Raw genomic sequence first — 57,671 nt, 5'->3', positions numbered from 1 at the left:
CCGCGGCATATTCGTTCCGCTGTCTTTCCGCCTAGGCGAAGCATTCCAGTTCGATTGGAGTGAGGACTATGCCGTGGTCGGCGGCGAGCGGACGAAGCTGCAGGTGGCGCACATCAAGCTATCGCACAGCCGAGCTTTTCTGGTCCGAGCTTACCTGTTGCAAACGCACGAGATGCTCTTCGACGCTCACTGGCACGGGTTCCGGGTGTTCGGCGGCGTCCCTGGTCGCGGCATTTACGACAACATGAAGACCGCGGTCGATCGTGTTGGCCGCGGCAAGGAACGGCAGGTCAACGTCCGCTTCCAGGCAATGACGAACCACTACGTCTTTGCGCCTGAGTTTTGCAATCCCGCCGCAGGTTGGGAGAAGGGACAGGTTGAGAAGAACGTTCAGGATGCCCGACCACGTTTGTGGCAACAGATGCCGGACTTTCCGGATCTGGCGGCATTGAATGTCTGGCTGGAACAGCATTGCCAGGACCTGTGGCGCGACACAGCGCACGGCACCTTGCCCGGCACGATCGCGGATGTTTGGGCTGATGAGCGGGTAGCATTGATGGCGCTCCCCGCCATGTTTGACGGCTTCGTCGAGCAGAGCAAGCGCGTCTCCCCCACCTGCCTGATCACCTTCGAGCGGAACCGCTACAGCGTACCTGCGTCTTTTGCGAACCGACCCGTCAGCCTGCGGATTTATCCCGAGCGGCTGGTCGTTGTGGCCGAGGGCAATATCCTCTGCGAACATCCGCGGGTGATCGAGCGCAGTCACGACAAACCGCCGCGAACGATTTACGACTGGCGGCATTACCTTGCGGTCATCCAACGCAAGCCCGGTGCTCTACGCAATGGCGCACCCTTCCTGGAATTGCCGCCCGCCTTACGCAAATTGCAGGACCAGATGCTTCGCCGCCCCGGCGGCGATCGTGAGATGGTCGACATTCTCGCTCTCGTTCTTCATCACGACGAGCAGGTTGTCGTCAGGGCTGTGGAGCTGGCTCTGGATCAAGGCGTCGCGACCAAGACGCATGTGTTGAACCTGCTGCATCGCCTGATAGATGGCAAGACGACTGACGACCCCGACATCGACACGCCACAGGCGCTGACCTTGCGGCGTGAACCTAAGGCCAATGTAGAACGCTACGATGGTTTGCGGGTCCGGATCGTGGGAGGTCGCCATGCGTCATGATCCTGCCAGCGCCGCCGTCGTCATCATGCTGCGTAGCCTGAAGATGTATGGCATGGCCCAAGCCGTCACGGACCTGATCGAGCAAGGAGCTCCAGCCTTCGATGCGGCCGTGCCGATCCTGTCCCAGTTGCTAAAAGCCGAGATGGCCGAGCGCGAGGTCCGCTCTATTGCCTATCATATGAAGGCTGCTCGCTTCCCTGCCTACAAGGACATCTCCGGCTACGACTTCGCCGCCAGCGAAATCAACGAGGCGACGGTGCGCCAACTGCATCGATGCGAGTTCATGGACGATGCGCATAACATTGTCCTCGTCGGCGGGCCGGGCACAGGAAAGACCCATATCGCGACTGCCCTCGGTGTTCAGGCTATCGAGCATCACCGCCGAAAAGTCCGCTTCTTCTCGACTATCGAATTGGTCAATGCGCTCGAGCAGGAGAAGGCAAAGGGCAAGGCAGGCCAGATTGCCGAGACGCTGGTCCGTCTCGATCTGCTGATCCTTGATGAACTCGGATATCTTCCGTTCAGCGCGTCAGGCGGAGCGCTGCTCTTCCACCTGCTAAGCAAGCTCTACGAGCGCACCAGCGTCATCATCACCACAAACCTCAGCTTTAGCGAATGGGCCACGGTCTTCGGCGACGCCAAGATGACCACCGCTCTGCTCGATCGCTTGACCCACCGCTGCCACATCCTGGAAACCGGTAACGACAGCTTCCGCTTCAAGGCCAGCTCGGCCGCAGCAGCACAGAAGAGAGGAGAAAAGGCCAATCCCTTGACCAAAGCCTGATCAGAAAACCATACTTAGAGGTGGCTCACTTCTCGGTGGAAAAACCGGCTCAGTTCCGCGTGCAAACCAACACCAAGTCATCACCAACCTCATCAAGCAATCTTGAAAGGAACTTTATTTCTTCAGAGGAACCATCAGTTTCGCATTCTAAGCGATCACTAACTATTTCCCCCACCGAAGCAACATTAGTGTTCGTCAAAAACGAATTTGCTATGAACGGAGCAAAAGTTCTCTCGGCAAAAGCGGAAAGTTCGTCTTCATTTCGGTGACTTACTAGGACAAGAGTGTCCTCATTGACAGATTTATGTCTTTCACGCGTGCCGAACTTATTGGTATTTGGAATTTCTATACGGACCGTCCTCATTAATACGTTCTCCCAATTAAGAATATTGACTCAGCGCTTAAATATGTAGGTCATGGAATAACATTGCCAAGAGGAGAAAATTTGCCGGAGCAATTATTTGAGCTTAGACTTCTGTTGGTAACGCGTGGGAAAGTTGCCAGCTTCGAAGCATCGAGCTTATCGGCCTGTGCTTCAACATGCGCGGCTTTGTATGATGCACCACGCACTTGATTTGACCTCGTCAAATTTATCCGGTTGTCACTCTCGTAATCTCGGCGGTGATTATCGATCAAGCCGAGGATGCCCTCAAGGGTGCCGACGATTACTTCCCCGGTAAGGAAGGTAGGTGTCGGCCATTTAGCTCCCACCTACGATCGCGAGAGTTCGCTGGGCATAGTTGCGCACCTCTTCCTCTACGAAGGCGGTGTTAGGGTCGTGATGGAATGGTGCAGTGTAACTATTGATATCTTCAAGCTCACTATATTGGGACGCAAGAGGATGATCGGGATCTGCCCGAATTGTCCCCAGCATATCCCCTAACCACTTTCCTTCGAGAATTTGATTGGGGAAACGGTAGCGAATGTATTTTTCGAGCAGCGGACGCATAACAGTCCGCATATCTCGCGCGTCGCCACCACGTCCCTCAGCAAAATCTTGCAATCGCATATGATCTTGCAGATAGCCTTCCTTGACCTCGAGTTCGATGTCCCAAGGCTCTATTGATGAGCCGGTCGCAGTCACTGAAAGCTGGAAGGGGGTGCATGACGCGTTGTGTATCATGCCGCGCACCGTATCAAGGAAGAATTTGTCGTGGCTAAGCACCATTACCTGAGCAGCTCTGCCCGGCTCGCCCATTCGCACAATCTCCTTAGCGGTCATCGCTCTTCGGAAGTCGTCGAGGCTGGTAAATGGATCATCGAAAACAACGATCTTTTTCGTGATGTCAGGATCACGCTTGAGTTGCGACAGAAAAAAGGCAAGTGCAAAGGTATTTTTGTCTCCGGCGCTCAGTGTGGTGTCGAAACCGGGAGCGCCGGGATTGGTCCTCGTTACATCGATGTCGCAGGTGTCGAAGCGCAGGCAATAGCTTGACTGAGGCACCTTCCCGACATACGTCTTGCCGCATTGCGCCAGTCGAAAACTTGCGCCGAACGTGCGCAGGAATTGATTGATGTCGGCTTCATATGCGCTGAGTATATTCTGGTCGTAAGCATCGAGCGCCGCTTTTTTGGCATCCTTCACATCAACAAGTGCCTTTTTTTCTTTTAGTAGCTGTGCGTAGTTAGCAGCCAAACTCAGGACCGGGTTCGAGTGTCGCTTCTTAACGGCCTGAAGTTTCGTCAGGGCGGCTGTAGCACTGATCTCGTCAGAGGCGGCATTTGCGTTTTTTACCGCTTCTATCAAACGGTTGGCCTCAACCAACATCGTAGCGTTTGCCCGCAGCTCCGCGCTCGTCGCTAACCAGACCGCAAGTGCTTCGATAAAGGCGGCGGATGGTTCTACAGGCTCTAGCGGGGCAGCGGCCTTCGACTCCAGCATCGCCTTGGCTGAGTCGAACAGGGCTTGGGCCTCGGCGGTGATCCGGTCGGCAGCGTCGGAGGGTATATAGCCATGATCGCAATAGGTTTTCCAAAATTCGGCGTCAGTTGATAGTTGTCTGAAGGCCTGCTCGACTCTGAGAACAGGCGTGGACGACAGTGCGTTATGGAGCGCGGTCGCCATATTCGTAATAGTTTCCTTATGCTTGGCATAGGCCTCACTGAAGTAACCACGATAGGCGTCTATTAAGCTATTGCCGTCGACCTTATTTGCACAAAAGGGACACTTTTCATCAACGATGCGCGTCAAGCCCGTCGACAACCAGCCTTCGCCGCCATCCCGGAAATCATGAAGTGCAAGTTGGAATTGAACGCGTGCCGCTGCATCGGCGGCTATACCCTCGACGGTTTCCATCAGTAGCTCGAGGAAACCTTCTGGTAAGGCGAGTAGCGCTGGCGCAGCCAACAGGCTCCGTGACGAGACTTTCAAATCGTCATTGATAGCTTTGAGTGCTTTCGTTGCCTTTTCGATCTTCTCGTCGATGTCGGCATCTGATGGCAAATCAAGAAATGCCTCGAGCTTCATGCCGAAAGGAAAATGCTGCTCGAGGACCTTTTTCGCAGCCGTGATCTCACTCTGTTTGGTCGTAGCGTCTGTGTCTAGCCTATCTACCTCCTCGGCCAAAGCAACACCTGCCGGACCGACAACGATCCGGTAGAAATTTCGACGGTGCTCAATATCGATTTGCTCGCCCCCATGAACGTTCTCGGTAACGAACTGCTGATCAAAAATCTCAATGCCGACCTGTGCATTCGTCCAAGCACCATTAGAAAATCGAGACAGACCAACGTCGAACGCCAACTGGACTTCTGGTTCTGAGGTTGCCAAGAAAGTCTTGCGGCGCTGAATGAGCCGAGGATCGTCGCGTTGCAGCGAGCGAAGGACAGCGCACAACGTGGTCTTGCCACGTCCATTGCCGCCGTAGATTAGGGTAAAGCGTCCATACTCACCGCCACTTATACGCGCGGCTTTGAAGCGACCAATATTTTTGATCGTCGCAATTTTTCTTAGAAACACGCGTCAAAACCCCTCTAGACCTCGCCTCGCCCCCGGCGGAGTTTCTCCCCACTAAGTTGATAGGTCTGGCATAAAGAGAGATAAGTTGTAAACGCCTCGCAGAGGAGATTTATCAAACGTGCCTTAAGTGTGGCTTTGGCAGATTTGGGACGGGCTAACCAGATCGAAGGTGTCTAGAATATCAACCGAGAACCCTTACGCAGTAAGGAATTTTATGGCGGAGAGGGTGGGATTCGAACCCACGATACCCTTGCAGGTATGCCGCATTTCGAGTGCGGTGCATTCGACCACTCTGCCACCTCTCCGCATGCGCGAACGCTTGCGTTGCGCGCTCCTCATAAACATCAATGGCCGGGCTGACAAGCGGAATTTCGTGTTTGTGTCACAAATTATTCGTCATAGAGAAGACTGGAGAAATGCTTCGGCTTTCAGCGGTTTTCACGGGCATTTTTAAGATGACACGCATCGACCTCCAGCCGTGCGCGTCGCATTCGGCAATGGTGTTAGAGCAATTGATAGCGCTGCAGGATTTTCATAATCTGGTCGTCCTGTTGCTGGTCCGGCAGCAGGGCCGGCTGACGGCTGGCGCCGACGGTGGGGTCCTGCAGGTAGAGTGAGCGCTTGACCATGGCGGGCGCAAAACCCAGCGCATAGAGATCGGTGCGGAAGGCTGTGTAGATCGCCTGCTGGCGCTCGGCCTCTATGATATTGCCGGCGTTGAATGCGTTGAGAATGCCGGCAAGCACATCCGGCATTGCGTTGCCAAGGCCGGAAATACAGCCTGCGGCACCGTTCTGTAACGACCACAGAACGAGGTGATCAGGGCCGGAATAGACCTCGAAACCGGGCATCTCCTTCGCCACCTGGAGATAGGCTTCGAGCGTCTGCTGCGCGCCACCGGAATCCTTGATGCCGGCGATATTGCCATGGGTTGCAAGTTTACGCGCGGTTTCCGGCTCTATGTGGTTCTGGGTGCGGGCGGGGATATCGTAGAGATAGGTAGGGGTCTCAACGGCATCGGCCACCGTCGAGAAATGGCGGATCAGGCCATCCTGCGTGCAGGCGATGAAGAAGGGCGTGATGACGGCGATACCGTCGACGCCGATACGGTCGAAGGCTTTGGCAAGCTGTATGGTCTCGAATGTGGCGGGCATGCCGGCATTGACGATGACTTTGGCGCGGCCGGCCACTTCGTCCACCACTTCTTCGGTCAGCCGGATTTTTTCTTCATGGGTCAGCGCGGTAAAATCGCCGTTGGTGCCGGCGCACATGATGTTGTTGCCGGCCGCCACCTGGCGGCGCACCTGCGCGCGCGTGGCTTCGTAATTGATGGTTTCGTCTTCGTTGAAACAGGTGACGAGCGCGACGAAGGCTTGTTTGGTCATGAAAAAACTCCACTTGAATTTCCAACGGCATGGCCGGCCTCGGCCGAGCTGCGCGCGGAATGCATATCGGGGTCGGGATCGAGGCTCGCCGAAAGCAGCGCGCGGGTATAGGCCTCACGTGGCGCTTCGAAAACCTGCCGGACGGAACCGAATTCCACCACCTCGCCGCGCTGCATGACCATAACGTGATCGGCGAAATCCCGAACCACCGGCAGGTCATGGGCGATGAAGATGAAGGAGAGGCCCATTTCGCGGCGCAGTTTATCGAGCAGCGCGATAACCTGCGCCTGCACTGACACATCGAGCGCCGAGACTGCCTCGTCACAGATGATGAGCTTCGGCTCCAGCGCCAAGGCGCGGGCAATGGCGATCCTTTGCCGCTGGCCGCCGGAGAACTGGTGGGGATAACGACGCATATGTTCCGGCGACAGGCCGACCTGATGCAGCAGTTCCGCGGCGCGTTCGCGCCATCTTGCCTTGGGCAATATGTCCGGATGGATGACCCAGGCTTCGGAGATGAGCTGAAATACCGTCATGCGTGGGTTGAGCGATTGGGTGGGATCCTGAAACACCATCTGCAGATCGCGCCTGAGCGCGAAGAGCTCCGCCGGCGAAAGCTGGAAGAGATCCTGCCCCTTCCACAGGGCGCTGCCGGCATCCGGCTCGTCAAGCCGCAACAGAATGCGCGCCAGCGTTGACTTGCCGGAGCCGCTTTCCCCAACGACGGCGATGGTCTCGCCGGCCATCAGGTCGAAGGAAACACCCTTCAAGGCCTCGAAGGCGCCGTAGCGCCTGCGCACATCGCGCACACTGAGCAAGGGTTCACCCCCCGCTTTCGGTTCGTGCATTTCGCCCCGGCCGGGGGCGGCGCTGATGAGCTTGCGGGTATAAGGGTGCTGAGGGTTGCGATAAACCTCGCGAACGGTGCCGGCCTCCACCAGCACGCCCTTTTCCATCACCACCACCCGGTCGGCTATCTCGGCGACGACGCCGAGATCATGGGTGATGATGAGTACGGCCATGCCGGTTTCCCGCTGCAGCTCCTTGAGCAGGGAAAGCACCTCGGCCTGCACCGTCACGTCAAGCGCCGTGGTCGGTTCGTCAGCGATCAGCAGGTCGGGCCGCAGCGCCAGCGCCATTGCAATCATGACGCGCTGGCGTTGGCCGCCGGAAAATTCATGCGGATATTTCCTCAGGGCTCCATCCGGATCAGGAATGCCGACACGGGCGACAAGCCGCCTTGCCTCCACCTCAGCTTCCGCCTTGCCCATGCCATGGGTGGTCATCGCCTCGCGGATCTGCCAGCCGACGGTATAGACGGGATTTAGATGGCTGAGCGGATCCTGAAAGATCATGGCGATGCGCCGGCCGTTGACCTCGCGACGCGCTTCTGCCGGCATGGTCAGAAGGTCTTTGCCATCAAGCAATATCCGACCGCTGCTGATATATCCGGGCGGCATGTCGATGAGGTTCATGATGGCCGAGGACGACACCGATTTGCCCGAGCCGCTTTCGCCGAGGATCGCCAGCGTTTCGCCACGGTCGATATGGTAGGAGACATCCTTCACCGCATGGACGACACCGCTTGCGGTGTGGAACTCCACGGAAAGGTTGCGCACGTCGAGAAGATGGTCAGCCATGCTTGCGGCCCTTCATTTCCAGCCGCCAGCGCTGCACGGGGTCAAGCGCGATGCGCAGCCAGTTGGACAGCAGGTTGAGCGACAGGGTGGTGAGAATGATGGCAAGCCCGGGCCAGAAGGACAGCCACCAGGCATTGGTGAGATATTGCCGCCCCTGCGAAATCATCAGGCCCCAGGTGATTTCCGGCGGCTGAATGCCGATGCCAAGGAAGGACAGCGCGCTTTCCGCCAGCATCACATAAGCGAAATCGAGCGTCGCAAGCGTCGTCAGCGTCGGCAGCACCACGGGCAGGATGTGGCGAAACAGGATGCGTTTGCCGGATGCGCCCATCACGCGCGCCGCCTGCACGAACATGCGCTCGCGCACCTCCAGCACCTCCGCCCTGGTGGTGCGGATGTAAACGGGAATGCGGGTGATGGCCAGAACCAGCATCAGGTTGAGGATGGAGGAGCCGAGCAGATAAAGGACGATGACCGCGATCAGCAGCGACGGAAACGACATGATCACATCGGCAACCCGCATGATGATCTGGCCGACGCGGTTGGAGGAAAACCCGGCGATAAGGCCGAGTACCGTGCCGGTGACTGCGGAGAGAAGCACGGCGCCGGCTGCAATCATCAGCGTGTTTTGCGTGGCGGCAACGATGCGCGCCAGAAGTGACCGGCCGAGCGCATCCGCTCCCAGCCAGAAGTACCATTCACGCTGCCAGTCGAATGGCGCGAGATTGCGTCCGCGCAGGTTCTGTTTCGTCGCGAGATCGCCAAGCCAGGCCGGGCCGACAAAGGCGAGTATGACGATGACGACGAGAAAGATCGCGGCACAGAGCGCGAATTTATCCGCCCACAACATGCGCAGCATGCGCATTGCGAAGGATGGCTCATCAATGATCTCGGTATCGACGTTCAAAAGGCTCATGGCTAAATGTCCCCCTCAGTGCCGGATACGCGGATCGAGCAGCGCATAGGCGATATCGATCAGCAGGTTCATCAGGAAGATCGCCAGCGCGGTGACGAGAATGGCGGCCAGAACGACATTAAAATCCCGCTGCAGAATGGAATCGATCATCAGCTTGCCGACGCCCGGAAACCCGAAGATGGTTTCAACGATGACGGCGCCGTTAAGAAGGCTTGCGGCCTGATCACCGATGACGGTGATGACCGGCAGCATGGCGTTGCGCAGGGCATGGATGAAGATGATCGGCCCGGATTTCACGCCCTTGGCGCGTGCCGTTTTGACGTAAGCGGAAGACAAAGCACCGATCATCGAGCCGCGCACCACCTGCACGATGATGCCGAAGGGGCGCACGAAGAGAACGGAGATCGGCAATATCCAGTGCAACACCGAGCCCGTGCCTGAGGTGGGCAGCCAGGCGAGATTGACGGAAAAGACGACGATCGCGACGATGGCCAGCCAGAAATCCGGCACCGAAGCGCCGATCAACGAAATGGTCGAGGCCATGCGGTCGAAAAAACCGCCGGAGCGGAAAGCCGCAAGCGAGCCGACGACGATGGCCGCGGTGGTGACCAGCGACATGGTGATGACCGCAAGCCAGAGTGTCCAGACGAAGGCCTCCAGCACCACATCCAGCGCCGGACGGGCTTTTCTGAGCGATTCACCCAGATCTCCCGTCATCACATCGCCCGCATAACGCAGGAACTGAACCATCAGCGGATCATTCAGCCCGTGCAGCGCACGAAACTGCTGCTTCAATTCCTCCGAAGCCTCCACCGGCAGAAACAGCGCGGCCGGGTCTCCCGTCAGGCGGGAGAGGAAGAAAACCATCACGATGAGGCCGACCAGGGAGATCAGGCTCGCAATGGATCGTTTTCGGATGAAGCTCAGCATGGTTGCCTCCGGGTTTCAACGCGGCGGCAAGGCTTTCGCCCTGCCGCCGCTCATTGGCTTATAAGATGCGGGCTTTACTTGATGCCGATTTCCGAAAGCTGCAGCATCGAGTTGGTGGCGATGGTGGGCTTGAAGTCCAGACGTTCGGAAACGCGGGAGAAACCGACCATGTGGAACAGCAGCACATCCGCCACGACATCATCATGCAGGTAGGCGATGAGTTCTGACCAGAGCTTGGCGCGCTCGTCACCGACGGCTGCGGAAGCGCGTTCGATCAGGTCATCCACCTTGGGGTCCGAGAAGCCGGACTGCGTGCCCTTGGTGGCATATTTGAAGAACATGGTGAAGGACGGATCGCCCTTGGAATTGTCGTGCATGGCAGCGACGATCTGGGGTCCACGACCTTCCTTGAAGGGCTTGGAATAATAGCTCTCGTGTTCGGCCACTTCCACGAATTTCAGGTCGATCTTGAAGCCGACGTCCTGCAATTGCTGCTGGATCGCCTCCATGATTTCGGTGACATTCGGAAAATTCGCCGTGCGCGCGATGATGGTGATCGGCGTATCCACCTTCACGCCGGCAGCCTTGGCTTCCTCGAGCAGCTTCTTTGCGCCATCAGGATCGTAAGGGAAGACCTTGACGTCGGGGTTCCAGCCAAGCGTGGTCGGCGGAACAAGCGCGGTCGCCAGCACCGCTCCTTCGGGAACCAGCGTGCCGAGGAAGGCCTGCCGGTCGATGGCGAGGTTGAGCGCGCGGCGTACCCGCACATCGCTCAGCGGCGCGATGTTGTGGTCGAGGCGCATATAGACCGTCTCGCTATCGAGATAGGAAAAATCGGTCTTCGGATTGGTCGCGTCGAGCTGGGAAATGGAGGGCGAAAGATCAGCCTCTCCGGTCTGCACCATGGCGGCTCGAACCGAGGGATCGGCACGGAAAAGATAGGTCGCTTCCGTCACCTGCGGCTTCTTGCCCCAATAATCGTCACGGGCAGTCAGAACGATCTGCTGGCCCGGCGTCCAGTTGGTCAGCTTGTAAGGTCCGGTGCCAACAGGCTCGCGGATGAATTCCATCTTGGTTTCTTCGGGAACGATAGTGACCAGTGACATCAGCAACGGCAGAATTGGCTGGGCCGGGTCGGTCTTGAAGTCGATCGTGTGGTCGTCAACAATCGAAGGCGTCACCGTCATCCCACCAAAATAACGGCGGGATTCACAGGCGTTCTTGTCGCTCATGATGCGTTCGAAGCTGTGCTTCACGTCCTTGGCGTCGAAGGTGGTGCCATCGGAAAACTTCACGCCTTCACGCAGATGGAAGCGCCAGCTACCATCGGCATTCTGCTCCCATTTTTCGGCAAGCCGCGGCTGAACGCCGTTCTTGCCGCGCACATCAAGCTCGGTCAGCGTTTCGCTGACATTTTCCATGATGATGCGGCCAATATTGGAGCGGGTCGCCATGCAGGGCTCCAGCAGATCAGCCTCTTCCGCCAGCACGATCTTGATCGGCCCCGAGGCCGCAAGCGCCGGCGAAACCGCGGCGCTGAGGGAACCCAAGACAAGGGCGCCCACAATCAATGACTTCTTCATTCCGTTCTCCTCCCAGATCAGAAATTCAGCAACATGGCGGCGTGCCGCAAGGGGTTTTAAAAAAAGCCCCGCCTCCTGCATCGAGGAGCATGGCGTGCGGATGATTGTCTCCTCCACCCGTGAACAGAGCATCGGCGCTATCACATTTTTTGTCAATTTATTTTTCTTAAGCATTTTTTACTGACGTCAGAACTGCAATTTTTATCGTTTTAAAACAGATAATTAGATTGAATAACCAAAAACTCAAAGGTTCGATTTATATAGAAATAAACTTGACAACTTTTTGAATATGTCATTTTCATCAGGCCAAGAGGAGACCACGATGACCCCTGATGACATCGCTCACGCCATGACCGGAGCCATCCGCACCACGTCAGAAAATCGGCAGGAAGCGCTGCTGCCGTCGCCGATGATCCAGAACCATGCAAGCTTTCTGCACCTGGCTGATGACGGCGCCTTGCTGTGCGCATGGTTCGGCGGCACGCTGGAAGGAAAATCGGACATTTCGATCTTCGCTTCCGTGTTGATGCCCGGCGCGACAAGCTGGGGCGCACCACAGCGCCTGAGCTACGACCCTGCCCATTCCGAACAGAACCCGGTTCTTTTCACCGCGCCGGATGGTGCCCTGTGGCTGTTTCACACCGCCCAGCCTTCCGGCAACCAGGACGAATGCCGCATTCGCATGGCGCGAGTTACCCGTGATATGACGGCACCGGAAAAGCTCATCTCCGAAGAGGGTCGTTTTCTCGATCTTCCGAAGGGCTGCTTCATCCGCGCGCCGCTGCGCATTCGTGATGACGGCGCCTGGCTGCTGCCAATCTTCCGCTGCATCCAGCGCCCCGGCCAGAAATGGAACGGTAGCCACGACAGCGCAGCACTTGGCATATCCAAGGACAATGGCCTGACATGGCAATTGCAGGAGCTGGAGGATTCGACCGGCTGCGTGCATATGAGTCCGGTTTCTGGCGGTGATGCACGCTACTCCGGCTTCTTCCGCCGTCGTCAGGCCGATTTTGTTTACCGCACGGAAAGCGCTGATGGCGGCCGCTCATGGTCAAAGCCGCAGCCGACCGACGTGCCGAACAACAATTCATCCATTGCCGCAATCAGGCTCGGTGACGGCCGGCTGGCGATGATCTGCAACCCCGTCAGCGCCGCGCAATCGAGCGACCGGCGCGCCTCGCTTTATGACGAGCTCGGAGAGGATGACGGCAGGCCGGATGCCGATCCGACAGGCGGATGCGTGCCTGTCTGGGGCGTGCCGCGCGCGCCGGTTTCCATCTGCATCTCCGGTGACGACGGGCTCAGCTTCCCCACCCGTATTCTGATCGAGGACGGTCCCGGCACCTGCCTGTCGAACGATTCGACTGATGGTCGCAATCTGGAGATGTCCTATCCATGGCTTCTGGAAGCACCGGACGGTACGCTGCACGCCAGCTACACCTATCATCGCCGCGCAATCAAATATGTCCGGCTGGCGCCCGGCTGGGCAGACCCCAAGGACGGGAGAAAAAGATGAGCAACATCATTGGCATCACCATGGGCGACCCCTGCGGCGTCGGCCCGGAAATCACCGTCAGGGCGCTTGCCGAAATGTCTGCCCCGGACCAAGCCGCTACACGGATTTACGGCAATCTGGCCACGCTTCAGGCGGCACGGGATGCGCTTGGCGTCGATATCGATCTGACACGGCATGTGGTTGATCTGCCCATCGAGGGCGCGCCGCTGCCGTGGGGTACGCTGTCGCCGGTGGCTGGTGACGCCGCTTTTCGTTTCATCGAAAAGGCCGTGCGTGATGCCGAAGCCGGCGAAATCGGCTGTATCGTCACCGCGCCGATCAACAAGGAGGCGCTTAACCTTGCCGGCCACCATTATGACGGCCACACCGGCATGCTGCGCAGCCTCACCGGCTCTTCGGCCGCCTATATGCTGCTCGCCTCCGAGCGGCTGAAGGTCATTCACGTTTCAACCCATGTTTCCCTGCAGGACGCCATTGCCCGGGCGACGACGGAACGGGTGCTGGCAACCATCCGCGCCGGCAATGCACACCTGAAACGCATCGGTTACGAGCGGCCGCGCATCGCGGTCGCTGGCATCAATCCGCATTGCGGCGAAAACGGCCTGTTCGGCACCGAAGATGACGATCAGATTGCGCCCGCAGTCGCCGCTGCCCGCGCCGAAGGCATCGAGGTCTATGGACCGATTTCCGCCGATACCGTTTTCCACCGGGCCTATTCCGGCGCTTTTGATCTCGTTGTCGCGCAATATCACGATCAGGGCCATATCCCGATCAAGCTTGTCGCCTTCGATACGGCCGTCAATGTTTCGGTCGATCTGCCGATAGACCGTACCTCCGTCGATCACGGCACGGCCTTCGACATTGCCGGCAAGGGCATCGCCAATCACGGCAACATGAAAGAGGCCATCGCCTATGCCCGCAAACTCGTGGCGGGCAAGAGCGCGAAAGGATAAGCACCATGTCCACAGCTCCCATTCTCATCCATCAGCCGCGCAGGCTTGCCGTTGGCGCCGGCACCATCGCGCAGGTTGGCGCCTTCGCCGGCAAAACCGCCTCGACCTTAGTGATCGCCACGCCGCTGACAGCGAAATTCGTCGACCGTTTGCAATTGCAGGGTCCATTCACGGTGTTTGATGCCATTCCCGGCGAGCCGGACACGGCTACGCTCGATGCAGCACTCGACGCGGCACGCAATGCCAAACCCGATCTCGTCATCGGCCTCGGCGGCGGTTCGGTAATGGATGTGGCAAAGCTGGTTGCCGCATTGTGGAAATCAGACCAGACGCTTGAGGATGTGGCCGGATCGAACAGGGTCACCGGGCGCGACGCCAGGCTGGTGCAGATCGCCACTACCGCCGGCACCGGCTCGGAAGCCGGCATTCGCTCGCTGATCACCGATCCCGTCAAGGGCGTTAAGATCGCAGTCGAAAGCCCCCACCTCATCGCCGATTTCGCCGTGCTCGATCCGGAACTCACCTATTCCGTGCCGCCGGCCGTGACGGCGGCAACGGGCGTGGATGCCATGGCCCATTGCGTCGAAGCCTTCACCAACCGCAAGGCTCACCCGATGATCGACGGTTTTGCCCGCATGGGTTTTGCGCTGGTCGGCAAATATCTGGCACGCGCCGTCCGCGATGGCACGGATACTGAAGCGCGGGAAGGCATGATGCTCGCCTCCTATTATGGCGGCATCTGCCTCGGCCCGGTGAATACGGCCGCCGGCCACGCCATCGCCTATCCGCTCGGCACGCTCCTCAACCTGCCGCACGGGCTGGCGAATGCCATTGTTTTTCCGCATGTCCTGGCCTTCAACCAGCCCTCTGTTTCGGCAAAAACGGCGGAAGTGGCAGGTGCGCTCGGCCTTCGCGAGCATCTTTCGCCGGATGACCTGCGCAAGGCGGCAACGGATTTCTGCGCCGGGCTCGGCATCGAAATGTCACTGGCAAGGCACGGGGCAACCGAGACCGATCTTCCCCGTTATGCCGAGGACGCACACGCCATCCGCCGGCTAATGGACAATAATCCGGTCGATATGAGCCTTGAAGACGTGCTCGGCATTTACCGACGCGCCTTTTGAAAGAAGGGGCGGCACGCCTTCGGGCGCACCGGCCTCAATCCGAATGCGAAGATTCGAACAGGCGGTCGCGCGATCCCGTCAGATGCTGGAGCATCAACTGACGCGCCGCCTCGGCATCCCCATCGGCGATCGCCTTCGCAATGGCCTCATGTTCGGCAAAAACACGCGTCAGGCCGGAGGCCTCGCGCTTTACCGACATGCCGTGGAACTTCATGCCCATCGCGATATGATCTTTCAGAGCCTCCATCGCAGTGGAGAAATAACTGTTCCTTGCCGCCCGCGCGATGGCGAGGTGGAACTGATAGTCGGCATCCTCACGGTGGGACTGGCGATTGGTGGCGTCCCGCATCAATTCGAGCGCCTTCTTGATCGCCGCAAGCCTCTCGCCATCATGCCGTAATGCCGCCGCAGCGGCCGCGGCCGGCTCCAGTGTCAGCCGGAATTCGTAACAATTCAGAAGGTCGGCGACATTTTCCAGCTGCCCGAAGCCAAGCGGCTCGCGCAGGCCAAAAGCCCGCACATAGCTGCCGGAACCTCTTCGGGAATAGATGAAGCCCTGCTCGCGCAGCCGCCGCAAAGCCTCGCGCACCACCGGTCTCGAGACCTCGAATTCCATCGCGAGTTCATGTTCGGTCGGCAGCCGTTCGTCCGGCTTGTAAGCACCGGATTTGATCGCCCGGTGCATTCTCTCGAAAATAATGTCCGGAAGTGCCTTACGCGCCGTTTCTTTCATCAGCCCCATCTGGTCAGCTCTCTCCGGCGTCGTTCACGCCAAGCATCATTTTCGCAATGTGTTTCAACGTGTCAGCTTGCCCAAAACCGCCGGACTTCGCAATGATGCATTGGTCGCCGGCCCAGCCGACGCCCAGACCCGGCAGACACTCGCCAGCAAGACGCAGGCGAGAAATGCCCATGGCGCGCAGCACGGCTTCGGCCGTCGCCCCGCCCGAGAGAAGCAGCCTGCCGGCAGCTGCCGTGAAGCGCGGCACGACGCCTTCCGCCAGCCGATCGGAAACGATAAGCGGTGAAAGATCTTCTGCCCCCCGCATTGCGCGAACAAGTGTCAGGCTGGAACCATTATGTGTAGGGGAAGGTACGACACCGTTGGGCGCATCGATAACCGACACAAGCCCGGCCCGCTCAAGCGCTTCCATTTGCTCTACCGTAATCGGATCACGCGAACCGACGACGAAAAGTCCCTTGCCAGCCGGAATAATCGCCGTTTCGGCAACAGTCCGACCCGTCATAGCCTCGGCAAGAGCCTCGGCAAGCCCACGTGCGCCGACCAGAAGATCGACGTCTTTAGCCTGTGCGGCGGCGAGAGCTTCCCGGATGTCACCCTGCGATCGCGTATCGGGTATCGTGCAGCGACCAGCGTGTCTGCCGAGCTTCTCATGAACTGGAATGGCGACCTCAACGCCAAAGCCGGATACGGCCCCGTCCATAACGATACGTCCGAAATCGGGGATGGCGGGCGCGACAAGTGCGTGCCGATAGGACATCGCATCCATTTCAGCCGCAATGTGCCCCTTCAGCCGGGAATCGACTTTCTTGAACAGGATCGTATCCGCTGGAGCCAGCGCCAATAGTGACCGCGTACGGTGACCGGCTTCATCCGCATCACCGTCTCGACAACCCAGATTGACGCTGAGGACGGCAGGCGCATCCGCGAGGGCTGCGGATACACCGTCAAGCCCGATCGCAACCTCGGTCGCCAGCCCACGCCCGGCAAAGGGTGCGGCGGCGTCGAGCGCGCCTGTCAGATCATCGGCGAAAATCAGCAGCACGGGCGAAGCCTTCAAAAAAGTTGTAATGTTTTACCTCAATAAATTTATTTATAATCAATAGATAAACAGATGTGAATAACAAAAATTATTATGCAGACTTTCGAATTGGCCTGCTGGCGATGAAGCGAACCGCTAGGCCATCGCTAGATTCAGAAAAGGATAAACGCGGCCAACACGCATGCGGCTCCGCAGGCAAGGCGAAAGACGGCAAACAGGGTATCGCCGCTAGATAAACCGGAAAGGCAGCCCTGAGATAAGCCCTTTGACAAAACGCTTCTTTTGAAAGCGCCCGTTCAGCGAAACACGCGGCAACTGCGTTGGCTTTTCGAGGTTATGAGGGCCAAGAACACCGGCCTGTGTGGTGACCGCCACGGAAAATCCCGCCTCGAACACCGCCTTTGCCTCGCGCTCTGCCACTGCTTTTGTCCAGCCATAGGGATAAGAAAAGGATTGTGGCCGACGGCCGACACAGGCCTCCACCCGGCGGGTCGATTCCTCGATCTCGTGCGCCAGACGCGCCGCATCGATCTTGCGCATGTTCACATGCGTCATGGTGTGTGCGCCGAAATGCACCAGAGGATCGTTCGACAACGCCCTGAGTTCATCCGCATCCATGACAAGCTCGTCCACGATCGCGATGGGATCGATGGCGTGCTGTCTCGCTGCGCGGTCGATCCTTTCCACTGCCTCATCCTCTGAAAAGTTCTGCACGAAATTCTCAAGGCGCGTGAATGCTTCCGCCTTCTGCTGAGGCGTGGCGGATGCCACATGTTCCGGCCCGGAGCCGAAATCGAAGTCAAACGATGCGGCTTTCTGCGTCAGCGCAGCCGCGGTTTCCCACCACAGGCTGCGTGTCCGTTCAACAAAACCCGGTGTGATGAAAATCGTGTAGGGAACGGAATATTTGCGGAAGACCGGCGCGGCATGAACGGCATTATTGCGATAACCGTCATCAAGCGTGAAGGCGCAAAACGACCGGCTTTCGTTATTGTCGGCAAGCAATGCCGGTAAATCATGCAGGTGGACGGGAACAAGTCCACATTCAAGCGCTGCCTGTATCGCCTCTTCCAGAAACTGCGGCGTGACGGACAATTGCACATTGGGCGCAAAAGGCGAGATGGCCTCCCCTTGGCGCACATGATGAAGCGTAAAAATCACGCCACGCCCGGCAAGCGACGGAAATGCAGCGCGGACCACGGGGAGAGAACTCACCTCCAGCCCGGCCCTTATGGCTCCGTATTTCAACAGGCGCTTTGCCGCCTGTCCGGAAACCGTTGCGGATTGTTTTGACTTCAGGCCGGGCAGAACCCGTTTTTTGGCGACTCTCCAGGCGGTGAGCGGCAGATCGATAAGACCCGGCAAGGGATCATTCAGCGCAAAAGCGGCCCAGCTGCGGATTTTGCCCAGAGATGCAAAGTAGTCGCCGATATTTGCCTTGCCGCGCCGGCTTAATGTAAAGGCGGCAACCGTATCACGGACAAGATAGGACCACGACACGCCTTGTCGCGCGGCCTGGGACGGGCCGGTGGGCACGTCATTGGCAACCTGCCATAATAACGCGCCAAGATCGACGCCAGCCGCCGAACTGAGGCCGAACCAAGACCATGGGCGCGGATTGACATCGAGAAGCTTCAGCGAACCATCCCTGCCGTCGAGTTTGAATTCCACCTCGACCAGACCGCTGTGACCGGCCGATTTTAATATCGTCCGCGCGGCCTCGATCGCCTGCTGGTTGTCCACAACCTCGACGCAGGTGCTGGTATATCCGAAATCGACGGGATATTGACGCGTGCGCCGGGCGGTGAACTCGGCAACCGGCTCTCCGTCGCGCCATAGCGCCGCATAGGAAAACTGGCTTTCTCCCCCACCGGGAATGAGTTCCTGCACCACGACATTGCCCGCGCCGATCTCCGCGCTCGCATCCGCAAAAGCGGTTTTCAACGCCTGCCGGTCATCGGCGCGGATCACCTTCGCGCGGGAAATCACGGTATCCCCGCCACCCATATTCGGCTTGAGGATAACGGGAAATGTCACGTCCAGCGCATCGATGTCATCGGCCGATGTCAGTGCGTAGGTCCGGGGGAACGAGACGCCAAGCTCCGCCGCGCGTTTATAGAGCAGCGGCTTCTCACACAACCATTGCAGGGATGGCCAATCCGGCAGGATGATCTTGTAAAGGGCGGAGAGTTCGTCGCGATGTTGCGAAACAAGCTGTACCTCGCCATCCCCGGATGGCACGAGCAGACAGCCCTTCAGATGATGTTTCTCGGCCATTTCCCGCAAAAAGGCCAACGCCCCGGCATCGTGCGGGCCGGCCCAGCGGATCGTCTCCCGCACGAAGCGCGACCAGCCCGGCAGAGGTGAATCATGGGTGAGATAATAGACAGGCACATTCAGGGCGCCGAGGCTGCGGGCAAGGGCAAGCGTGCCGTGAGCACCGCCGACAATAACAACACCTGGAATGGTCAAAGCCTGATCCCCGTCCTATTCCGTACCTTGATCGCAAAAATTGATAAATAAATTGGATATTTCTAAAGTATTGAGCGGTCGACGATCGAATTGCCGGAGCCGAAGCGCTTCTTACTCTCCTGAGCTTCTTTCAGCGCTTCGGAATTTGCTTCGAACTGAACGGGAACCGCATCACACCTCTTTGCGGACGGGGCGCGGCTCGCCCTTGTCGTCCACCGCGACCATGATGAAGACGGCTTCCGTGACCTTTTCGCGTGAATCCTCATAATGCCTGCGGGTCCAGGCCTCGATCTTGAGCGTGACGGAGGTGCGCCCGACCTTCTCTATCCGGGTATAGACGCACAATGTATCGCCGATCTTGACCGGCTTCTTGAAGACGATTTCGTTGACAGCCACTGTCACGGTGCGGCCGCCGGCCACATCATTGGCGCGGACGAAAGCGGCAAGGTCCATCTGCGACATCACCCAGCCGCCGAAAATATCACCGGCCGGGTTGGCGTCGGCGGGCATAGCAAGCGTTCTGAGGGTAAGTTCCATGTCGGCGGGCGGTTGCTGGTCCATATGTCAAATTCCTTTCACAAACCTCCCGCTACCGGACTTAGACAACCGCGCCTCATCAGCCAATAGCCGATTTATCGCGGCAGCCCTTCCAAAACAGCAAGGAATCACACAGCCATCGTAAGCTTCGGTTAACCATGATGGGGCACGATTCCAAAAAACGCGAGGGCGTGCGAATGGCCTATGACTGGAGTGGGAACAACACGATACAGCAACGTTACGACCGCATCATTGTGGTGGTCGCAAGCGTTATCGCCGTTAGTCTGGCGACCGGAACCATTGCGCTGCGCTCGCAGGCGGGACCGGAGACCACCATAAATCTCGCCAAACAACAGCGGCTCGACCTGGAAAAGTGGCATTTGCGGCTTTGATCCGCCGCAACCGACCCAAATGATGACATAGCGAAACGGCTATTGCGAATTGCCATCACGCTTGGCGATATTTTCCTTCGGTACGGCGTGGTCGAGATGCGCCACAGCCGGAGAAAGAACCGACAGAAACGTCTCTGAGCGACCAATATAGATAATCGCCGCGCCATCGATGCCGTTCAGAACTGCAGCCAGCGTATCCTGCGTCTGTTTCTCCAGCCCTTCCAGCAAATCGTCGATGACGACAAATTTCGGCTTCAGCAACAGGGCATTGGCGACACGGATGCTGGCCTGCTCATCCGGATCCAGTTTCTTGTCCCAGCGGATGTTTTCATCGAGACGGGGCGCCATATCGCCCAGCCCGCACGCGGTGAGCGCCGCGACATAATCCTCCTCGGCAAACCGCTGCGGCGCGCGCGGATAGGCGAGAATTTCGCGCAGCGAACCCGTCGGCAAATAGCCATGCTGGGCAATGAACAGCGTGTCGGATTGCTCGGGCATTTCTATTCTGCCCTGCCCCCAGGGCCACAGTCCCGCCATGGCGGCAAATAACAGCCGCCGGTTCACGCCCTGCTCGCCATTGATCATCAGCCGCTCGCCCGGCCCGATCTCCACATTCGCCTCGCGCAGCCTGAAACCGCGCTCCACATCCTGCCCGCCTGCATCGCGGCAGATCGTGACCGACTGAAGGCGGATCTTTTCGTTCTGCGCGCTCCGCTGCAGATCGATCGCCAGCCCGTGCTGTTCGACACTATCCATCTGGATCAAGGCGTTGCGAAACACCGAGACGCGCTGCAACGTCGCCTTCCAGCTGGCAATCGGGCCGAAATTGTCGATGTACCAGCGAAGCGCGGTATTGACCTGGTTGAAGGCGCCGACAGCCATCATCAGCCCGCCAAAGGTGAGGTTGCCAGAAAAATAGACCGGCGCCGCGATCAGGATCGGCGCAACGACCGCCAGCCAACCATAACCCGACGAAACCCAGGTCAGATGCGTCAGCGCCATGGCCAGCCCCCGGATCACACCAAGCACGGCATCGATATCGACCCCGATCCGCCGCCGCTCGTTTTTTTCACCGCGCGCCAAAGCGATCGCAGCCAGATTTTCGCTGGCGCGCATCAGGGAAAAGCGCAGTTCCGCCTCTTTCGAATAACGTTCGGCGTTCAGCCCAACCAGACGATAACCGACAAGGTTGCTCAGCAAAGATGCGGAACCGGCATAAAGGATCGCCGCCCAAACCATATAGCCGGGAATGGGGACAAGATCGCCGTTGATAGTGATGGAAAAGCCCGCTGACAGGCCCCAGAGAACACCGATGAAGCTGATAAGCAGGATTGTTGCGTTCACGAGACCGATGGACAACGCGGTGCTGCTTTCGGCAAGGTTGCGGACATCATCGTGCAAACGCTGGTCGGGGTTGATGGCAATCGTGCCGAAACCGGCAAGACGGGCGGCGCGGCCCGGTTTCAGCCATTGGTCCACCATATCCTTGGCAAGACCCTCGCGCATGTTCAGCGCCGTCATCTGGTTGAGCCAGGTCTGGATGACGTTGAGCAGCAGCAGCAGCCCGGCAATGATCGCGAAGACCTCGAGCTGGTGAATGAAGGCATCAAGATCGCGCCGCTCCAGCGCATTGTAGAAAGGCGCGTTCCACTCGTTGAGGCGGATCTGGCCATAGGCCGTCAGCAATATTACCGTCAATAGGGCAAACGACAGCAATATCAGCCGGTTGCGCACCGGCGAGGTCCAGAAGGCATTGCCCATCATGCGCAATTGCGCAGGAAAATCGAGATCGAAGCCCGAAGGGTTAGCCGCGCTCTTGCGCTGATCGTCGGTCACCGTTGTTGCCATTCATTCCATTCCGAAACGTCTGTCGGCAAAGAAAGCGGGTCGCGATTCTGCGCCTTGCGATGCCAAGCAATAACACGCCGTTCGACCTTGTCCACAATCCCGGCGAAATCCCGGCGGCGACGATTGAAAAGCGCGGATAAATCTTCGCGCGGGCAAACTTTTCGGCCCGTAGCAACAATGCGGATGTCCCCGGAAATGATCCTTGCTTTCTTTTCCTGCATTGCACAAAATCCAAATAATTTCAGAGGGGCGGATAAACCGCATAGACCGGAAAAACCGGGCAAGGCAGATTAATGGCGATCAAAGCGAGCATCTATCATCTGACGCATTATAAATATGACAATCCGGTTCGCCTTGGACCACAAATCATCAGATTAAAGCCCGCCTCGCACTCCAGAACCCGCGTTATCAGCCATTCGCTCAAGGTTTCGCCATCCAATCATTTCGTAAACCTGCAGCAGGATCCCTACGGCAATTACCTCGCCCGCTTCGTCTTTCCCGAGCCGGCAACGGAATTCAAGATCGAGGTCGATCTTGTCGCCGATATGACGGTTTACAATCCGTTCGATTTCTTCGTCGAGGAAGAAGCGACCAAATGGCCGTTCGATTATCCGCAGGAATTGCGGGACGACTTATCCATCTACATGAAACCGGAGCCGACCGGCCCGCTGCTCGCCGCCTTCATGGCGACCGTCGACCACACGCCCGGCCAGCCGACGGTCGATATGGTCGTGGGCCTCAACGCGCGTCTGCAACAGGAAATCGGTTATGTCATCCGCATGGAACCGGGCGTCCAGACGCCGGAGGAAACACTGGCCTCCGGCAAGGGATCGTGTCGCGACACCAGTTGGCTGCTCGTACAGGTTCTGAGGCATCTTGGTCTCGCCACGCGTTTCGTATCCGGATACCTCATCCAGTTGACGCCCGATCTCAAGGCTCTGGACGGCCCTTCCGGCACCGAAGTGGATTTCACCGACCTGCACGCCTGGGCCGAGGTCTATATGCCAGGCGCTGGCTGGATCGGTCTTGACCCCACATCGGGGCTTCTGACCGGTGAAAGCCATATTCCACTGGCGGCAACACCACATTATCGCAACGCCGCACCGATTTCGGGCGGTTACTTCGGCCACGCCAATACCGAATTCGCCTTCGACATGCAGGTCCGGCGCGTTGCCGAAACCCCGCGCATCACCAAGCCCTTTTCCGATGACAGCTGGGAAGACCTCAACACGCTTGGCGAGGCGGTCGATAACGTCCTGAACGCGCATGACGTCCGGCTGACCATGGGCGGCGAGCCGACCTTCGTTTCCATCGACGATTTCGAATCCGAGGAATGGAACACCGGCGCGGTTGGACCGACAAAACGCGAAAAGGCAGACGCCCTGATACGCCGCCTGCGCGAGCGTTTCGCGCCGGGCGGCTTTCTGCATTATGGGCAGGGCAAATGGTATCCGGGCGAAAGCCTGCCGCGCTGGACCTTTTCGCTCTATTGGCGAAAGGACGGCCTGCCGATCTGGCAAAACCCGGCACTGATCGCCGAGGAAGGCTCAGACACCAAGGTCCTGCCCGAAGATGCGCAGAGATTATTGAACGGTATCGCCACGCAGCTTGGCATAGAGCCTGATCTCGTACTGCCCGCTTATGAGGATCCGGCCGAATGGATCATCAAGGAAGGCAGCCTTCCCGATAATGTCGACCCGTCCAATTCCAAATTGAAAGATCCCGAAGAGCGAAACCGCATAGCCCGCGTGTTCGAACGCGGGCTTACGACGCCGACGGGCTATATTCTTCCCGTTCAGGCGTGGAACGCCAAGGCAGACGGCAAGCGCTGGGTCAGCGAAAAATGGAAGACGCGGCGCGGCAAGATTTTCCTCGTTCCGGGTGACAGCCCGGTCGGTTACCGCCTGCCGCTCGGCACCCTGCCATATGTGCCACCCTCTGCTTACCCCTATATCCACGAGGCCGATCCATCGATCCCCCGCGGCCCGCTTCCCGATCTCGCCTCGCCGTCTGGCCGCGCCATGCCGGCAGCGTCCTTCCATGTGGATGAAGCTGCCGCCCAAGCGCGTGTCGAACAGACGCTTGGAGAAATCGGGGGTGCGGTGCGCACCGCGCTCTCCGTTGAGCCGCGCGACGGCCGTCTCTGTGTTTTCATGCCGCCGGTCGAACGCATCGAAGACTACCTCGAGCTAGTCGCAGCCGCGGAAGCCGCGGCGGCCGAGCTGGGACTGTCTGTTCATATCGAGGGTTATGCGCCACCGCATGACGAGCGCATTAATGTCATCCGCGTCGCGCCCGATCCGGGTGTCATCGAGGTCAACATCCATCCCGCTGCAAGCTGGAAGGAATGCGTCGACATCACCTCGGCGGCTTATGAGGAAGCACGCCAGACACGTCTCGGCGCTGACAAGTTCATGATCGACGGTCGCCACACCGGCACCGGCGGCGGCAACCATGTGGTGGTGGGCGGCGCCAACCCCAATGACAGCCCCTTTCTGCGCCGGCCCGATCTTCTGAAAAGCCTCGTTCTGCACTGGCAGCGGCACCCCTCGCTTTCCTACCTCTTCTCCGGCCTGTTCATTGGCCCGACCAGTCAGGCCCCGCGTATCGACGAGGCCCGCCACGACAGCCTTTACGAGTTGGAAATCGCACTCGCGCAGGTGCCTGCACCCGGTGAGGGCGCGCCACCGCTGCCATGGCTGGTTGACCGCCTGTTCCGCAATCTGCTGACGGATGTAACGGGCAACACCCACCGCGCGGAAATCTGCATCGACAAGCTGTTTTCGCCTGACGGGCCGACCGGTCGCCTCGGGCTCGTGGAATTCCGCGGCTTCGAAATGCCGCCGAACGCCCGCATGTCGCTGGCCCAGCAATTGCTGGTGCGCGCACTTATCGCCCGCTTCTGGAAAAACCCCGCCGGCGGCAAATTCGTGCGCTGGGGCACGGCACTCGCCGACCGCTTCATGCTGCCGCATTATATCTGGGCGGATTTTCTGGATGTGCTCGCCGATCTCAGGGAAAACGGTTTCGATCTGAAACCCGAATGGTTCACCGCCCAGCAGGAGTTCCGTTTCCCCTTCTTCGGCGAAGTGGAATATGAAGGCTCGAAACTGGAGTTGCGTCAGGCGCTGGAACCCTGGCATGTGATGGGCGAACAGGGCGCCATCGGCGGAACCGTGCGTTTTGTCGATTCCTCGGTCGAGCGTTTGCAAGTACGGCTGGAAACCTCCAACCCAGCGCGTTACGCCGTTGCATGTAACGGCCGCGCCGTTCCGCTGACCCCCACGGAGAACCGCAGCGTCGCGGTTGCCGGCGTGCGCTTCAAGGCATGGCAGCCGGCTTCCGGCCTGCATCCCGTTCTGCCCGTCAGTTCACCCTTGACCTTTGACATTTATGATACATGGTCGAGGCGATCGATCGGCGGATGCATCTATCATGTTGCTCATCCGGGCGGGCGCAATTACGAGACGTTTCCCGTCAACGGCAACGAGGCCGAGGCACGCCGCCTTGCCCGTTTCGAACCATGGGGACATACGGCAGGACAATATCCGCTTCATGCGGAAACCGTGTCGCCAGAATTTCCGCTGACGCTCGATCTGCGTCGGCCATACGGAGTTTAAATTGTCCAAAGCCCCGGCAACGGAACGCAAGACGGAAACCGGCGCACCGCTGCGCGGGCTTGGCTATTCCACCTTGCCGGGCGTGGCCGACGAAATGCTCGATACCGATGGCAAGGTGAGGCCGGTCTGGAAGCACCTGCTCGGTGCGCTCTCGCGCATGTCCGAACGCGAACTGCACGAGCGCTTTGCCCGCACCGACCGCTATCTGCGCGACGCAGGCGTGTTCTACCGCGATTATAGCAAGGGCAGCAGCGAACGAAACTGGCCGATCTCGCATATTCCGGTACTGATCGATGACAGGGAATGGACGGTTCTCTCCGAAGGGCTGAAACAGCGCGCCGATCTTCTGGAGGCCATGGTTGCCGATTTTTACGGCGAGAACCGGCTGGTGAACGAAGGTTACGTGCCGCCGGCGCTGATCGCTTCCAATCCGGAATATCTGCGGCCGATGGTTGGTGTCAAACCGGCAAGCGGCCATTACCTGCATTTCTGCTCATTCGAAATAGGACGCGGACCTGATGGAAACTGGTGGGTGCTGGCCGACCGGACGCAGGCGCCTTCCGGCGCTGGTTTCGCGCTGGAAAACCGGGTAGCCACCACCCGCGCACTGTCCGATATCTACGCCGAAACCCATGTTCACCGGCTGGCCTCGTTTTTCGGCGCTTTCCGCGACACGCTGCAGGCCCACAGGAAGCACCCGGACGACCGCATCGCGGTGCTGACGCCCGGCCCCGCCAACGAAACCTATTTCGAACACGCCTATATCGCCCGTTATCTGGGCTTCATGCTGCTGGAGGGTGAGGACCTGACCGTCGTCAACGGCCGCGTCATGGTTCGAACCGTGGCCGGGTTGAAGCCGATCGGTGTGCTCTGGCGGCGTCTCGACGCCTCCTATTCCGATCCGCTGGAACTCAACCAGCAATCCCATATCGGCACGCCCGGCATGGTGCAGGCGTTGCGCAACGAAGCGCTCACCATCGTCAACGCCCTCGGCAGCGGCATTCTCGAAACGCGGGCACTGCTTGCCTTCATGCCGCGCATCTGCCGCCACCTTCTGGGCGAGGAGCTGAAGCTGCCGTCGATCGCTACCTGGTGGTGCGGACAGGAATCCGAGCGCCGCCATGTTGCCGGCAATATCGAAGGCATGGTCATCGGCCCGGCCTATTCCCGCCTACCCTTCTTCGACGATAACGGCCAATCCGTGCTCGGTTCGTCGTTGCGCGAGACGGCGAAGGAATCGATCAGCGACTGGCTTGCCTCCGACGGCCACAGGCTGGTGGGCCAGGAAGTTGTGAAGCTTTCAACCACGCCGGCATATATCGGCAATAAGCTCGTACCGCGCCCGATGAGCCTTCGTGTCTTTGCCGCCCGCACGCAGAATGGCTGGCAGATCATGCCGGGTGGCTTTGCCCGAATTGGAAGCGGCGATGACGTTTCCGCCATTGCCATGCAATCGGGTGGCAGCGCCGCGGATGTCTGGATCGTCAGCGAAAAACCGGTGGAACGCACCACGCTGCTGCCGGCGGAAGAGAGCTTTACCCGCAACATGCCGGGCAGCCTGCCCAGCAGGGCTGCCGACAACCTCTTCTGGCTCGGCCGTTATATCGAACGCTCTGAAGGTGCCTTGCGCATCCTGCGCGCCTGGCACGGACGTTATGCTGAATCGGCCGATCCGCGTCAGCCCCTGCTCGCCCATGTGACGCGGTATCTCGAAGCGCTTGACGTGGAGATGAACGATGCCGTGCCGGAAAGCCTGCTGAACAACATCAACAGCGCGCTTTATTCCGCCAGCAATATCCGCGACCGCTTTTCACCCGATGGATGGCTGGCGCTGAACGACCTTGCCAAGACGGCCCGCCGTTTCCATGCGAAAGTCGCGCCCGGCGACGATGCTACCCACGCCATGACGATCCTGCTGCGCAAGCTTGCCGGCTTTGCCGGTCTCGTGCATGAAAACATGTACCGTTTCACCGGCTGGCGTTTCCTGTCGATCGGCCGTTATCTTGAACGCGGCCTGCATATGACACGGCTTCTCGGCCACATGACCGGGCCGGACGCGCCTGATGGTTCCTATGACATGCTGCTCGAAATCGGCGACAGTGTCATGACCCACCGCCGCCGCTACAATGTCGCCACGGCTGGCCTGACGGTCACCGATCTTCTGGCACTTGATCCGCTCAATCCGCGCTCGATCCTGTTCCAGTTGAACGAAATCCGCACCGAGGTGGAGCAGCTTCCAAATGCCTTTGTGAACGGCCAGATGTCGCCATTTTACCGCGAAACGATGCGTCTTCATTCCGGGCTCGCCGTCATGACGCCGGAAAACATGAACGGTGCGATCTATCGCCAGCTTGAAACCGACATGGAACATCTGTCCGATGTTCTGGCCCGCACATATCTCGGATAACCCTATGCTTTACGATCTGTCCCTGCATATGGGTTACACCTACGACACGCCGGCCCATGGCGCACGCCACATTATCCGTGTGCTGCCTCTGTCGATCCCGGGTCGGCAGAGACTGGTCGCAGGTTCCATCGATGTTTCGCCCGTGCCGGAAGAACGTGCCGTCTTTGACGATTTCTTTCATCAATCAGCCACATCTGTGCATCTGCGCGCGCCGCATGAAAAGCTGGATATCCGCATGCAGGCGCGGGTGATGGTGGAAGCGCCGGCCATGACGGCAGATTTTTCACCCGAGCTTTCCCGCCTGCCGCAGAACCTTGCCGATGTCTGGTCGATCGATTTCCAGTCACCACACCATTTCATTGGCGCGAGCCCGAGAATAGGCGTGGACACGGCAATATCCGCCTATGCACGGGAATTGCTGAAACCGGGAATGACGATCCGCGAAATCGCGCTGGCCATGTGCAAACGCATCCACAAGGACTTCACCTATGATGGCGAAGCGACCACCGTGGATACGACTCCATCGGAAGCCTTTAAATTGAAGCGCGGCGTGTGCCAGGATTTTTCGCATATCATGATCATGGCGCTACGCAGCCTCGGCATTCCCGCCGGTTATGTCAGCGGTTTCCTGCGCACCATTCCTCCGCCTGGCAAGGAACGGCTGGAAGGCGCCGATGCCATGCATGCCTGGGTCCGCATCTGGTGCGGAGAAGCGGCCGGTTATCTGGAACTCGACCCCACCAATGATATCGTGGCCGGCAGCGACCACATCGTCGTCGGTTATGGCCGCGACTATTCGGATGTCGCACCGGTGATCGGGGTCCTCAAGAGCTACGGCAACCAGCAGATAAAACAGGCCGTGGATGTGGTTCCCGTCCAGCAATGACACAATATGTGTTATTTCAATCTTCCAACCAATTAATTCTTAAAAATACTTCAAAAACTGCACCAATTTGAACGATTCATAAAATTATAATCTTCGTGTTAGCGGATTTTATATCCTTTACGGGTTTTCTGCGCTCAGTCGCATATTCTAATCGGTGAGCCCCATCATGACCGCCTCCACAGACAAAAAACTGAAGCGCCGTTTCCTTGCCGATACCAGCGGTAATTTCGGCATCATGACGGCAATATTGCTGCCGATGTTGCTGGGCGTGGCCGGAGCCGGCCTGGAGCTGGCAAATGTGATGCAGGTGAAAGCCGACCTGCAGAACACGGCGGATTCTGCAGCGCTCGCCGCAGCAACCGAGGCACGCCTGAAGGAAGGCGCGCTCACAGACGAACAGATCAAGGAAATCGCCAAGGCCTTCATCGCTGGGCAGATGGAAAAGAGCCTGACCGAGGAAGAGAAAAAGGAACTGGAGAAGAACTCCCCAGTCGGCGTTTCCGCTAAGGAAGATGCGCGCGGCAAGACCTATACCATCGAGACCACGCTATACCGCCAGGTGCAGCTCAATCCGCTGCTGGGGTTCGTCGGTATTAAGACACTCGATATCGCAGCGACCGGAACCGCGAAAAGTACCGTCAACAAAGGCGCACCGATATCCATGTATCTGGTGCTCGACCGCTCCGGTTCGATGTCCTTCAAGACGGACAGTGTCGACAGCGCTAAAACGTCCTGCCAGAACTACACATCCGATAACTGGGGCAAGTATCCCAATCTCGGCAAGACATCGCCCTGTTATGTCAACAAGGCCACATCGTTGAAGACCGCCGTCAGCTTTCTCGTTGCTACATTGAACAAGGCCGATCCGACCTACACCGCAAGTGGCGGCTCCCAGCTAGTTCGGACCGGCGCGTCGGTATATACACATGAGACCTATGCGGCTCAGGCTATCAGCTGGGGTACGAGCAGCGTTGTCAGCTACGTTAATAAACAGATTCCCGAATTTCCCACTGGCGGCACGGATGCCCGCAGCAGCCTGAATGCCGCTTACAACGCTCTTAAAAAAACGAATCCGGACGAAGCGAAGGCACATAAGACACAGGAAAGCGAATCCTTCGAGCGCTATATCGTTCTAATGACCGACGGTGAAATGACTGGAAACAGCTCCTCGTGGAGTTCCAGCATCGACCAGTCGGTGCGCACCACCTGCGAAACCGCCAAGAAAGACGGGATCAAGATCTTCAGCGTCGCCTTCATGGCGCCGGACAAGGGCAAGTCGCTGCTGCAATATTGCGCTTCCAGCCTCGACAATTATTACGCGCCCGAAAACATGGAGCAGATTGTCACCGCCTTTGGCGAAATCGCCCGCAAGGCAGCCGGCAGCATAGCCACGCTGACCAACTGACGAAAATTCGGCAGGCGAAGACGCAAACATATCGCTTCCGGGGTATTTGCCCCGGAGGCCAGTCTTCCCGGGCTCTGCATGGCTGACAAGACATGCGCAGCAGGTGACAGCGGCGGCGACCCGTGGCATAGGAGGGCCGCTCCCATTCATAGGCCCTGTCATGATCCGCATCGAAAACATCAGCAAGTCGAACAGTCACCGCATTCTTTACATCGAGGCCTCCGCTGCGCTCAATCGCGGCGAGAAGATCGGCCTTGTCGGGCCGAACGGTTCCGGCAAGACCACGCTGTTTCGGATGATGACCGGCGAGGAGCAGCCCGATGAGGGACAGGTCGTCGTCGAAAAGGGCATGACGGTCGGTTATTTCGATCAGGATGTCGGTGAAATGTCCGGACGCTCAGCCGTCGCCGAAGTCATGGAAGGCGCAGGCCCGGTCAGCGAAGTGGCAGCGGAACTGCGGGAGCTGGAAGCCGCCATGTCCGATCCCGACCGAATGGACGAAATGGACGCCATCATCGAACGTTACGGTGAAGTGCAGGCGCGTTACGAAGAGCTTGACGGCTACGCACTGGAGGGCCGTGCCCGTGAGGTTCTGGATGGCTTGAGCTTCAACCAGGAAATGATGGACGGTGACGTTTCAAAACTGTCCGGTGGCTGGAAGATGCGTGTGGCGCTCGCCCGCATCCTTTTGATGCGCCCGGACGTGATGCTGCTTGATGAACCGTCGAACCATCTCGATCTCGAAAGCCTGATCTGGCTTGAGGATTTTCTGAAAAACTATGACGGCGCATTGTTGATGACCTCGCATGACCGCGAATTCATGAACCGTATCGTCACCAAGATCATCGAGATCGATGCCGGCAACCTCACCACCTATTCCGGCGATTATGGCTTTTACGAACAGCAGCGGGCACAGAACGAAAAGCAGCAGCAGGCGCAATTCGAGCGCCAGCAGGCCATGCTCGCCAAGGAAATCAAATTCATCGAACGCTTCAAGGCGCGTGCTTCGCATGCCTCGCAGGTGCAGAGCCGCGTCAAGAAACTTGAAAAGATCGACCGCGTCGAACCACCAAAACGGCGCCAGACGGTCGCTTTCGAATTCGCACCGGCCCCAAGATCGGGTGAGGATGTCGTGGCGCTGAAGAAGGTCAACAAGGCCTATGGCAGCCGCACGATCTATGGCGAGCTGGATTTCATGGTGCGGCGCAAGGAGCGCTGGTGCATCATGGGCGTGAATGGCGCTGGAAAATCCACCCTGCTGAAGCTGGTGACCGGTACGACCGCGCCGGATTCCGGCAATGTCACGCTCGGCGCCAGCGTCAAGCTCGGTTATTTCGCCCAGCACGCCATGGATGTTCTGGATGGCGACAGCACCATTCTGGAATGGCTGGAGGAACGCTTTCCAAAAGCGGGACAGGCGCCGCTTCGCGCGCTTTCCGGCTGTTTCGGCTTTTCCGGCGACGATGTCGAAAAGCGCTGTCGCGTTTTGTCCGGCGGTGAAAAAGCCCGCCTCGTGATGGCGGCCATGCTCTTCGATCCACCGAATTTCCTTGTACTCGACGAACCGACGAACCATCTCGATCTCGATACCAAGGAAATGCTGATCAAGGCCCTGTCGGATTATGAGGGCACGATGCTGTTCGTTTCCCACGATCGCAATTTCCTCGCCGCCCTCTCAAACCGGGTACTTGAACTGACCCCGGATGGCATTCACCAATTTGGCGGCGGCTACACCGAATATGTCGAAAGCACCGGGCAGGAAGCACCGGGCCTTCGCAGCTGAGGCACGTACCGGACACAGGGTCTCCGCAACGGTAACTTTCGTACTCGATACTGGAGAAGCAGATGCGGATCGTGGTTTACAGCGCCAAGCCCTATGACAGGCAGTTCCTTGACGCCGCGGCCCGGTCAGGCATGCGGATACAATATTGTGAAGCGCGCCTGTCGCTTGAAACTGTTGCCCTGGCGGAGGGAGCAGGTGCTATCTGCGCCTTCGTCAATGATGACCTGTCGCGGCCCGTGCTCGAAAGGCTGACGGAAATGGGCGTGCAGCTCGTCGCCCTGCGATGCGCCGGTTTCAACCAGGTCGATCTCGTGGCTGCCGAAAAGCTGGGCCTGACCATTGCTCGCGTTCCCGCCTATTCGCCCTATGCGGTTGCCGAACACACGATGGCGCTCATCCTGTCACTCAACCGCAAGATCCATCGCGCCTATAACCGCGTCCGCGAAGGCAACTTCGCCCTCGATGGCCTGCTTGGTTTCGATCTCCACGGCAAGACCATCGGCATCGTCGGCACTGGAAAGATCGGCGCGATTTTTGCGCGTATTGCATCGGGTTTTGGCTGCCGTCTCATCGGCCACGATCTTCAGCCGAATCCTGATTGCGAGGCGTTGGGCGTGGCCTATGTGACACGGGAGGAATTGTTCCGGACATCGGACATTCTTACGCTGATGTGCCCGCTCACACCGGAGACCAGGCACCTGATCCGCAAGGAGACGCTACCCCTCCTCAAGAAAGGCGTGATGCTCATCAACACCAGCCGCGGCGCAATCATCGACACGCGCGCCGCGATCACGGGTCTGAAAGACGGCAGGATCGGTTCTCTCGGCATCGATGTCTATGAGGAGGAGGCCGATCTCTTTTTTGAAGATCTTTCCAATGACGTGCTGCGCGACGATGTCTTTGCACGGTTGCTGACCTTCCCCAATGTTCTGGTAACCGGTCATCAAGGGTTCTTCACGGAGGAAGCCCTCAAAAACATTGCGGATACCACGATCGGCAATATTGAAAGCTTCATCAGCACTGGCAAAGCGCTGCATGCGGTCTCCACCGAACAGCTTGCAGGCCCTGTTTAGCGCTTCCGCCCCGCCTCTGAATTATTCATGCTTCGAGCCTGCGGAAATCGTCGGCAGGCCGATTGCCCGCCCCAAATCCCCGGTATAGGTTTCGAGCAATCTTTTCAGGCTTTCAAACCGGACCGGTCGAGCGACAGATGCAACTCAAAGACTGCTATAATTTCCACGATTTTCGCCGCATGGCCAAACAACGTCTTCCCGGACCGATCTTCAACTACATAGATGGCGCTGCCGACGACGAAGTGACGTATCGACGAAATACGGCCGCCTTTGAAAACTGCGATCTTGTTCCGGATGTGCTGCGCGGCGTGTCCGACGTGGACATGTCGGTCACCGTCATGGGGCAGAAGCTCTCCATGCCGGTCTATTGTTCCCCGACGGCGCTGCAGCGTCTCTTCCACCATCAGGGAGAGCGGGCGGTCGCGGCCGCGGCTGGAAAGTTCGGCACGATGTTCGGCGTCTCCTCGCTCGGCACCACCAGCCTTGAGGAAGCACGCCGGATCAGCGGCGGGCCGCAGGTCTATCAGTTCTATTTCCACAAGGACCGTGGCCTCAACCGCGATATGATGGCGCGCGCCAAAAGTGCCGGTGTCGAGACGATGATGCTGACCGTGGACAGCATTACCGGCGGAAACCGCGAGCGTGACAAGCGCACTGGTTTTGCCATCCCCTTCAAGCTCAATCTCTCCGGCATCGCGCAATTCGCCATCAAGCCGGCCTGGGGCATCAATTACCTGACGCATGAGCGTTTCAGCCTGCCGCAGCTCGACGGCCACATAAAAATGGATGGCGGGGCGCTCTCCATCAGCCGCTATTTCACCGAGATGCTGGACCCTTCCATGAACTGGGATGATGTGGCGCAGATGGTGAAAGAATGGGATGGCCCTTTCTGCCTCAAAGGCATCATGTCGGTTGACGACGCCCGGCGCGCTGTCGAAATCGGCTGTAGCGGCATCGTGCTCTCCAATCACGGCGGTCGCCAACTCGATGGTTCCCGCAGCGCCTTCGACCAGCTGGCAGAGATTGTTGATGCCGTCGGCGACCGGATCGACGTAATGATGGATGGCGGCGTACAGCGCGGGACCCATGTTCTGAAAGCGCTGTCTTTGGGTGCCAAGGCTGTGGGGCTCGGCCGTTATTATCTTTTCCCTCTGGCTGCCGCCGGCCAGCCCGGGGTGGAAAGGGCGCTGGAAACAATGCGCATCGAAATCGAGCGCGGCATGAAGCTGATGGGCTGCACCACTGTCGAGCAGCTAACGCGCCGGAACCTGCGGTTTCACAGATAGAACCTTATTCCGCATTTCCAGGCAAGGTCACAGCTTCCCGCTGTCATCACAGGCCATTTCCGCGGCGTTTCGCCGATGTTCCAGCAGCGCTGCGCCGATATTCCAGATAAGCGCCAGGGATACCACCACACAAATGCCGCCAGAGATCAGGGAACGGTGGCGCTTTGCACCTGATAGGAACACCCAGCCGATAATGGCATAGGCTGCAAGTGCCGGCACGGCAGGGATCAGAACCGATATAGGTCCGTCACAATCGACTGCCTCGATGCCGACGGCGCGATACTCATTTGGCGGCGTCGTGATGCCGAGGACGGCGACGGGCAACATCGCAGCGAGAACGGCATAACGGAAGAAGCGAGGCGTATCGGGCATGTCTGCTCCATAGCCGGGTAATTAAAAATCGCGACGGTACTAAACCTTCTGCGCAGACTGCTCGAGGATGGCTTTTTCTTGATGGCGGTCATTCCTGAAGTCGTGCCAACGATCCGAAAGGGAGCTTGCCCGATTTCCCGGAGAAATCCAGCATTTTAAAGAAGACCGAACTTGGCAGGTCGCGCTGAGTATGATTATCGTTGCACGATGCAACCATAATGGATTTAACATGTCCGAACAGTCTCTCCCCATAAATGACATCCGCTTCACCTCGCGCCGGCTTGTCCGGGAACTCGGTTTCATGGGCGGCGATTTCGCAGGCACCCATCTGCCACCTTCCGCCGTTCATGCCCTGATCGAGATCGAGACGTGCCCGGGAATTACGGCGCGTGATCTGGGAAAGCTTCTGCGGCTTGAAAAATCCAGTGTCAGCCGCATGCTTCGCAAACTCATCCTGTCAGGAGATATTCTGGAGAAGACGGACGGGCAGGATAACCGTATCAAGCTGCTGTTTCTTGCCAACAAGGGACAAAAACGCGTCGGCGCCATTCACGCCTTCGCCAACCGGCAGGTATCTGGCGCCCTGACACAGCTTACACCGGCGGATGCAAACACCATCCTTGCGGGGCTTCGCCTTTATGCCGATGCGCTGGGAGACCGAGGCGATGCCGCCGCTCCCGCCATAGATATCGTCTCAGGATACCGGCCGGGCATCATCGCCCGCATAACACAGATGCATGCGCTCTATTACGCCCGGACATCCGGCTTCGGCCAGCGCTTCGAATCCGTTGTCGCCGAAGGCCTCGCCTCCTTCTGCAACCGGCTCGAAAGACCGCAAAATGCGATATGGACCGCGATGCGCGGCGACGAGATTATCGGCTCCGTCGCCATCGACGGCGAAGACCTTGGATCGGGCAACGCGCATCTACGCTGGTTCATAGTGGATGACAGTGTTCGCGGTGGCGGTGTCGGACGCAGGCTGCTTGCAGCCGCTCTGGCCTTTGCGGATGAAAAGGCCTTTGCCGAAACCCATCTTTGGACATTCAACGGCCTTTCGGCCGCCCGACATCTCTACGAGACCCATGGTTTCGCCTGTGTCGAAGAACGTCCCGGCAGCCAATGGGGAAGCGAGGTTCTGGAACAGCGCTTTGTTCGTTCCCGGCCCGAGTGATCGCTAATCCCGGCGGATGAACGGCCGCACCGAAAGTTACCGTGCAGCCGTCTCCGGGTCATAAATCGGACCTATCAGAAGGCGAGCTGAACCTTCATGGATTTGCTTCTGTCACCGGCGGTTTCAAATGCCGTGACCGCCTCTTCCAACGGGAAGGTGCCGGTCAGCAGAGGCTTCAGGTCGACGCGGCGCTGGTTGATGAAATCGACGGCAAGTCCAAATTCCTCATGGAAACGGAACGTGCCCTTCATCTCGATTTCCTTGGCGACCACCATGTTCTGGGGAATGGACACATCGCCGCCGAGCCCGAGCTGAACCACCGTGGAGCGCGGTTTCAGCGCTTCGAGACCCGACCGGACGGCCCTTTCGTTTCCGGAGGCTTCAAATTGCACATCGAAGTAGCCCTTGTTCGCCGAATAGGCTGATAACGCATCCGGGTCGCTGGCAACATTGATGACACGGTCGGCGCCGACGGCAAGCGCCTTTTGCAGAACGGCATCCATGACATCGGTCGCGATGATTTCCCGGGCGCCATGGGCGCGGGCAGCGATGATGGCAAGCGCACCAATCGGCCCGCAGCCGGTGACCAGAACACGCTTGTCGGTCAATGCGCCGGCGCGGTTGACGCCATGCAGCGTCACTGCAAAGGGTTCAGCCATGGCCGCTTCATGGATGGAAATACCGTCGCGCACTTTGTGGCACTGATAGGCCTCGGCAACGAGGCGCTGGCGGAATGCGCCCTGAATATGCGGCATCGGCATGGCAGAGCCATAAAAGCGCATGTTCAGGCACTGATTCTGCTGGCCCTTCAGGCAAAATTCGCAATGGTTGCAGGGCCGGCTCGGCGACACAGCAACGCGGTCGCCGACGGCAAGACCGGAAACGCCTTCTCCCAAAGCCCTGATAGTGCCGGCGACCTCATGGCCAAGGATCATCGGCTCCCGCACCCGCACGGTGCCGAAGCCGCCGTGATTGTAATAATGCAGGTCGGAGCCGCAGATACCACCCGCCTCGATGGCGACCTCGACCTGTCCGGGGCCGGGCTGCTCCGCCTCCCGTTCTTCAATCCGCAAATCCTTGGCCGCGTGGATGACAACCGCTTTCATATTCGCTCCTCCCATGGGGGTTCGGCATGGCGGTTATTGCCGCCAGGCCATTTCCCTGGATTTGTCTCAGATATCGACCACGAGGCCCTTGGCTTTCAGCACAGCCTCGAGCTTGCTGACCTCGATCACCGATTTGCCCTGCTTGTAGGCTTCGATGTAACCGGCCTCGGCATCTTCGCGGGCCTGCGAAAGCTTCGCCGATTCCTGCGCTTCTTCGCGTCGGACGACGACAAGACCATCAGCATCACCGACGATGATATCGCCCGGATTGATGATTTCGCCGCCGACGATCACCTGATCGTTGACCGCGGCAATGGTCTCCTTGACCGTGCCCTTGATGCAGACGCTAAGCGAGAAGACGGGAAAGCCGAGATCTCGCAGCTGCAGCGTGTCGCGCACGCCGGTGTCGGTCACCAGACCGCCAATGCCTTTTGCAAGGCAGGCATTGGCGAGCACATCGCCGAAGGAACCCGCTTCTTCATATTCACCGGCGGAAACGACAATGATGTCACCCGGCTTGGCGTAGTTGATGGCGAGCTGCAGCATGATGTTGTCGCGCGGCGCACATTTGACCGTGAAGGCCGGGCCGCAGAGCTTCATGCGATAGTCGACCGGCTTCAGCCGCGAAGACAATGCGCCACGACGCCCCTGCGCCTCATGGATCGTCGCAGGAGAGAATTTGGCAAGGGCCTCGACATCGGCCGTGGCCGGACGCTGCGCGATATCTTTAATGTGGATCATGAAAACCTCCCACGTTGAAACCGTCGGCGAGAACGTCTCGCCGACCGGTGATGGTGTTGAATGGATGGAATGATGACTGAAGCTAAGCCGAAGCTCAGGGGATCGGATCGAACTTCAGTTCGGACAGAGGCACAACCTTGTCAGTGCGCGTCATTTTGTATTCGGTGTTCGGGCCAAGCCACTTGTCCCAGATGCGATTGATCTCGCCATCCGCATCGAGCTTGCGGAGAATTTCGTTGATCTTGGCGGTCAGCGCCGGATTGTCCTTGGCCATGCCAATGCCGATAGGCTGGAAGAGCATCGGCTCTTCGATCATCCGCATCTGCTTGCCCTTGGTCTTGGATTCGTTGACGAACTTGGTCATCGTCATGGTATTTCCGACGATGCCACGCGCCTTGCCCTGCTGAACGGCAAGATAGGCGGACGCCGTATCCTGGAACGTCAGCGGCTCGGACTTGTTGAGCTTGACGGAGAGTTCCGATGTCGAGCCCTTGCTGGACGCGATGCGCTGGCCGACAAAATCGGACTTCTTGGTGCCGGGGTCATCGACCGGAACGATCAGCATTTCCTTAGCCAGGTAATAAGGGTCGCTGAACTGGATCTGTTCTGCACGGCTTTGGGTATAGGCAAGGTTGGCGACCGAGAGGTCGACGCGGCCAAGCTTGACTTCGGGGACGCGCGCTTCGACCGACACCGGCTTGACCTCGGCCTTGACGCCGAGTTCCTTGGCGATGGCGCCGCAAAGGTCAACGTCGAAGCCCGCCATTTCGCGCGTCTTCGGATCCGGCGAGGCGAAAGGCGGCACGTCGGCGAAAGTGGCACAACGCAACGTCTTGTTCGCCATGATCGTGTCGAGCTGGTCGGCCTTGGCCGGCAGGACCGCGGCAGAGGTCGCAAGCGCAGCGGTAAGCGTAATTGTCTTCCAGTTCATTTCAGTTCTCCCTGTTATTATAGAGGTTGGGTTGGTAATTCAGTCCGGAGCGGATTTTTGCGAAACCGCTCATATTTGTCGCCAGCTCGCCCTAGTGCCTGAGATCAGCGAGAAAACGCTGGGCACGCGGGTGTTGCGGATTTTTGAAAAACTCGTCCGGTTTGGCAGTCTCGAGAATGCGCCCGGCGTCGATGAACCAGATGCGGTCAGCCACTTCACGGGCAAAGCCCATTTCATGGGTGACGCAGAGCATTGTCATGCCTTCGGCAGCGAGGCTCTTCATGACAGCGAGCACTTCGCCGACCATTTCCGGGTCGAGCGCAGACGTCGGTTCGTCGAACAACATTACCGGCGGTTCCATGGCAAGCGCCCGCGCGATGGCAACGCGCTGCTGCTGGCCGCCGGAGAGCTGGGCCGGGTAGGAGCTGGCCTTGTCGGCCAGGCCAACGCGATCAAGAAGCTTCAGCGCCTTGTCATGGGCAACAGCCGGAGAAACGCCCTTCACCCGGATCGGCGACATGGAGACATTCTCGACCACTGAAAGATGCGGGAAGAGGTTGAAGCTTTGGAAGACGAAACCCACCCGGCTGCGCAGGGCATTCAGCTCCTTTGCGCGCATCTGGGCATGGATGTTCCTGCCATCCAGCATGATCGAGCCGCTGCTGATCTCCTCCAGACGGTTGATCGTGCGGATGAGCGTGGACTTGCCGGAGCCCGACGGCCCGCAGATGACAACGACTTCGCCACGGGTGACGTTTTCGTTGACATCCTTGAGCACCTGATAATCGCCGTAGCTTTTGCAGACCTGCGAAAGCGTGATGGTGTATTCCTGAGTGGCGGAAACTGGCGCGGTCATAGCTGCTCCGTAACGATATTGGCGGGGGCCGGTGCGTCTGCCGCGAGCTTGCCGCGCGGGCCTGCCCGCCGGCGGGCGATACGCCGCTCGAGAAGATTGGCGACATGGGTGAGCGACCAGCAGATGATGTAATAAACCAGCGCCAGAATGAGAAAGACCTGGAAAGGCTGGGTCAGGAGCTGGTTGTTCACCTGGTTCGCCGCAAAAGTCAGGTCCGGCACATTGATGACATAACCAAGCGTCGTATCCTTGATGGTGGACACGAACGTCGAAATGAGGCTCGGGATCATGTTGTAGAGCGCCTGCGGCAGGATGATATAGCGCATCGCGCTGAAATATCCGTGCCCCAGCGCCCGCGCCGCATCCATCTGTCCGGCCCCAAGCGATACGATGCCAGCGCGCACAACCTCGCTCATGAAAGCGCCCTGATAGATGACGAGCGTCGCCAGCATGGTAACGAAGCTCGGCACATCCGCCCCGGTCCACAGCGGAACGAGAAAATAGCTCCAGAGGATGAGCATCAGCAGCGGAACGCCACGGGTAAAATACACCACGGCGGTGACTGGCCAGCGCAGGAGCCGCCATTTCGACAGCCGCGCCAGCGCCATCAGGATGCTGACGGGAAAGGCGAGCGCGATACTGAGCGCCGACAGGATGAGCGTGTTGGCAAGGCCGCCCAGCGGCCCGTTGGGATATTGGCCAATCAGCAGAAGCAGCCAGTAATCCTGCACGATTGCGATCATGTCATGGATCATGCCCGTGCCCTCCGCAGTGGATCAGCACGCATGGAGATATAGGCTCCGAGACCCATGATCAGCAGCGAGAAGAACAGATAAAGCACGGTGGCGACGAGATAGACTTCAAACGTCCGGAAGCTGAGATTTTCGACTTCCTTGACCGCATGGGTGAGCTCCGGTGCGCCGATCAGGACACCAAGGCTGCTGTTCTTGAACAGCGAGGTACTGTGGTTGATCAGCGGCGGCAGTGCGTTGCGAACGCCCTGCGGCATGATGACGAAACGCATCGCCGAGACATAGCTATGCCCGAGCGCACGCGCCGCTTCCATCTGGCCGGGATTGATAGAACGCACGCCGGAGCGCAGATCTTCGCTGAAATAGGCTGCCTGACAGAGGCCAAGACCGATAATGGCGAAGATCGCTTCCGCATTGTGGCTGGAAAGCCAGTTGGCCAATCCGCTTGGCAGCAGCGTGAAGACGCCGAAATACCACAGCATCAGCTGCACGAGTGTCGGCACGTTGCGGTGATAGGAAACATAGGCCGCCACCAGCGGATCACCGAAGCGGAAAGGTGACAGGCGAATGGCAAGCAGCACAATGGCCAGCGACATGGCGAGCAGCCATGAGCCGGCATAGATGATGAACGTCATCTGGATGCCATGCAAAAGCATCGAGACGTAGTCCGCATTGCTCAGGATTGCCCAGAGGTCAAAACCGCTCACGCGACTTTTCCTCCGGCTCCGCCCGCCGCGGCCTTATTTTCAGCCGGTCGATTTTCAATCGGCCGACTTTCAATAGTCTGTGGCTTGGCAGTCTGCAGCCCGCCCATGACCTGAAGCGTCGGGGTAATTTCCATGTGGCCGATATTCATGGCCACGGGCGCGGCGATGGCAAAGGCAATCGCATCGGCGATATCGGATGCCTGCGGCAACTCGAAACCATCGATGAAACGTTCGCGAATGCTCGGATCATTTCCATGCACATGGTTGAAGATATCGGTTGCGACGCGGCCGGGGCAGATTTCCGTTACCCGCACGCGTTTGCCGAAAGCATCGATGCGCAGCTGGTTGGACAGCATCGCCACGCCCGCCTTGCTGGCATGATAGATGGAGTTGCCGCCGAAATTGTAATTGCCGGCGATGGAAGAGATGTTGATGACATGGCCACGATCGCGCGCCACCATGCCCGGTACTACCATGCGGCACAGATGCAGCACGGCGCGCAGGTTGACGTCGATCAGCAGATCGATATCGCTTTCATCCGCCTCCAGAAACTTCTTCGGACGATCGACGCCGGCATTGTTGACGAGGACATCGAATGCAACCTCACTGGTGAGCTTCGCAAGCGCCGGCCGGTCCGTCACATCAATGACGTGGGCAAAGCAGCCCGTGCGCTTCGCCAACTGATTAAGAGCATCCGCACTTCTGGCAACCGCATGGACTTCCAGCCCCTCACGGCAAAGGCGCTCGACAACAGCGGCGCCAATTCCGGAAGATGCGCCGGTCACGAGTGCGGTCTTGTAGTCTGAGAATGGCATGTTTGTCCCCTATCGTTGACCAAACATTAGTGAAGCTTTCATCGCTTGCCTAAGACCGATTTTTTTTGGAGTAATAAGCAACTTGTATGGATGATGGATGCGAGCGCTACTTTCGACACTGCATCAGTCCGGCCGGCGAAAAGGCACAACCGCCGCGCCATCGCCCCAAGCGGCGAAATCGCCTAGACGACCGGCGTCGGCAAATCTTTCCCCGCAAAATGAGCGTCCAGATTGGCGAGAACCAGAGCGCCCATTTCCAGCCGCGTTTCATGGGTCGCAGCGCCGATATGTGGTGTGAGAACCACATTGCGCATGCCGAACAGTGCCTCGGGAACATGCGGTTCGTTCTCGAAGACATCGAGCGCCGCACCTTTCAACCCACCCGCCATGAGAATATCGACCAGCGCCTTTTCATCGACGAGCGATCCTCTGGCGACATTGATGAGGGCCCCGTCCGGCCCCAGCGCCTCCAGCACCTCTCGGTTGACGACATGTTTCGTCTCCGACGTCGCCGCCGCTGCGACGATCAGGACATCGCACGCACTCGCGAGTGACACCGCTGTCGAATGATATTCATAGGCCACGTCCTGCTTCTGTCGGCTGAAATAGGAGATTTCCGCATTAAAAGCCTCCAACCGTACCGCAATGGCACGACCTATACGGCCAAGCCCGTAAATGCCGTAACGCCGCCGCGAGGCCTTGTTGCCGAGCGGCATCTCGCTTCTTTTCCATGCGCCGGAGCGGACATGGTGGTCCGCATTGACGAGTTGGCGCAGCAGCATGACACAAAGACCGATGGCAAGATCGGCCACATCTTCGGTCAGCACATCCGGTGTGTTCGTCACCCTGAAGCCGCGTGCGCGGGCCTGATCGAGATCGACCTTGTCGAAGCCGACGCCATTGATCGCGACGATTTCAAGAGCGGGCAGGCAGGCAGCGAGTTCAGGTGCGACCCCGATATGGCCGCCGGTAACGACAGCCTTTGTCGAAGCCGCCTCCGCCTGCAAAAATGCCTGCTTGTCGGATATTTCGTGCCAGCGATGGACCCGGAAGCGTTTTTGCAGCTCCGCCTCGATCTGCGGCTGGAGCGGATAGGTTTGCAGAAGATCGGGCTTCATGCGCACTCCTTACCCGCGACCGACAAAAGGCATGCCGCTCGCCATCACGGTCATAGTCAGCACATTCGCCTCAAGTGGCAGCGAGGCCATGTGCACCACGGCCTTGGCGACGATGCCGGCGTCGATGGTCGGCTCAATGGCGGTGCTGCCATCCGCCTGCAACACGCCGGTCGCCATGGCGCGGGTCATCTCGGTGCTGGCATTACCGATATCGATCTGCCCGCAGGCGATGTTGAACGCCCGACCGTCCAGAGCGGCGGATTTTGTAAGCCCGGAAATGGCGTGCTTGGTCGAGGTGTAAGGTGCGGACCTCGGACGCGGCGTGGTGGCCGAAATCGAGCCATTATTGATGATGCGCCCGCCCTGTGGTGACTGCGCCTTCATCTGGTGAAACGCCGCCTGCGTGCAGAGGAAAGCGCCAGTGAGGTTGGCCCCGACCACCGCGTTCCAGGTTTCGAACGGCACGTCTTCGATATGGACCGCCGGTGCCGACATGCCGGCGTTGTTGACCAGAAGATCGAGACGGCCGAAACGACCGGTGACCTCGGCGAACAGCCGTTCGACATCGGCCGGAACGGAAATATCGGCCGCGACGGCCAGAACGCGGTCTCGATGTTCGCGCCATTCGCCGACAGCGGCGTCCAGAATCTCACGCCGCCGCCCCGTGATCGCAACGCTGTAACCATCTTCCAGAAGCGCCTCGGCAATCGCCTTGCCGACGCCTGTTCCTCCACCCGTGACGAGCGCGATCTTTCCCCCACTCATGCTGTTTTCCCTTCCAGTTCATCTTCCACATGCGCCTGAATGATTTCGGCAAAGGATGTTTCCGCCCGGAAGCCGAGGGACAGAGCGAGCTGCGGATCGTAATCCTCGGCCCAGCCGTCGACGATCCGGATGATCCGCTCGTCGGGAACACGCTTGATAAGCGCCACAGCCTTTTCCCCAGCGAAGGCACGCAGAGCCTCGATCTCGTCGGCAACCGTGGCCGAAAGCCCCGGCATGATGAGATTGCGACGAACGCCAAGCCCGGAAAGATCGACGGTCGCGGCGCGCAGTAGGAAGGCGACGGCCGAACGCGGGCTGGCGAACCAGTGGCGCACGGTATCGGCAACGGGCAGCACCGCTTGCTGGCCCACCAGCGGTTCGCGCAGGATATTGGAGAAGAAGCCGGAGGCGGCCGCGTTCGGCTTGCCGGGGCGGATGCAGATGGTGGGCAAGCGGATGCTGACGCCATCGAAGAAACCACGGCGGCTATAATCCGCGAGCAAAAGCTCCACGATCGCCTTCTGCGTACCGTAGCTGGTCAGCGGAGCCGTCAGAAACTCATCGCCGATCACCTTCGGGAATGGCGAGCCGAACACGGCGAGCGACGAGCAGAACACCGCGCGCGGCCGGTATCCGTCCTTCTGATGCTCCAGACGAATGGCTTCGAACAGCGAACGTCCGCCATCGAGATTGATGCGATAGCCCTTCTCGAAATCGGCCTCCGCCTCGCCCGAAACCACGGCGGCGAGATTGAAGATCACATCCGGCCGTTTTGCGATCAGCTTTTCGGCTACGCCGGCGTTTGACAGATCGCTGCGTTCGAGGGTCACCGTGCCGCCGAAGCCTTTCGGCGCAACCGGCTCGAAAACGTCCGTCAGCGTCATTTGGCTGATCTTCACACCGCCAAGTGTTCCGTCCGCGGTAAGGCGTTGCGTCAATTTACGGCCGATCATTCCGGCCGCGCCGATTATCAGAATATGCATGGTTCACCTTTGATTGACCGGCATTGCCGGCTCGATTGATTGTCAGTCGTCGTCACCCTGAAACACCACTTCGCGGCGGCGCATGATCGCCGGCATCGCCATCATGATGACGACGATGGCAGACAAAGCGAGCAAGGTGGCGCTGATCGGATGGGTGACGAATGTCGAAAAGCTTCCCTGCGAGATCAGCAGCCCGAGGCGCATGTTCTGTTCCAGAAGCGGACCAAGCACGAAGCCCAGCACCAGAGGTGCCGGCTCACAGCCAATCTTGCGCAGGAAGAAGCCGACGATGCCGAAGACCGCGCAGAACAGAACATCGACGACGCTGTAAGACAGGCCATAGGCGCCGATGGCGCAGAACATCAAAATGGCGGGGCACAAAAACCGGTAGGGAATGCCGAGAAGGCGAACCCAGATGCCAATCAGCGGCAGGTTCAACACCAGAAGCAGCAGATTGCCCACCCACATGCTGGCGATCAGCCCCCAGAAAAGGTCTGGCCGCGACTGCATGACTTCAGGTCCCGGTGTAATGCCCTGGATCATCATCGCGCCTACCATCAGCGCCATCAGCCCGTTGGCGGGAATGCCGAGCGTCAGAAGTGGAATGAAGGAGGTCTGCGCGCCGGCATTATTGGCGCTTTCCGGCCCCGCCAGCCCTTCGATTGCGCCCTTGCCAAACCGGGACGGATCCTTGGCGATCTTGCGTTCCAGCGCATAACTCGCGAACGAACTCATGATCGCACCACCACCGGGCAGCACGCCGAGGAAGGAGCCGAGCGCGGTACCGCGCAACACGGCGGGAAAGGCCTGTTTGAAATCCTGCCGGGTCGGCATCAGCGATCCGGTCTTTGCTGCCCCTGCATCCCGCTCCACGCCCTGCTGCAGGTTGAAGAGAATTTCGCTGACTCCGAGAAGCCCGATGGCAAGCACCACGAAATCGATGCCGTCGAACAGTTCCGCCATGCCGAAGGTAAACCTTTGCTCGCCGGAAGTCGGATCTATGCCGACGAGGCTGAGGGCGATACCGAAGGCGACCATGCCGACCGCCTTGACCGGTGATCCGCTCGACAGGAACACGGCAAACAGCAACCCGAAGATCACGAGACTGAAATAATCGGCCGGCCCGAAGGCGAGCGCAACGGCAGAAAGCGGCTTTGCGACAACGACGATCAAGACCGTCGCCACCGTGCCGGCAAAAAACGACCCGAGCGCCGCCGTGGCCAGCGCCACACCCGCCCTGCCCTGCCGGGCCATTGCATAACCATCGATGCAGGTGACGACGGACGAGGATTCGCCCGGCAGGTTGACGAGAATCGCCGTTGTCGAGCCGCCATATTGCGCGCCATAAAAAATGCCCGCGAGCATGATCAGCGCCGCCGTATCCGGCATCGTATAGGTGATGGGCAGAAGCAGCGCGACGGTGGCGGAAGGGCCGATGCCCGGCAGGATGCCGATCATCGTGCCGAGTGTGACGCCAAGCAGGCAGTAGAAAAGGTTTACCGGCGTGACGGCCACACCGAAACCGAGAACGATATTGGAAAGAAGATCGGTCATGGCAGCAGCGGTATCCTCTGTCCGAGACCGACAACGAAAATGAGGATGCAGGCAAGGATGAGCACCGCCGAAAGCAGCAGAACTTCAACCGGCCGGATCCTGCCATAGGCGATGCAGGCGAGCACGATCAGCACGAAAGCGGCGGCAATGAAGCCCAATGGCTCGATCAGCAGCGCAAAACCGACAATGCCGGCGACCGCCAGAAACGGACGCATTTTCGGCGTCACCCAGGCTTCGGACGGTGTCTTTCCCAGTAAATCCTGCAAAAGCAGCGCGATGCCGAGTGCGAACATCAAAGCCGCGATGACCGTCGGCATATAGCCGGGTCCGGGCTGGAAATTAGTGCCCATGCTCAGCGGCCGCGCGCCGTAATAAAGCCCGGCGGCAGCCACCAGAAAGAAAGCCCCGGACAGAATATTCGCCGTCAGTTTCGAACCGTGTTCGGCCATGATTATCTCCCCTCCACACTGAGAATACGCCGCACCTCCCGACACGGCGTATTCAGATGCCGGATTGCTGGCTCAGTCGGCCCAGACACATCCCTTCGAGCGCATCATTTCGTAGCGATCCTCGATATCCATCTTGCCCTGACGGTGCAGTTCCATCATGTGGTTCTCGTGATCGTCACGCTCCCGGCAGGCCTTGACGAGTTTCGGGATATCGCTCTCGCGAACGACGACAACGCCGTCATCATCACCGCAGACGATATCGCCGGGGCTGATCAATTCGCCTCCCACCACCACCGGATGGTTGATGGTGCCGAGCGTGTCCTTGGAGGTGCCCTTCATGCAAAGGCCGAGCGAAAACACGGGGAAGCCGATCTCGCGCAGCCCCTTGCCATCACGCACGGCGGCGCTGACCACGAAGCCGACAATGCCCTTGCCGATGCAGGCGGCAGCCAGCACATCGCCAAAGCCCCCCTGATTGGGATTGTCACCGCCATCGATGACCAGCACATCACCGGGCTTTGCCAGATTGATGGCTTCGAAAATCATCAGATTGTCGCCGATATGGCATTTCGCGGTGATCGCCGGGCCGCAGATTTTCAGGCCGGGTTTGATCGGCTTGATACGATAATCGAGAGCGCCGAGCTTGCCCTGCGCCTCATGAATGGTGGCGGGGCTGAACTTGCTGATCGCCTCGACATCGGCCTTGGAAGGGCGCTGGAAATTGCGGATGACATGGGCCATTGGCCGGGTTCCTTTCAACAGTGGGTCATGCCCGGACCAAACGCGGCCCAAGCGTCATTTTGATTAGGGGTGAGAGAAGCGGTCGGTACCGGCCGCTTATTTCGTCCAGGGCTTGCTTTTCCAGAGCTCGGCCAGATTGGCGTTGCCCTTCTTGAGCGCCTCGGCAAATTCGGCCTGGGTCAGCGGCAGCGTGGTCAGTTCGCGCTTCTTGGCGTCGGCAAGATAATCCGGATCCTTCAGCGCCTTCTGGAAGGCATCGACCAACTTTGCCTCCACATCCGCCGGCAGACCTTTCGGCGCACCGAAACCGGCAAGCAGGCTGAACTGAACATCGTAGCCGGCTTCCTTGAAGGTCGGCACGTCAGGCGACAGCGGCGAGCGCTCGGTACCTGATGTGGCCAGTACACGAAGTGCGCCGGAACGATTGTCGGCAAAAACCTCGTTGAGGTTCATGAAACCGAGCGTGACGTGGTTGCCAAGCATGGCGAGCCTTGCCGGTCCGCCGCCATTGAAGGGTACGAAGTTGAGCTTCACGCCCGCCGCATCCTCAAACAGCAGAGCAGTGATCTGACTGGGATGACCGATGCCGGTCACGCCGACGACGACCGGGTTAGCCTTGGCCGCCTCGACGAACTCCCTGGCGGTCTTGATCGGCGACACCTTGTTGACCGTCAGCGCCAGATCACCGCCGATCTGGTTTGCGAGCGGTGTGAAGGCATCCTCCTTGTAGCTGGCGTTGCCCTGCACGATCGGCGAATACATGGACGGAAAATTCAGCGCGCCGATGGTGTAACCATCAGGCTTGGCATTGGCGATATAGGTTGCGCCGATCAGCCCGCCGGCACCTTCGCGGTTTTCCACCACGACCGATGTGCCGAGATATTTTTCAAGATAAGGCACCAGCGCCCGCGACTGGATATCGGTGCCGCCGCCGGCCGGATAACCGATGACCAGCGTCACCGGCCTCTCCGGATATTCCGCAGCCGCCCCTCCCGCAGCAAGGATTCCCGCAGCCGCCAGCATGCCAAACAGAGATGTCTTCAAACGCATATCTTTTCCTCCCCGATACGCTTTCACCGGGGAGGCTAGGAACAAGCCATCAACAACACAAATACCGAGTTTTCAAACTACCCATACAAATCTTTTATGGGTTGAAAGAAGGTTCGCGCCTTGCGACCGACCGCAGCAGGTCCCGAAACAGCCTGAAGGTGCGCTCATCCACCTCCCTGCCCTTCAGCAGATGGATGGAACGATAAATAACCGGATAGGTTATATGCGCGGCCTGAAGCTGGCCGGCCTCGTGCTCCTGCTGAACCGAATTCCATGACAGGATCGTCGCACCGATGCCGGCGCCGACGGCACGTTTGATCGTATCCTGCCCGTCTATCTCCATCGTCACATTCAGGCCAATACCGGCGCGGGTAGCGGCCTCGTCTATCGATGCGCGCAGCGGATTATCCCTCGGCGGCAGGATCAGATTGAGCTTAGCCGCAGCCTCAAGCGGCATCGACCGGCCGAGTGGCCTTGAGGAGACTGCAAACAAGCTCTCCTTGACGATGAGATCGTCGGCCTTCTCTTCCGCACCGACAAGCGCAACCGCCATATCCACCTTGCCAAGACGAATGAGTCGTAGCGATTCATCATTGCGTGCCTCTATCAGCCGCAGCGAAACCTTGGGCATCGAAGCGGCAACTTCGCTGATGATGCTTGGCGCAAAGGCCGTGGCCCAGGAAGGGATGAGGCTCAGCCGGATCACCCGCTCGTCCAGATAGGCCATGGCGCGAATTTCCGCCTCCGCCTGCCTTACCTTCTCGGTGATCTCGCGGGCATGGGCGAGAAGCACTTCACCCTTCTCCGTCGCCTTCACGCCGCGCGCCAGCCGGTGCAGCACGGGAAAACCCACCAGCCGCTCCAGTTCCGTGATGTGGTGGCTGAGCGCCGGCTGGGCGATCCCCAATTGCCGCGCCGCAGCCGACATTGAGCCGCAATCGGCAATCGCGACCAGATATCGCAGCCTGCGCAAATCCAACATGCCCGCTTCCACCTCCCGCCGGTTCAAGAGGTGATCATGACACCAAATTGCCGCCGTGACCTAGGGCAAAAAGCCCTTTTCCGCGAAAGGTGGGCAATGGGCAAGTGATGGGGTAAGACAAGATTCTTATGACAGCCGGCTAAGGCTTTTCTCCGCTTCTTCCCCATGACACGGTCCTAGCTGCGATGGGGAGCGGGATGGATCCTAAGACCGGTATTTTGCTCAAGCTGACGGCCATGCTGGCATTCACAGTCATGTCCGCCTGTGTGAAGGGCCTCGACGGGGCGATCCCGGTGGGCGAAGTCGTTTTCTGTCGGGGATTTTTTGCCCTCATTCCCCTCTGTCTCTGGTTCATCGCATCGTCCGAGCGGATAACCATCCCGGCCCGGAAAAACATCGGCAGCCTGCTCGCGGGCAGCTCGGCCGGGCTTGGCGGGATGTTCTTCGGCTTTCTGGCGCTCGCTTATCTGCCGCTGGTGAATGTGACCGTGCTGAGCTACACGACGCCGCTTTTCACCATCATGCTGGCAGCGCTGCTCTTGCGCGAAAAGGTGCGGGTTTACCGCTGGTCCGCCGTGCTCACCGGCTTCATCGGCGTCTTTATCACCTTATCACCCAATCTGGTCTTGGATACCGCATCAGGCCGGATCGACGGCGTTGCAATGATCGGAACCGCACTGGCACTGACCGGTGCGCTTTGTGCCGCCTTTTCCTCCATCGCTGTCCGCCACCTGAACAGTATCGAAAAGCCGTCGCGCATCGTGCTCATCTATACGCTGACGGGAGTTGTCGCCGGCTTCACCACGATCATATTTGGATGGAAAATGCCGGATTTTCACCAGTTCCTGCTGCTCGCCGGCAGCGGTCTCGCCGGCGGCATTGGCCAGATTACCATGACGCTCAGCCTGCGGCATGCCCAGGCCTCGCTGCTGGCGCCGTTCGATTATACGACGATGATCTGGGCGATCGCCCTCGGTTATCTCTTCATGGCCGAAGTTCCGACTGGCGCAACCATCGTCGGCGCACTGACAGTCATTGCTGCCGGACTGTTCGCCATGTGGCGCGAAAGCCGGCTGGCGAAACAACCCATCAGGGAGCCGAGAGCGTAAGCTCATCGGTGATACGCTTTTTATGCAGCCGCCTTTCCCGCCATAACGTGAACAAGCCGGCAGCAACCACGATCGACGCTCCCATAATGGTGGTGAGCGCCGGCACCTGATCCATGAAGGTGTACCCAATCAACAGCGCCCAGATCATCGTCGTGTAGTCGAACGGCGCCAGCAGCGACGCCTCCGCATAGCGCAGGCTGAGCGTTACCAATATCTGCGCGGTTCCGCCGATGAGACCGGTGCCGATCAGCAGTGCCCATTGCCACGCGGTCGGCATTGTCCAGCCCATCCCGATGCTCGCAAATCCGATGACGGTGGTGAGCAGGGTGAAATAGAAGATGATCGCGCCGGTATTTTCCGTCTGCGTCAGATGCCGGATCTGGATCATCGATATTGCGGAGAAAAAAGCCGCGGCGAGCCCAAAAAGACCGCCGAGCATGGCAATACGGGTGCCAGAAGTGATATCCGCAACATCGAAGGAAAAATGTGGCGACAGGATCAGCACGATGCCGCAAAGCCCGAAGACCACCGCGGTCCAGCGATACATCCTGACGACTTCCTTCAAAAGCAGCATCGCCAGAATGACCGTGAAGAGCGGTGTCGCGTAGCTGATGGCCGTAGCATCGGCGAGCGGAATATAGGCCAGCGCCAGATAGCTGAAAACCATGCCACCGGTGCCGGAGAAACTCCGCACCAGATGCCCGCCAATGTGGCTTGTGGCCACCTGCCTCCGGAAACCGCCCTGCGAAGCCATCCACAGACAAAGCGGCAGCATGGCCACCGCCGACCTGAAAAAGACGACCTGACCGATGGGGATCTCGCCCTTGAGACCGCTGATACAGGCGCCCATCAACACCAGCGCAAGTGCCGCGGAGATTTTAAGGAGAATGCCTTTGCGGGGTTCCATGGTTCGTTCCTTCGGACGTCTTTGAACCGTTTCACCACGCAAAGGCCGGATATCAAACCGCAAAGCAGTGTCCATAGGAACTTCGTCTGACCCCATTAATGCTGCCCACATGGTAGCTATTGCTGATGGACAGGCTGCGGATTTCGCTCCGTTTGCCCGCCGCCGTGGGGATACAAAAAGACGTTGGAAACCAATATGGATCTGGAAAAGATCAAGAAACTGATCGAGTTTGTCGGCTCTTCGCGAGTGTCCGAATTGACCGTGAGCCAGGAGGGAACCACGGTCCGGATCATTCGTGAAAACAGCGCCGTTTCACTGCAATCGCCATCCCCGCAGCCCCGGCCTGTTCCGGTGGCGCAAACAGCATCCGAGACACCGCGCGCCGAAGAACAGGCGCCGGCCTCCACCGTCGCCGCTCCGGTACTATCCGGCATCGTCGCAGCGCCCTCATTCGGTCTTTTCCATCGCGCGCCAAGCCCCGGCACGCCGCCTTTTGTCGAAGCCGGCGATGAGGTCAGGCATGGACAGGAACTCTTCATTATCGAAGCAATGAAGGTGTTCAACACCGTGAGAGCCGAACGCAGCGGCAGGATTGCCAGATTTCTCGCCAATGACGGCGAAGATGTCGAACTCGGACAGCCGGTGCTGGAGTTCGAATGATGAACGCGTCACTCCCAAAGGCAACGGCCGAACAAAGAACATTCGACAGCGTCCTTATCGCCAATCGCGGCGAGATCGCACTGCGCGTGCAGCGCGCCTGCGGCGAACTCGGCCTGAAGACCGTCATGGTCTATTCGGAAGCCGATAAGGATGCGGATTATCTGAAGGCGGCCGATATCGCCATCTGCATCGGCCCGGCCTCTCCCGGCCAGAGCTATCTCAACGCGCCAGCCATATTGCTCGCAATGGAGCTGACCGGCGCTGGCGCGGTTCACCCCGGTTATGGTTTTCTATCCGAAAGAGCGTCTTTTTCGGAGGCCGTGGAGGCGGCGGGAGCCGTCTTCATCGGCCCACGCGCCGACGCCATTCGCACCATGGGCGACAAGATCGCAGCGAAGCGGGCGATGATGGAGGCCGGCGTGCCCTGCGTTCCCGGCCCTGATTCCGCCCTGCCGGATGACGCCGTGGAAGTTGCGAAAATCGCCGCCGACATCGGTTATCCCGTCATCGTCAAGGCGGCCGGCGGCGGCGGTGGGCGCGGCATGCGCGTCGTTCGAGAGGCTTCCGCCCTTCAGGATGCCGTTCTCGTCACCCGCGAGGAAGCAAGCCGTGCTTTCGGAACGCCGGAACTCTATATCGAGAAATTCCTCGAACATCCGCGTCATGTCGAAATTCAGGTTCTCTGCGATGGCCAGGGCGGCGGCGTCTGGGTGGGGCTGCGCGACTGCTCGATGCAGCGCCGGCACCAGAAGGTCGTTGAAGAAGGCCCTGCCATCGGCATCCCGCCGGATGTCGCGGCTTTCGTCGGCAATCGCTGCGTCGACGCCTGCCGCCAGATCGGTTATCGCGGGGTCGGCACTTTCGAGTTTCTTTATGAAAACGGCGAGTTTTACTTCATCGAGATGAATACCCGCCTGCAGGTCGAACATCCGGTCACGGAAATGACCTCAGGCGTGGATCTGGTGCGCCAGCAGCTTCTCGTCGCTCTTGGCCATCCGCTCGAGATTTCGCAGGAAGACATCACCTGCGAAGGGCATTCGATCGAATGCCGCATCAATGCCGAAGACCCCTATAATTTCATTCCCTGCCCCGGTTTGATAACGGCCCTTCACCTGCCGGGCGGCCCCGGCGTACGAGTCGATACACACGTGACGGCGGGTTACAGGGTTTCCGCCCATTATGATTCTCTGATCGCCAAGCTCATCGTCCACGCACCGACGCGCGAACAGGCGATCCTGCGCATGCGCCGCGCGCTTGGCGAAATGCGCATCGAAGGTGTTTCCACCAACCTGCCGCTGCATCGGGAAATATTGCAGGACCCGGCCTTCTCCGAAGGCGGCACGGATATTCATTACCTAGAACATTGGCTTGCAGCGCGGAGTGCCCAGTGAAGCGACAGCCTGTTTCCATATCCCGCTACAGCAAGCCCGGCACGATTGCCGATCTTGCCGCTCACCTCGAGCGCAACAACGTCTCCGCCATCGAGATCGAGACCCCCGATGGGTCACTGAAGATCGTTGGCATGGCAGGCGATCAGACCCCTGCCGCGCTGCGGCCCATTGAAACGAACAAAGCGCCGGTAAAGACGGGGGATATTCTCGCCCGCGCTCCGATGGCTGGCATCTTCACACCCGCCCATCCGCAGCGCCCAGACCGGGTGGTTCAGGCAGGACAATCCGTAGTGAAAGGTGAAATCGTCGCCTTCGTGACGGCAGGCCTCGTGCTTGTTCCGGTCATCGCCGAAAAAGCCGGCACCGTCAGCGAAATCGTGGCGGAAACCGGCACGCTTGTCGGCTATGGCTCCACCCTTCTCAAGACCGAAACATGATGGTGACGTCGATGAGCAACCTCCCGCTGAAAACGCCTCACCTCACCCCTGCCCATCTGGGCTTGCCGAAAATCTCGATGATCGGCAACAGGACGTTTCTGATCGAAGCGCCCGGCGAGCTGGACCTTCCCGCCCAGCGGCGCATCTGGGCGCTGACGCGCGCGCTAAAAGATCGCCCGGAGGTGCTGGAACTCATACCCGGCATGACCAATCTGCTGATCGTGCTGCGCGGCACGCCTGAAGATGCCGGGCGCTTGCAGGACGAGCTTCTCGACATCTGGCAAAGAACCGCGGAACTCGATCTTCTCGGCAAGACCATCGAGGTGCCGACGACCTATGGCGGCGAACACGCCATCGACCTTGCGGCGATCTGCGATTATTCCGGCCTGCCGGACAAGGAGGTCGTGCGTCTGCACTTCGAGCGCACCTATACGGTTTTCGCCGTCGGCAGCGCACCGGGCTTCGGTTATCTCGGCGGCCTCGATCCGCGCATTTTCATGCCGCGCAAGAAAGTCCCATCGCTTCGCATGTTGAAGGGCATGGTGACGATCGGCGGCATGCAGTCCGGCATCTCGGTTCTGACCGGGCCAAATGGCTGGAACTCGCTGGGTTTCACCGAAATCACCATGTTTGATGCCACGGCCGAACAGCCGGCGGTGCTGGCGCCCGGCGATCGCGTTCGCTTCCTTCCCGAAAGGATCGAACTATGATCCATGTTCTTGCCTGCGGACCGCTGAACACCGTGCAGGATCTCGGCCGCGCGGGTTACCGCAATATCGGCATCACCGCCACGGGCGCGATGGACCCGATTGCGCTCAGGGTCGGCAATCTTCTCGCCGGGAACGGCGAAGACGCCGCGGCGATTGAAATCCAGACCTTTCCTTTCCGCATCGAATTCGAAGAGGCGCTGACCTTCGCGGTAACCGGTGCGGATTGCGCTGCACGGCTCGATGGCGCAGATCTGCCGCCTTACTGGTGTGTGCGGGCCGGAAAGGGTCAAGTCCTCGAGTTTTCGACCCCGCTGAAAAATGCGCGGGCCTATCTCTGCCTTCAGGGCGGCATCGACGTTCCCGTGGTGATGGGATCGCGCAGCACTTCTCTTCGCGGCTCCTTCGGCGGTCACGAAGGACGGCATCTCACCACCGGCGACAGGCTGCCCGTTCTGCCATCCGAGTCACTCGCTTTGCCTGCAAGCGGCCTGGGCCTTACGCCGCTTGCAGAAGCGATGCCGGACATGTTTCCGGTGTCCGACACCGGCGAATTGCTGCTGAGAGCCATTCCAGCCGCCGAACATGATCTTTTCGGCGACAGCGCCGAACGTTTCTGGTCGGAAGCCTGGAAAATCACCTCACAGAGCGACCGCACCGGTTACCGGCTGGCCGGAACACCGCTGACCCTTTCGGCTCCCGTGGAACTACGTTCCTATGGCGTCATCCCGGGCGTGGTTCAGGTGCCGCCAAGTGGCGAGCCGATCATCCAGATGAGCGACGCCAACACGGCTGGCGGTTATCCCAAGATGGCCGGCATCATCGACAGCGATCTATGGCGGCTTGGCCAGGCCCGCATCGGCAGCCGCATCCGCTTCGTGCAGGCAACGGTACGCGAGGCGCTGGAGGTCGAAAAGGCGATCGACGCCTATTTCGCAGATATCCGCAGAACCCTGCCGCTGGTTACCGCCGCACTCGGCACGCTGACAAAACGATAATCCTGAAGAACAAGGAGAGGGAACCATGAAGATCGATGTTAATTCCGATATGGGCGAAGGTTTTGGCGTCTATAAGGTCTGCGACGACGAGAAGCTTATGGAAGTCGTCTCTTCGGCGAATATCGCCTGCGGCTTCCATGCCGGCGATCCGGAAATGATGGCGCGCATGGTGCGTCTTGCCAAACAGAACGGCGTCGGTATCGGCGCGCATCCCGGCCTCGCCGATCGTCTCGGCTTCGGCCGCCGCGAAATTCCCGTCGATGCGGAAGAAATGGAACAGCAGGTTCTCTACCAGCTCGGCGCGCTTTCGGCGATTGCCAGGGCGCAGGATGTCGCGCTCTCCCATATCAGCTTCCATGCCGCCATGGGCAACATGATCAATCGTGACGCCGCCCTTGCAGAACGGATCATGAAAAAGATCAAGGCTGTCGATCCCGATCTCATCGTCTTTTCGATGCCGGACATGCTGATCGAAAAGGCGGCGCTGGATTGCGGGCTGAAAGTGCTCAATCTCTTCCTCGCCGACCGCGCCTACGATGTGAAGGGCCAGCTCGTGCCACGCAAGCTGCCCAATTCCGTCATCAAGGAAGAGGGAAAAGTTCGTGCGAGGGTGCGCCAGTTTCTGGAAAAAGGCACGGTCACGACCATCGAGGGCGAAATCATTCCCGTTCGTGCCCGATCGATTCTTGTTCACAGCGACACACCCGGCTCGCTGGAGCTTGCCCGCACGGTGCGCAACGAAGTGGAAGCCTGCGGCGGCAGCGTCGCGCCGGCTCGCGAAGTGACCGCCTGAAGCGCGGCACGCCTCATATTCTGACATACCGAAAGTTACGGCACCGCATTCCATTCAGGAGCGCGGTGCCATAACTTTGCCGGCTATCTAATTACGGCATAGATTTGCGTCCACCGCAAGCCGGGCCGCATGAGCGCCCCGGCCACAGAACCATCAATTCAGCTGGATCACGTGGTTGCTGTCGCTCGTCCAGCTCAGTCTCACCCGGTCACCGGCGGCGCTGACGGCATTGGTGAAACCTTCCGTCTGGGTCTGCCGGTAAGCGATCACTGGCTCGCCATTGTCGAGGCGCAGATAGTAATGCAGCATGAAACCGCGATAGACGACCTGCTCCACCCGCGCCGTGGTGGAATTGCCGGGGCTTTCAGCGGAATCGGCCGCAAGAGGCGAAACCGAAACGGCCTCGGGTCGAACAGTGACGACGACCTTGTCGCCCTGCACGGCACCCATATCATCCACATCAAGCCGGACACCAGAACCGGTTACGAGCCGCGCGGATCGGCCGCGACGTTCCTCCACCATTGCCTCGAAGAAGTTTGAGGCGCCGATGAAACCGGCGACGAAGCGTGTCAGCGGCTTCTGGTAGATTTCGCCGGCCGGTGCGATCTGCTCGAGATTACCATCCCGCATCACGGCAATCTGGTCCGCCATGGTCAGGGCCTCGTCCTGATCGTGGGTTACCATGATGGTGGTGAGACCAAGTCGCTGCTGCAGGCTGCGGATTTCGACCTGCATGCTTTCCCTCAGGCCCTTGTCGAGCGCACCAAGCGGCTCGTCGAGAAGCAGCATGGAAGGTTCGATCACCAGGGCACGGGCCAGCGCCACACGCTGCTGCTGGCCGCCGGAGAGCTGCGCCGGCAGCCGGTCTCCGAAGGCGTGCAGCTGAACGAGATCGAGCGCCTGTTTAACGCGCCCTTCCCGGTCGGACTTGGAGATACCCCGCATCTCGAGACCGAAGGCAACGTTTTCGGCAACGGTCATATGGGGAAACAAGGCATAGTTCTGGAAGAGCATGCCAACGTTGCGGCGGTGAACCGGGGTGCGCGTGGTCGGCTTGCCGCCGACCACGATTTCACCCGAGGTGGGATCGACAAGCCCCGCAATCAT

The 57,671-nt window shown here is 59.2% G+C and carries 51 protein-coding genes and 1 tRNA gene (1 of these 52 running past the window's edge); 21 read left to right on the top strand and 31 right to left on the bottom strand.

Annotated elements, in window-relative coordinates:
* Both istA and istB read left to right on the top strand, forming a co-directional pair.
* Positions 1 to 1,183, top strand: partial view of an IS21 family transposase gene (istA, locus tag QSV77_RS14415; protein WP_302734003.1) — the 3' portion only. Its footprint begins 338 nt before the window's first position; only the last 1,183 of its 1,521 coding nucleotides appear in the window; its start codon lies off the left edge, out of view; the stop codon is at positions 1,181 to 1,183.
* Positions 1,173 to 1,967, top strand: a complete 795-nt coding sequence (gene istB / locus QSV77_RS14410; RefSeq protein WP_302734002.1) for an IS21-like element helper ATPase IstB — start codon at positions 1,173 to 1,175, stop codon at positions 1,965 to 1,967. The genes istA and istB overlap by 11 nt, the downstream gene beginning before the upstream one ends.
* Positions 1,968 to 2,667: 700 nt before the next feature.
* Here the strand turns inward: istB and QSV77_RS14405 are convergent.
* The 7 genes from QSV77_RS14405 to QSV77_RS14375 form a co-directional block, all read right to left on the bottom strand.
* Positions 2,668 to 4,926, bottom strand: coding sequence for an AAA family ATPase (locus QSV77_RS14405; RefSeq protein WP_302734000.1), 2,259 nt, complete (start codon positions 4,924 to 4,926; stop codon positions 2,668 to 2,670).
* A gap of 215 nt (positions 4,927 to 5,141) precedes the next feature.
* Positions 5,142 to 5,231 (bottom strand) — tRNA-Ser (locus QSV77_RS14400).
* A 198-nt stretch (positions 5,232 to 5,429) separates the two neighbouring features.
* A complete protein-coding gene (locus QSV77_RS14395) occupies positions 5,430 to 6,311 on the bottom strand; it encodes a dihydrodipicolinate synthase family protein (RefSeq protein ID WP_302733999.1) in 882 nt (293 codons plus the stop codon).
* The gene (locus QSV77_RS14390; RefSeq protein ID WP_302733998.1) at positions 6,308 to 7,951 is read right to left on the bottom strand and encodes an ABC transporter ATP-binding protein; all 1,644 of its coding nucleotides are present in this window, start codon (positions 7,949 to 7,951) and stop codon (positions 6,308 to 6,310) included. The genes QSV77_RS14395 and QSV77_RS14390 overlap by 4 nt, the downstream gene beginning before the upstream one ends.
* A complete protein-coding gene (locus QSV77_RS14385) occupies positions 7,944 to 8,867 on the bottom strand; it encodes an ABC transporter permease (protein WP_302733997.1) in 924 nt (307 codons plus the stop codon). Before QSV77_RS14385 ends, QSV77_RS14390 begins: the two co-directional genes overlap by 8 nt.
* Before the next feature lie 15 nt (positions 8,868 to 8,882).
* Positions 8,883 to 9,797 carry an ABC transporter permease gene (locus QSV77_RS14380; RefSeq protein WP_142841641.1) on the bottom strand — a complete coding sequence of 305 codons (915 nt, stop codon included), beginning with the start codon at positions 9,795 to 9,797 and terminating at the stop codon, positions 8,883 to 8,885.
* A 74-nt stretch (positions 9,798 to 9,871) separates the two neighbouring features.
* Complete coding sequence (locus QSV77_RS14375) at positions 9,872 to 11,380, bottom strand: ABC transporter substrate-binding protein (protein ID WP_302733996.1); 1,509 nt, start codon at positions 11,378 to 11,380, stop codon at positions 9,872 to 9,874.
* A 322-nt stretch (positions 11,381 to 11,702) separates the two neighbouring features.
* Between QSV77_RS14375 and QSV77_RS14370 the strand changes: the two genes are divergently transcribed.
* The 3 genes from QSV77_RS14370 to QSV77_RS14360 are packed head-to-tail and all read left to right on the top strand — an operon-like array spanning position 11,703 to position 14,976.
* On the top strand, positions 11,703 to 12,899 hold the full coding sequence (locus tag QSV77_RS14370) for an exo-alpha-sialidase (RefSeq protein WP_302733995.1): 1,197 nt from the start codon (positions 11,703 to 11,705) through the stop codon (positions 12,897 to 12,899).
* The gene (gene pdxA / locus QSV77_RS14365; RefSeq protein ID WP_302733994.1) at positions 12,896 to 13,852 is read left to right on the top strand and encodes a 4-hydroxythreonine-4-phosphate dehydrogenase PdxA; all 957 of its coding nucleotides are present in this window, start codon (positions 12,896 to 12,898) and stop codon (positions 13,850 to 13,852) included. Before QSV77_RS14370 ends, pdxA begins: the two co-directional genes overlap by 4 nt.
* 5 nt (positions 13,853 to 13,857) lie before the next feature.
* A complete protein-coding gene (locus QSV77_RS14360; protein ID WP_302733993.1) occupies positions 13,858 to 14,976 on the top strand; it encodes an iron-containing alcohol dehydrogenase in 1,119 nt (372 codons plus the stop codon).
* 34 nt (positions 14,977 to 15,010) lie between these two features.
* Here the strand turns inward: QSV77_RS14360 and QSV77_RS14355 are convergent, their stop codons facing one another.
* The 4 genes from QSV77_RS14355 to QSV77_RS14340 all read right to left on the bottom strand — a co-directional run bounded on the left by QSV77_RS14355 (position 15,011) and on the right by QSV77_RS14340 (position 19,793).
* Positions 15,011 to 15,718: a FadR/GntR family transcriptional regulator gene (locus QSV77_RS14355; protein ID WP_046798992.1), complete on the bottom strand. Its 708-nt coding sequence runs from the start codon at positions 15,716 to 15,718 to the stop codon at positions 15,011 to 15,013.
* Between the two features lie 4 nt (positions 15,719 to 15,722).
* Positions 15,723 to 16,763, bottom strand: a complete 1,041-nt coding sequence (locus QSV77_RS14350; protein ID WP_302733992.1) for a four-carbon acid sugar kinase family protein — start codon at positions 16,761 to 16,763, stop codon at positions 15,723 to 15,725.
* A gap of 225 nt (positions 16,764 to 16,988) precedes the next feature.
* The gene (locus tag QSV77_RS14345; protein ID WP_302733991.1) at positions 16,989 to 19,232 is read right to left on the bottom strand and encodes a polysaccharide deacetylase family protein; all 2,244 of its coding nucleotides are present in this window, start codon (positions 19,230 to 19,232) and stop codon (positions 16,989 to 16,991) included.
* A 171-nt stretch (positions 19,233 to 19,403) separates the two neighbouring features.
* On the bottom strand, positions 19,404 to 19,793 hold the full coding sequence (locus QSV77_RS14340) for an acyl-CoA thioesterase (RefSeq protein WP_269698929.1): 390 nt from the start codon (positions 19,791 to 19,793) through the stop codon (positions 19,404 to 19,406).
* Between the two features lie 173 nt (positions 19,794 to 19,966).
* Between QSV77_RS14340 and QSV77_RS14335 the strand changes: the two genes are divergently transcribed.
* Positions 19,967 to 20,161 (top strand): hypothetical protein, encoded by a 195-nt coding sequence (locus tag QSV77_RS14335; protein ID WP_046799408.1) that lies wholly within the window; start codon positions 19,967 to 19,969, stop codon positions 20,159 to 20,161.
* Between the two features lie 39 nt (positions 20,162 to 20,200).
* Here QSV77_RS14335 and QSV77_RS14330 read toward each other — a convergent pair whose 3' ends face one another.
* Both QSV77_RS14330 and QSV77_RS14325 read right to left on the bottom strand, forming a co-directional pair.
* On the bottom strand, positions 20,201 to 22,009 hold the full coding sequence (locus QSV77_RS14330; RefSeq protein ID WP_142841650.1) for an ABC transporter ATP-binding protein/permease: 1,809 nt from the start codon (positions 22,007 to 22,009) through the stop codon (positions 20,201 to 20,203).
* Positions 21,994 to 22,230, bottom strand: a complete 237-nt coding sequence (locus tag QSV77_RS14325) for a hypothetical protein (protein ID WP_161991350.1) — start codon at positions 22,228 to 22,230, stop codon at positions 21,994 to 21,996. The genes QSV77_RS14330 and QSV77_RS14325 overlap by 16 nt, the downstream gene beginning before the upstream one ends.
* Positions 22,231 to 22,302: 72 nt before the next feature.
* On the opposite strand from QSV77_RS14325, the gene QSV77_RS14320 reads away from it, so the two are divergent.
* From QSV77_RS14320 to QSV77_RS14290, 7 genes are all read left to right on the top strand, one after another.
* Positions 22,303 to 25,629, top strand: coding sequence for a DUF2126 domain-containing protein (locus tag QSV77_RS14320; protein WP_302733990.1), 3,327 nt, complete (start codon positions 22,303 to 22,305; stop codon positions 25,627 to 25,629).
* A 49-nt stretch (positions 25,630 to 25,678) separates the two neighbouring features.
* Positions 25,679 to 28,036, top strand: coding sequence for a circularly permuted type 2 ATP-grasp protein (locus tag QSV77_RS14315; RefSeq protein WP_309546939.1), 2,358 nt, complete (start codon positions 25,679 to 25,681; stop codon positions 28,034 to 28,036).
* Between the two features lie 4 nt (positions 28,037 to 28,040).
* Complete coding sequence (locus tag QSV77_RS14310; protein ID WP_302733989.1) at positions 28,041 to 28,922, top strand: transglutaminase family protein; 882 nt, start codon at positions 28,041 to 28,043, stop codon at positions 28,920 to 28,922.
* 166 nt (positions 28,923 to 29,088) lie between these two features.
* Positions 29,089 to 30,327: a TadE/TadG family type IV pilus assembly protein gene (locus tag QSV77_RS14305; protein WP_302733988.1), complete on the top strand. Its 1,239-nt coding sequence runs from the start codon at positions 29,089 to 29,091 to the stop codon at positions 30,325 to 30,327.
* 160 nt (positions 30,328 to 30,487) lie between these two features.
* Complete coding sequence (locus tag QSV77_RS14300; RefSeq protein WP_302733987.1) at positions 30,488 to 32,110, top strand: ABC-F family ATP-binding cassette domain-containing protein; 1,623 nt, start codon at positions 30,488 to 30,490, stop codon at positions 32,108 to 32,110.
* 62 nt (positions 32,111 to 32,172) lie between these two features.
* Complete coding sequence (locus tag QSV77_RS14295) at positions 32,173 to 33,183, top strand: 2-hydroxyacid dehydrogenase (RefSeq protein WP_302733986.1); 1,011 nt, start codon at positions 32,173 to 32,175, stop codon at positions 33,181 to 33,183.
* A 137-nt stretch (positions 33,184 to 33,320) separates the two neighbouring features.
* Entirely contained in the window at positions 33,321 to 34,469 is a 1,149-nt protein-coding gene (locus QSV77_RS14290; RefSeq protein ID WP_302733985.1) for an alpha-hydroxy acid oxidase, read from the top strand.
* Between the two features lie 27 nt (positions 34,470 to 34,496).
* Here the strand turns inward: QSV77_RS14290 and QSV77_RS14285 are convergent, their stop codons facing one another.
* Positions 34,497 to 34,841, bottom strand: a complete 345-nt coding sequence (locus QSV77_RS14285; protein WP_302733984.1) for a hypothetical protein — start codon at positions 34,839 to 34,841, stop codon at positions 34,497 to 34,499.
* Between the two features lie 229 nt (positions 34,842 to 35,070).
* Between QSV77_RS14285 and QSV77_RS14280 the strand changes: the two genes are divergently transcribed.
* A complete protein-coding gene (locus QSV77_RS14280; RefSeq protein WP_302733983.1) occupies positions 35,071 to 36,012 on the top strand; it encodes a helix-turn-helix domain-containing GNAT family N-acetyltransferase in 942 nt (313 codons plus the stop codon).
* A 74-nt stretch (positions 36,013 to 36,086) separates the two neighbouring features.
* Here the strand turns inward: QSV77_RS14280 and QSV77_RS14275 are convergent, their stop codons facing one another.
* The 15 genes from QSV77_RS14275 to QSV77_RS14205 form a co-directional block, all read right to left on the bottom strand.
* Entirely contained in the window at positions 36,087 to 37,118 is a 1,032-nt protein-coding gene (locus tag QSV77_RS14275; RefSeq protein WP_302733982.1) for an L-idonate 5-dehydrogenase, read from the bottom strand.
* Between the two features lie 66 nt (positions 37,119 to 37,184).
* Positions 37,185 to 37,859, bottom strand: coding sequence for a 4-carboxy-4-hydroxy-2-oxoadipate aldolase/oxaloacetate decarboxylase (locus QSV77_RS14270; RefSeq protein ID WP_302733981.1), 675 nt, complete (start codon positions 37,857 to 37,859; stop codon positions 37,185 to 37,187).
* A 94-nt stretch (positions 37,860 to 37,953) separates the two neighbouring features.
* On the bottom strand, positions 37,954 to 38,790 hold the full coding sequence (locus tag QSV77_RS14265) for an ABC transporter substrate-binding protein (RefSeq protein ID WP_080819608.1): 837 nt from the start codon (positions 38,788 to 38,790) through the stop codon (positions 37,954 to 37,956).
* Between the two features lie 91 nt (positions 38,791 to 38,881).
* A complete protein-coding gene (locus QSV77_RS14260; RefSeq protein ID WP_142841661.1) occupies positions 38,882 to 39,646 on the bottom strand; it encodes an amino acid ABC transporter ATP-binding protein in 765 nt (254 codons plus the stop codon).
* On the bottom strand, positions 39,643 to 40,401 hold the full coding sequence (locus QSV77_RS14255; RefSeq protein WP_135396999.1) for an amino acid ABC transporter permease: 759 nt from the start codon (positions 40,399 to 40,401) through the stop codon (positions 39,643 to 39,645). The genes QSV77_RS14260 and QSV77_RS14255 overlap by 4 nt, the downstream gene beginning before the upstream one ends.
* Positions 40,398 to 41,105, bottom strand: a complete 708-nt coding sequence (locus QSV77_RS14250) for an amino acid ABC transporter permease (RefSeq protein WP_080819611.1) — start codon at positions 41,103 to 41,105, stop codon at positions 40,398 to 40,400. The genes QSV77_RS14255 and QSV77_RS14250 overlap by 4 nt, the downstream gene beginning before the upstream one ends.
* Entirely contained in the window at positions 41,102 to 41,920 is an 819-nt protein-coding gene (locus QSV77_RS14245) for an SDR family oxidoreductase (protein WP_302733976.1), read from the bottom strand. The genes QSV77_RS14250 and QSV77_RS14245 overlap by 4 nt, the downstream gene beginning before the upstream one ends.
* 182 nt (positions 41,921 to 42,102) lie before the next feature.
* On the bottom strand, positions 42,103 to 43,038 hold the full coding sequence (locus QSV77_RS14240) for a 2-hydroxyacid dehydrogenase (protein ID WP_302733975.1): 936 nt from the start codon (positions 43,036 to 43,038) through the stop codon (positions 42,103 to 42,105).
* Between the two features lie 9 nt (positions 43,039 to 43,047).
* A complete protein-coding gene (locus tag QSV77_RS14235) occupies positions 43,048 to 43,803 on the bottom strand; it encodes an SDR family oxidoreductase (RefSeq protein ID WP_302733974.1) in 756 nt (251 codons plus the stop codon).
* Positions 43,800 to 44,786 carry a D-erythronate dehydrogenase gene (denD, locus tag QSV77_RS14230; RefSeq protein ID WP_302733973.1) on the bottom strand — a complete coding sequence of 329 codons (987 nt, stop codon included), beginning with the start codon at positions 44,784 to 44,786 and terminating at the stop codon, positions 43,800 to 43,802. The genes QSV77_RS14235 and denD overlap by 4 nt, the downstream gene beginning before the upstream one ends.
* Positions 44,787 to 44,828: 42 nt before the next feature.
* Positions 44,829 to 46,340, bottom strand: coding sequence for a tripartite tricarboxylate transporter permease (locus tag QSV77_RS14225; protein ID WP_302733972.1), 1,512 nt, complete (start codon positions 46,338 to 46,340; stop codon positions 44,829 to 44,831).
* A complete protein-coding gene (locus tag QSV77_RS14220; RefSeq protein WP_302733971.1) occupies positions 46,337 to 46,789 on the bottom strand; it encodes a tripartite tricarboxylate transporter TctB family protein in 453 nt (150 codons plus the stop codon). The genes QSV77_RS14225 and QSV77_RS14220 overlap by 4 nt, the downstream gene beginning before the upstream one ends.
* A 72-nt stretch (positions 46,790 to 46,861) precedes the next feature.
* Positions 46,862 to 47,530, bottom strand: coding sequence for a 4-carboxy-4-hydroxy-2-oxoadipate aldolase/oxaloacetate decarboxylase (locus tag QSV77_RS14215; RefSeq protein WP_137087095.1), 669 nt, complete (start codon positions 47,528 to 47,530; stop codon positions 46,862 to 46,864).
* Between the two features lie 96 nt (positions 47,531 to 47,626).
* Positions 47,627 to 48,580: a tripartite tricarboxylate transporter substrate binding protein gene (locus QSV77_RS14210; RefSeq protein WP_302733970.1), complete on the bottom strand. Its 954-nt coding sequence runs from the start codon at positions 48,578 to 48,580 to the stop codon at positions 47,627 to 47,629.
* A gap of 94 nt (positions 48,581 to 48,674) precedes the next feature.
* Complete coding sequence (locus QSV77_RS14205) at positions 48,675 to 49,562, bottom strand: LysR family transcriptional regulator (RefSeq protein WP_302733969.1); 888 nt, start codon at positions 49,560 to 49,562, stop codon at positions 48,675 to 48,677.
* A gap of 197 nt (positions 49,563 to 49,759) precedes the next feature.
* Here QSV77_RS14205 and QSV77_RS14200 point away from each other — a divergent pair, with 197 nt between their 5' ends.
* Entirely contained in the window at positions 49,760 to 50,671 is a 912-nt protein-coding gene (locus tag QSV77_RS14200; RefSeq protein ID WP_302733968.1) for a DMT family transporter, read from the top strand.
* Here QSV77_RS14200 and QSV77_RS14195 read toward each other — a convergent pair.
* Positions 50,652 to 51,578, bottom strand: a complete 927-nt coding sequence (locus QSV77_RS14195; RefSeq protein ID WP_302733967.1) for a DMT family transporter — start codon at positions 51,576 to 51,578, stop codon at positions 50,652 to 50,654. The genes QSV77_RS14200 and QSV77_RS14195 overlap by 20 nt on opposite strands.
* Before the next feature lie 195 nt (positions 51,579 to 51,773).
* Here QSV77_RS14195 and accB point away from each other — a divergent pair, with 195 nt between their 5' ends.
* The 6 genes from accB to QSV77_RS14165 are packed head-to-tail and all read left to right on the top strand — an operon-like array spanning position 51,774 to position 56,564.
* Positions 51,774 to 52,238, top strand: a complete 465-nt coding sequence (accB, locus tag QSV77_RS14190) for an acetyl-CoA carboxylase biotin carboxyl carrier protein (RefSeq protein WP_302733966.1) — start codon at positions 51,774 to 51,776, stop codon at positions 52,236 to 52,238.
* Positions 52,235 to 53,629, top strand: a complete 1,395-nt coding sequence (gene accC, locus QSV77_RS14185; protein WP_302733965.1) for an acetyl-CoA carboxylase biotin carboxylase subunit — start codon at positions 52,235 to 52,237, stop codon at positions 53,627 to 53,629. The genes accB and accC overlap by 4 nt, the downstream gene beginning before the upstream one ends.
* Positions 53,626 to 54,066 carry a biotin/lipoyl-containing protein gene (locus QSV77_RS14180; RefSeq protein WP_302733963.1) on the top strand — a complete coding sequence of 147 codons (441 nt, stop codon included), beginning with the start codon at positions 53,626 to 53,628 and terminating at the stop codon, positions 54,064 to 54,066. The genes accC and QSV77_RS14180 overlap by 4 nt, the downstream gene beginning before the upstream one ends.
* Positions 54,063 to 54,776 (top strand): 5-oxoprolinase subunit PxpB, encoded by a 714-nt coding sequence (gene pxpB, locus QSV77_RS14175; RefSeq protein ID WP_271361996.1) that lies wholly within the window; start codon positions 54,063 to 54,065, stop codon positions 54,774 to 54,776. Before QSV77_RS14180 ends, pxpB begins: the two co-directional genes overlap by 4 nt.
* Positions 54,773 to 55,771: a biotin-dependent carboxyltransferase family protein gene (locus tag QSV77_RS14170; RefSeq protein WP_302733962.1), complete on the top strand. Its 999-nt coding sequence runs from the start codon at positions 54,773 to 54,775 to the stop codon at positions 55,769 to 55,771. The genes pxpB and QSV77_RS14170 overlap by 4 nt, the downstream gene beginning before the upstream one ends.
* A 25-nt stretch (positions 55,772 to 55,796) precedes the next feature.
* Positions 55,797 to 56,564, top strand: coding sequence for a 5-oxoprolinase subunit PxpA (locus QSV77_RS14165; RefSeq protein WP_302733960.1), 768 nt, complete (start codon positions 55,797 to 55,799; stop codon positions 56,562 to 56,564).
* 153 nt (positions 56,565 to 56,717) lie between these two features.
* Here QSV77_RS14165 and QSV77_RS14160 read toward each other — a convergent pair.
* The coding region (locus tag QSV77_RS14160; protein ID WP_302733959.1) for an ABC transporter ATP-binding protein at positions 56,718 to 57,671 on the bottom strand (954 nt) is incomplete at its 5' end.

Source organism: Agrobacterium sp. V1 (assembly GCF_030518355.1).
Taxonomy (GTDB): Bacteria; Pseudomonadota; Alphaproteobacteria; order Rhizobiales; family Rhizobiaceae; genus Agrobacterium; species Agrobacterium cucumeris.
Note: the sequence above shows the minus strand (reverse complement) of the source record. Positions and strands in the feature narration are given on the sequence as shown.

Bases quoted from the DNA above. Each gene is read 5' to 3' on its own strand.
- QSV77_RS14295 (WP_302733986.1), top strand. From the start codon at position 32,173: ATGCGGATCGTGGTTTACAGCGCCAAGCCCTATGACAGGCAGTTCCTT.
- QSV77_RS14395 (WP_302733999.1), bottom strand. From the start codon at position 6,311: ATGACCAAACAAGCCTTCGTCGCGCTCGTCACCTGTTTCAACGAAGAC.
- QSV77_RS14200 (WP_302733968.1), top strand. From the start codon at position 49,760: ATGGATCCTAAGACCGGTATTTTGCTCAAGCTGACGGCCATGCTGGCA.
- QSV77_RS14360 (WP_302733993.1), top strand. From the start codon at position 13,858: ATGTCCACAGCTCCCATTCTCATCCATCAGCCGCGCAGGCTTGCCGTT.
- QSV77_RS14270 (WP_302733981.1), bottom strand. From the start codon at position 37,859: ATGATCCACATTAAAGATATCGCGCAGCGTCCGGCCACGGCCGATGTC.
- accB (WP_302733966.1), top strand. From the start codon at position 51,774: ATGGATCTGGAAAAGATCAAGAAACTGATCGAGTTTGTCGGCTCTTCG.
- QSV77_RS14325 (WP_161991350.1), bottom strand. From the start codon at position 22,230: ATGCAGGAAAAGAAAGCAAGGATCATTTCCGGGGACATCCGCATTGTT.
- QSV77_RS14380 (WP_142841641.1), bottom strand. From the start codon at position 9,797: ATGCTGAGCTTCATCCGAAAACGATCCATTGCGAGCCTGATCTCCCTG.
- accC (WP_302733965.1), top strand. From the start codon at position 52,235: ATGATGAACGCGTCACTCCCAAAGGCAACGGCCGAACAAAGAACATTC.
- QSV77_RS14265 (WP_080819608.1), bottom strand. From the start codon at position 38,790: ATGAACTGGAAGACAATTACGCTTACCGCTGCGCTTGCGACCTCTGCC.
- pdxA (WP_302733994.1), top strand. From the start codon at position 12,896: ATGAGCAACATCATTGGCATCACCATGGGCGACCCCTGCGGCGTCGGC.
- QSV77_RS14220 (WP_302733971.1), bottom strand. From the start codon at position 46,789: ATGGCCGAACACGGTTCGAAACTGACGGCGAATATTCTGTCCGGGGCT.
- QSV77_RS14215 (WP_137087095.1), bottom strand. From the start codon at position 47,530: ATGGCCCATGTCATCCGCAATTTCCAGCGCCCTTCCAAGGCCGATGTC.
- QSV77_RS14355 (WP_046798992.1), bottom strand. From the start codon at position 15,718: ATGGGGCTGATGAAAGAAACGGCGCGTAAGGCACTTCCGGACATTATT.
- QSV77_RS14340 (WP_269698929.1), bottom strand. From the start codon at position 19,793: ATGGACCAGCAACCGCCCGCCGACATGGAACTTACCCTCAGAACGCTT.
- QSV77_RS14390 (WP_302733998.1), bottom strand. From the start codon at position 7,951: ATGGCTGACCATCTTCTCGACGTGCGCAACCTTTCCGTGGAGTTCCAC.
- QSV77_RS14375 (WP_302733996.1), bottom strand. From the start codon at position 11,380: ATGAAGAAGTCATTGATTGTGGGCGCCCTTGTCTTGGGTTCCCTCAGC.
- QSV77_RS14260 (WP_142841661.1), bottom strand. From the start codon at position 39,646: ATGACCGCGCCAGTTTCCGCCACTCAGGAATACACCATCACGCTTTCG.
- QSV77_RS14290 (WP_302733985.1), top strand. From the start codon at position 33,321: ATGCAACTCAAAGACTGCTATAATTTCCACGATTTTCGCCGCATGGCC.
- QSV77_RS14165 (WP_302733960.1), top strand. From the start codon at position 55,797: ATGAAGATCGATGTTAATTCCGATATGGGCGAAGGTTTTGGCGTCTAT.
- QSV77_RS14335 (WP_046799408.1), top strand. From the start codon at position 19,967: ATGGCCTATGACTGGAGTGGGAACAACACGATACAGCAACGTTACGAC.
- QSV77_RS14275 (WP_302733982.1), bottom strand. From the start codon at position 37,118: ATGAAAGCGGTTGTCATCCACGCGGCCAAGGATTTGCGGATTGAAGAA.
- QSV77_RS14235 (WP_302733974.1), bottom strand. From the start codon at position 43,803: ATGAGTGGGGGAAAGATCGCGCTCGTCACGGGTGGAGGAACAGGCGTC.
- QSV77_RS14300 (WP_302733987.1), top strand. From the start codon at position 30,488: ATGATCCGCATCGAAAACATCAGCAAGTCGAACAGTCACCGCATTCTT.
- QSV77_RS14330 (WP_142841650.1), bottom strand. From the start codon at position 22,009: ATGGCAACAACGGTGACCGACGATCAGCGCAAGAGCGCGGCTAACCCT.
- QSV77_RS14170 (WP_302733962.1), top strand. From the start codon at position 54,773: ATGATCCATGTTCTTGCCTGCGGACCGCTGAACACCGTGCAGGATCTC.
- QSV77_RS14370 (WP_302733995.1), top strand. From the start codon at position 11,703: ATGACCCCTGATGACATCGCTCACGCCATGACCGGAGCCATCCGCACC.
- QSV77_RS14305 (WP_302733988.1), top strand. From the start codon at position 29,089: ATGACCGCCTCCACAGACAAAAAACTGAAGCGCCGTTTCCTTGCCGAT.
- QSV77_RS14195 (WP_302733967.1), bottom strand. From the start codon at position 51,578: ATGGAACCCCGCAAAGGCATTCTCCTTAAAATCTCCGCGGCACTTGCG.
- QSV77_RS14310 (WP_302733989.1), top strand. From the start codon at position 28,041: ATGCTTTACGATCTGTCCCTGCATATGGGTTACACCTACGACACGCCG.
- istB (WP_302734002.1), top strand. From the start codon at position 1,173: ATGCGTCATGATCCTGCCAGCGCCGCCGTCGTCATCATGCTGCGTAGC.
- QSV77_RS14245 (WP_302733976.1), bottom strand. From the start codon at position 41,920: ATGCCATTCTCAGACTACAAGACCGCACTCGTGACCGGCGCATCTTCC.
- QSV77_RS14240 (WP_302733975.1), bottom strand. From the start codon at position 43,038: ATGAAGCCCGATCTTCTGCAAACCTATCCGCTCCAGCCGCAGATCGAG.
- denD (WP_302733973.1), bottom strand. From the start codon at position 44,786: ATGCATATTCTGATAATCGGCGCGGCCGGAATGATCGGCCGTAAATTG.
- QSV77_RS14320 (WP_302733990.1), top strand. From the start codon at position 22,303: ATGGCGATCAAAGCGAGCATCTATCATCTGACGCATTATAAATATGAC.
- QSV77_RS14205 (WP_302733969.1), bottom strand. From the start codon at position 49,562: ATGTTGGATTTGCGCAGGCTGCGATATCTGGTCGCGATTGCCGATTGC.
- QSV77_RS14280 (WP_302733983.1), top strand. From the start codon at position 35,071: ATGTCCGAACAGTCTCTCCCCATAAATGACATCCGCTTCACCTCGCGC.
- QSV77_RS14285 (WP_302733984.1), bottom strand. From the start codon at position 34,841: ATGCCCGATACGCCTCGCTTCTTCCGTTATGCCGTTCTCGCTGCGATG.
- QSV77_RS14385 (WP_302733997.1), bottom strand. From the start codon at position 8,867: ATGAGCCTTTTGAACGTCGATACCGAGATCATTGATGAGCCATCCTTC.
- QSV77_RS14225 (WP_302733972.1), bottom strand. From the start codon at position 46,340: ATGACCGATCTTCTTTCCAATATCGTTCTCGGTTTCGGTGTGGCCGTC.
- pxpB (WP_271361996.1), top strand. From the start codon at position 54,063: ATGATGGTGACGTCGATGAGCAACCTCCCGCTGAAAACGCCTCACCTC.
- QSV77_RS14210 (WP_302733970.1), bottom strand. From the start codon at position 48,580: ATGCGTTTGAAGACATCTCTGTTTGGCATGCTGGCGGCTGCGGGAATC.
- QSV77_RS14255 (WP_135396999.1), bottom strand. From the start codon at position 40,401: ATGATCCATGACATGATCGCAATCGTGCAGGATTACTGGCTGCTTCTG.